The 56319-nt window shown below is 67.7% G+C and carries 54 protein-coding genes (2 of these 54 running past the window's edge); 26 read left to right on the top strand and 28 right to left on the bottom strand.

The genetic code is table 11. The features are described 5' to 3' along the window. The 3 genes in view from ACVXZ4_RS05945 to ACVXZ4_RS05935 are tightly spaced (each overlapping or abutting the next) and all read left to right on the top strand, a layout consistent with a single transcriptional unit that may run on beyond the window. On the top strand, positions 1–195 hold the final stretch of the coding sequence (locus tag ACVXZ4_RS05945) for an RNA polymerase sigma factor (protein WP_461797314.1). 351 nt of this gene lie to the left of the window's left edge; 195 of the gene's 546 nt are visible here — the last part of the coding sequence; its start codon lies off the left edge, out of view; the stop codon is at positions 193–195. Then, on the top strand, positions 192–794 hold the full coding sequence (locus ACVXZ4_RS05940; protein WP_461797313.1) for an Asp23/Gls24 family envelope stress response protein: 603 nt from the start codon (positions 192–194) through the stop codon (positions 792–794). Before ACVXZ4_RS05945 ends, ACVXZ4_RS05940 begins: the two co-directional genes overlap by 4 nt. Then, positions 791–1108, top strand: coding sequence for a hypothetical protein (locus ACVXZ4_RS05935; protein ID WP_461797312.1), 318 nt, complete (start codon positions 791–793; stop codon positions 1106–1108). Before ACVXZ4_RS05940 ends, ACVXZ4_RS05935 begins: the two co-directional genes overlap by 4 nt. 10 nt (positions 1109–1118) lie before the next feature. Here ACVXZ4_RS05935 and ACVXZ4_RS05930 read toward each other — a convergent pair whose 3' ends face one another. Next, entirely contained in the window at positions 1119–2705 is a 1587-nt protein-coding gene (locus tag ACVXZ4_RS05930) for a cation:proton antiporter (protein ID WP_461797311.1), read from the bottom strand. A gap of 63 nt (positions 2706–2768) precedes the next feature. Then, positions 2769–4457 (bottom strand): long-chain-fatty-acid--CoA ligase, encoded by a 1689-nt coding sequence (locus tag ACVXZ4_RS05925; RefSeq protein WP_461797310.1) that lies wholly within the window; start codon positions 4455–4457, stop codon positions 2769–2771. 121 nt (positions 4458–4578) lie between these two features. On the opposite strand from ACVXZ4_RS05925, the gene ACVXZ4_RS05920 reads away from it, so the two are divergent. Then, a complete protein-coding gene (locus ACVXZ4_RS05920) occupies positions 4579–5079 on the top strand; it encodes a DUF427 domain-containing protein (RefSeq protein ID WP_461797309.1) in 501 nt (166 codons plus the stop codon). Positions 5080–5252: 173 nt separating this feature from the next. Here the strand turns inward: ACVXZ4_RS05920 and ACVXZ4_RS05915 are convergent, their stop codons facing one another. After that, on the bottom strand, positions 5253–5744 hold the full coding sequence (locus ACVXZ4_RS05915; RefSeq protein WP_185201090.1) for a CarD family transcriptional regulator: 492 nt from the start codon (positions 5742–5744) through the stop codon (positions 5253–5255). A gap of 214 nt (positions 5745–5958) precedes the next feature. Here ACVXZ4_RS05915 and ACVXZ4_RS05910 point away from each other — a divergent pair, with 214 nt between their 5' ends. Further along, entirely contained in the window at positions 5959–6903 is a 945-nt protein-coding gene (locus ACVXZ4_RS05910) for an SDR family oxidoreductase (RefSeq protein ID WP_461797308.1), read from the top strand. Positions 6904–7022: 119 nt separating this feature from the next. After that, positions 7023–7832 carry a hypothetical protein gene (locus ACVXZ4_RS05905; RefSeq protein ID WP_461797307.1) on the top strand — a complete coding sequence of 270 codons (810 nt, stop codon included), beginning with the start codon at positions 7023–7025 and terminating at the stop codon, positions 7830–7832. Here ACVXZ4_RS05905 and ACVXZ4_RS05900 read toward each other — a convergent pair. Beyond that, on the bottom strand, positions 7829–9286 hold the full coding sequence (locus ACVXZ4_RS05900) for a sugar porter family MFS transporter (RefSeq protein ID WP_461797306.1): 1458 nt from the start codon (positions 9284–9286) through the stop codon (positions 7829–7831). The genes ACVXZ4_RS05905 and ACVXZ4_RS05900 overlap by 4 nt on opposite strands. A gap of 103 nt (positions 9287–9389) precedes the next feature. Here ACVXZ4_RS05900 and ACVXZ4_RS05895 point away from each other — a divergent pair, with 103 nt between their 5' ends. Continuing rightward, on the top strand, positions 9390–10001 hold the full coding sequence (locus ACVXZ4_RS05895; RefSeq protein ID WP_461797305.1) for a 4'-phosphopantetheinyl transferase family protein: 612 nt from the start codon (positions 9390–9392) through the stop codon (positions 9999–10001). Here ACVXZ4_RS05895 and ACVXZ4_RS05890 read toward each other — a convergent pair. Next, a complete protein-coding gene (locus ACVXZ4_RS05890) occupies positions 9971–11299 on the bottom strand; it encodes a M1 family metallopeptidase (protein ID WP_461797304.1) in 1329 nt (442 codons plus the stop codon). The two genes, ACVXZ4_RS05895 and ACVXZ4_RS05890, sit on opposite strands and share 31 nt — an antisense overlap. A gap of 8 nt (positions 11300–11307) precedes the next feature. Beyond that, positions 11308–15183 (bottom strand): Pls/PosA family non-ribosomal peptide synthetase, encoded by a 3876-nt coding sequence (locus tag ACVXZ4_RS05885; protein ID WP_461797925.1) that lies wholly within the window; start codon positions 15181–15183, stop codon positions 11308–11310. Positions 15184–15414: 231 nt separating this feature from the next. Between ACVXZ4_RS05885 and ACVXZ4_RS05880 the strand changes: the two genes are divergently transcribed. The 12 genes from ACVXZ4_RS05880 (at position 15415) to ACVXZ4_RS05825 (ending at position 25536) form a co-directional block, all read left to right on the top strand. Continuing rightward, entirely contained in the window at positions 15415–15792 is a 378-nt protein-coding gene (locus tag ACVXZ4_RS05880; RefSeq protein ID WP_461797303.1) for a hypothetical protein, read from the top strand. After that, the gene (locus ACVXZ4_RS05875; protein WP_461797302.1) at positions 15779–16699 is read left to right on the top strand and encodes a hypothetical protein; all 921 of its coding nucleotides are present in this window, start codon (positions 15779–15781) and stop codon (positions 16697–16699) included. The genes ACVXZ4_RS05880 and ACVXZ4_RS05875 overlap by 14 nt, the downstream gene beginning before the upstream one ends. Positions 16700–16710: 11 nt before the next feature. After that, positions 16711–16908, top strand: a complete 198-nt coding sequence (locus ACVXZ4_RS05870; RefSeq protein WP_461797301.1) for a hypothetical protein — start codon at positions 16711–16713, stop codon at positions 16906–16908. Between the two features lie 51 nt (positions 16909–16959). Next, on the top strand, positions 16960–17178 hold the full coding sequence (locus ACVXZ4_RS05865; protein ID WP_461797300.1) for a three-helix bundle dimerization domain-containing protein: 219 nt from the start codon (positions 16960–16962) through the stop codon (positions 17176–17178). A 156-nt stretch (positions 17179–17334) separates the two neighbouring features. Next, entirely contained in the window at positions 17335–18534 is a 1200-nt protein-coding gene (locus tag ACVXZ4_RS05860) for an Acg family FMN-binding oxidoreductase (protein WP_461797299.1), read from the top strand. Positions 18535–18765: 231 nt separating this feature from the next. After that, positions 18766–20259 (top strand): MDR family MFS transporter, encoded by a 1494-nt coding sequence (locus tag ACVXZ4_RS05855; RefSeq protein WP_461797298.1) that lies wholly within the window; start codon positions 18766–18768, stop codon positions 20257–20259. A 71-nt stretch (positions 20260–20330) separates the two neighbouring features. Then, complete coding sequence (locus ACVXZ4_RS05850) at positions 20331–20645, top strand: DUF7882 family protein (RefSeq protein WP_461797297.1); 315 nt, start codon at positions 20331–20333, stop codon at positions 20643–20645. Between the two features lie 88 nt (positions 20646–20733). Beyond that, a complete protein-coding gene (locus ACVXZ4_RS05845) occupies positions 20734–21699 on the top strand; it encodes a bacteriorhodopsin (RefSeq protein WP_461797296.1) in 966 nt (321 codons plus the stop codon). A gap of 142 nt (positions 21700–21841) precedes the next feature. Continuing rightward, on the top strand, positions 21842–22483 hold the full coding sequence (locus ACVXZ4_RS05840) for an ABC transporter permease (protein WP_461797295.1): 642 nt from the start codon (positions 21842–21844) through the stop codon (positions 22481–22483). Continuing rightward, positions 22476–23720 (top strand): ATP-binding cassette domain-containing protein, encoded by a 1245-nt coding sequence (locus ACVXZ4_RS05835; protein ID WP_461797294.1) that lies wholly within the window; start codon positions 22476–22478, stop codon positions 23718–23720. Before ACVXZ4_RS05840 ends, ACVXZ4_RS05835 begins: the two co-directional genes overlap by 8 nt. After that, positions 23717–24508, top strand: a complete 792-nt coding sequence (locus tag ACVXZ4_RS05830; RefSeq protein ID WP_461797293.1) for an ABC transporter permease — start codon at positions 23717–23719, stop codon at positions 24506–24508. The genes ACVXZ4_RS05835 and ACVXZ4_RS05830 overlap by 4 nt, the downstream gene beginning before the upstream one ends. Further along, entirely contained in the window at positions 24508–25536 is a 1029-nt protein-coding gene (locus ACVXZ4_RS05825; protein ID WP_461797292.1) for a glycine betaine ABC transporter substrate-binding protein, read from the top strand. Before ACVXZ4_RS05830 ends, ACVXZ4_RS05825 begins: the two co-directional genes overlap by 1 nt. A 429-nt stretch (positions 25537–25965) precedes the next feature. Here the strand turns inward: ACVXZ4_RS05825 and ACVXZ4_RS05820 are convergent, their stop codons facing one another. The 12 genes from ACVXZ4_RS05820 to ACVXZ4_RS05765 all read right to left on the bottom strand — a co-directional run bounded on the left by ACVXZ4_RS05820 (position 25966) and on the right by ACVXZ4_RS05765 (position 39168). Further along, the gene (locus ACVXZ4_RS05820; RefSeq protein WP_461797291.1) at positions 25966–26610 is read right to left on the bottom strand and encodes a hypothetical protein; all 645 of its coding nucleotides are present in this window, start codon (positions 26608–26610) and stop codon (positions 25966–25968) included. Between the two features lie 153 nt (positions 26611–26763). After that, on the bottom strand, positions 26764–27606 hold the full coding sequence (locus ACVXZ4_RS05815) for a patatin-like phospholipase family protein (protein ID WP_461797290.1): 843 nt from the start codon (positions 27604–27606) through the stop codon (positions 26764–26766). A gap of 2 nt (positions 27607–27608) precedes the next feature. Next, positions 27609–28448, bottom strand: coding sequence for an aldo/keto reductase (locus tag ACVXZ4_RS05810; RefSeq protein WP_461797289.1), 840 nt, complete (start codon positions 28446–28448; stop codon positions 27609–27611). A gap of 104 nt (positions 28449–28552) precedes the next feature. Beyond that, positions 28553–29581, bottom strand: a complete 1029-nt coding sequence (locus ACVXZ4_RS05805; RefSeq protein ID WP_461797288.1) for an NADPH:quinone reductase — start codon at positions 29579–29581, stop codon at positions 28553–28555. Positions 29582–29594: 13 nt separating this feature from the next. Further along, positions 29595–30377 carry an alpha/beta hydrolase gene (locus ACVXZ4_RS05800; protein ID WP_461797287.1) on the bottom strand — a complete coding sequence of 261 codons (783 nt, stop codon included), beginning with the start codon at positions 30375–30377 and terminating at the stop codon, positions 29595–29597. Between the two features lie 55 nt (positions 30378–30432). Next, positions 30433–31749 carry an MATE family efflux transporter gene (locus ACVXZ4_RS05795; protein WP_461797286.1) on the bottom strand — a complete coding sequence of 439 codons (1317 nt, stop codon included), beginning with the start codon at positions 31747–31749 and terminating at the stop codon, positions 30433–30435. Positions 31750–31753: 4 nt separating this feature from the next. Then, complete coding sequence (locus ACVXZ4_RS05790) at positions 31754–31909, bottom strand: hypothetical protein (RefSeq protein WP_461797285.1); 156 nt, start codon at positions 31907–31909, stop codon at positions 31754–31756. 36 nt (positions 31910–31945) lie between these two features. Beyond that, a complete protein-coding gene (locus ACVXZ4_RS05785; protein ID WP_461797284.1) occupies positions 31946–32425 on the bottom strand; it encodes an SRPBCC family protein in 480 nt (159 codons plus the stop codon). 106 nt (positions 32426–32531) lie between these two features. Further along, on the bottom strand, positions 32532–33467 hold the full coding sequence (locus tag ACVXZ4_RS05780) for a quinone oxidoreductase family protein (RefSeq protein ID WP_461797283.1): 936 nt from the start codon (positions 33465–33467) through the stop codon (positions 32532–32534). Between the two features lie 57 nt (positions 33468–33524). Beyond that, the gene (locus tag ACVXZ4_RS05775; protein ID WP_461797282.1) at positions 33525–34796 is read right to left on the bottom strand and encodes a hypothetical protein; all 1272 of its coding nucleotides are present in this window, start codon (positions 34794–34796) and stop codon (positions 33525–33527) included. Between the two features lie 76 nt (positions 34797–34872). After that, entirely contained in the window at positions 34873–37623 is a 2751-nt protein-coding gene (locus ACVXZ4_RS05770) for a cation-translocating P-type ATPase (RefSeq protein WP_461797281.1), read from the bottom strand. A gap of 42 nt (positions 37624–37665) precedes the next feature. Continuing rightward, positions 37666–39168: an MFS transporter gene (locus ACVXZ4_RS05765; protein ID WP_461797280.1), complete on the bottom strand. Its 1503-nt coding sequence runs from the start codon at positions 39166–39168 to the stop codon at positions 37666–37668. Positions 39169–39290: 122 nt separating this feature from the next. On the opposite strand from ACVXZ4_RS05765, the gene ACVXZ4_RS05760 reads away from it, so the two are divergent. The 3 genes from ACVXZ4_RS05760 to ACVXZ4_RS05750 all read left to right on the top strand — a co-directional run bounded on the left by ACVXZ4_RS05760 (position 39291) and on the right by ACVXZ4_RS05750 (position 43575). Next, on the top strand, positions 39291–40274 hold the full coding sequence (locus ACVXZ4_RS05760) for an NYN domain-containing protein (protein ID WP_461797279.1): 984 nt from the start codon (positions 39291–39293) through the stop codon (positions 40272–40274). A 35-nt stretch (positions 40275–40309) separates the two neighbouring features. Next, entirely contained in the window at positions 40310–41695 is a 1386-nt protein-coding gene (locus ACVXZ4_RS05755; RefSeq protein ID WP_461797278.1) for a serine hydrolase domain-containing protein, read from the top strand. Positions 41696–41832: 137 nt separating this feature from the next. Then, positions 41833–43575 carry a TIGR03767 family metallophosphoesterase gene (locus ACVXZ4_RS05750; RefSeq protein WP_461797277.1) on the top strand — a complete coding sequence of 581 codons (1743 nt, stop codon included), beginning with the start codon at positions 41833–41835 and terminating at the stop codon, positions 43573–43575. Positions 43576–43605: 30 nt separating this feature from the next. Here ACVXZ4_RS05750 and ACVXZ4_RS05745 read toward each other — a convergent pair whose 3' ends face one another. Continuing rightward, positions 43606–44067, bottom strand: a complete 462-nt coding sequence (locus tag ACVXZ4_RS05745; protein ID WP_461797276.1) for a MarR family winged helix-turn-helix transcriptional regulator — start codon at positions 44065–44067, stop codon at positions 43606–43608. Between the two features lie 100 nt (positions 44068–44167). On the opposite strand from ACVXZ4_RS05745, the gene ACVXZ4_RS05740 reads away from it, so the two are divergent. The 3 genes from ACVXZ4_RS05740 to ACVXZ4_RS05730 all read left to right on the top strand — a co-directional run bounded on the left by ACVXZ4_RS05740 (position 44168) and on the right by ACVXZ4_RS05730 (position 47276). Continuing rightward, positions 44168–45355 (top strand): MFS transporter, encoded by a 1188-nt coding sequence (locus ACVXZ4_RS05740; protein WP_461797275.1) that lies wholly within the window; start codon positions 44168–44170, stop codon positions 45353–45355. A 49-nt stretch (positions 45356–45404) separates the two neighbouring features. After that, positions 45405–46784 (top strand): pyridoxal phosphate-dependent decarboxylase family protein, encoded by a 1380-nt coding sequence (locus ACVXZ4_RS05735; protein WP_461797274.1) that lies wholly within the window; start codon positions 45405–45407, stop codon positions 46782–46784. Positions 46785–46847: 63 nt separating this feature from the next. Continuing rightward, a complete protein-coding gene (locus ACVXZ4_RS05730; RefSeq protein WP_461797273.1) occupies positions 46848–47276 on the top strand; it encodes a DUF1761 domain-containing protein in 429 nt (142 codons plus the stop codon). 88 nt (positions 47277–47364) lie between these two features. On the opposite strand, the gene ACVXZ4_RS05725 is transcribed toward ACVXZ4_RS05730, so the two are convergent. The 8 genes from ACVXZ4_RS05725 to ACVXZ4_RS05690 form a co-directional block, all read right to left on the bottom strand. Beyond that, positions 47365–48240, bottom strand: a complete 876-nt coding sequence (locus ACVXZ4_RS05725) for a septum formation family protein (RefSeq protein ID WP_461797272.1) — start codon at positions 48238–48240, stop codon at positions 47365–47367. A 46-nt stretch (positions 48241–48286) separates the two neighbouring features. After that, a complete protein-coding gene (gene yidC / locus ACVXZ4_RS05720; protein WP_461797271.1) occupies positions 48287–49057 on the bottom strand; it encodes a membrane protein insertase YidC in 771 nt (256 codons plus the stop codon). Between the two features lie 73 nt (positions 49058–49130). Next, positions 49131–49424, bottom strand: a complete 294-nt coding sequence (locus tag ACVXZ4_RS05715; protein WP_461797270.1) for a hypothetical protein — start codon at positions 49422–49424, stop codon at positions 49131–49133. A 70-nt stretch (positions 49425–49494) separates the two neighbouring features. After that, positions 49495–50118, bottom strand: coding sequence for a PadR family transcriptional regulator (locus ACVXZ4_RS05710; protein WP_461797269.1), 624 nt, complete (start codon positions 50116–50118; stop codon positions 49495–49497). A gap of 121 nt (positions 50119–50239) precedes the next feature. Next, positions 50240–51016: an antibiotic biosynthesis monooxygenase family protein gene (locus ACVXZ4_RS05705; RefSeq protein WP_461797268.1), complete on the bottom strand. Its 777-nt coding sequence runs from the start codon at positions 51014–51016 to the stop codon at positions 50240–50242. Between the two features lie 47 nt (positions 51017–51063). Next, the gene (locus ACVXZ4_RS05700; RefSeq protein WP_461797267.1) at positions 51064–51357 is read right to left on the bottom strand and encodes a putative quinol monooxygenase; all 294 of its coding nucleotides are present in this window, start codon (positions 51355–51357) and stop codon (positions 51064–51066) included. A 296-nt stretch (positions 51358–51653) separates the two neighbouring features. After that, a complete protein-coding gene (gene gatB, locus ACVXZ4_RS05695) occupies positions 51654–53153 on the bottom strand; it encodes an Asp-tRNA(Asn)/Glu-tRNA(Gln) amidotransferase subunit GatB (protein WP_461797266.1) in 1500 nt (499 codons plus the stop codon). Next, on the bottom strand, positions 53146–54162 hold the full coding sequence (locus ACVXZ4_RS05690) for an EamA family transporter (RefSeq protein ID WP_461797265.1): 1017 nt from the start codon (positions 54160–54162) through the stop codon (positions 53146–53148). The genes gatB and ACVXZ4_RS05690 overlap by 8 nt, the downstream gene beginning before the upstream one ends. Before the next feature lie 38 nt (positions 54163–54200). Here ACVXZ4_RS05690 and ACVXZ4_RS05685 point away from each other — a divergent pair, with 38 nt between their 5' ends. Beyond that, positions 54201–54752 (top strand): CGNR zinc finger domain-containing protein, encoded by a 552-nt coding sequence (locus tag ACVXZ4_RS05685; protein WP_461797264.1) that lies wholly within the window; start codon positions 54201–54203, stop codon positions 54750–54752. 121 nt (positions 54753–54873) lie between these two features. On the opposite strand, the gene gatA is transcribed toward ACVXZ4_RS05685, so the two are convergent. Beyond that, positions 54874–56319 carry the 3' portion of an Asp-tRNA(Asn)/Glu-tRNA(Gln) amidotransferase subunit GatA gene (gene gatA / locus ACVXZ4_RS05680; protein WP_461797263.1) on the bottom strand. It continues 69 nt past the right edge of the window, so the window shows 1446 of its 1515 coding nt (coding positions 70–1515); its start codon lies beyond the right edge, outside the window; its stop codon occupies positions 54874–54876.

Genomic DNA, 56319 nt, shown 5'->3' with positions numbered 1-56319 from the left:
TCCCGCATGGAGGCGCTGACCCGCATCCTCGACGACCTACCAGAGGGCCAGCGTCAGTGTTGGGTACTGAAAGAGGTGGGGGGATACTCCTATGACGAGATCGCCGAAAGGCTGGACCTCACCGTGACCACCGTGCGCGGCAAGCTCGCGCGAGCCCGCCAGACTGTAGTGAATGAGATGGAGGTGTGGCGATGACCGACATCCTCGCCGGCGACGACGTCGGCGGTTCCGGATTCTCGCTCGACGATCTCAGCGACTATCTCGACCGCGGGCGCCAGCCCGCCATTCTGGCCATCGACGGCAACGCGGAGTGCCAGGCGATGCTCGCCACCCTCGAACGAGTCGGAGCTCTCTCGCGAGACATCGTGGCGAAGGATGCCCAGGACAACCCCGAGATCGAGGAGAGTTGGCTCCAGGGCCTCCTCACGTCGATCTCCCGGGAGGTGCGGGCAGGACGGGACATCCCGCTCAGCAGCTCGGAGCCGAACACCCGTCTCACCATCACCGAAGGCGCCGTTCACGAACTCGTTCGCGCCGCGGGCGATTCCGTCGAGGGGGTACTCGTCGGCCGCTGCTCGCTCGACGGGGATCTCACCGACCCGACCGCCGCTGTGCGGGTTTCCCTGACCATCAGCGTCGTGCTCAGTGCTCCGATCGTGGGCCTCGCGGCAGCGGTGCGCGAACGGGTCTACTCCGAACTGCTGAAGCACACCGAACTCGCCATCGAGAGCGTCGACGTCACCGTGACTGACGCACATTCCCTTGTACGCCCGATCGTGGAGGACCAGCGATGACCGACGACCTGGAGGCTCTCGCCGTCCGCCTCGACGCGGTGGTGAGGGCTGTTCCCGCCGTCGCCTCCCTCTACTCCGCCGACCCGGCCCTCCTTCGATCAGTACGAGAGATCGGCACCGGGCCGAGCACCCGAATCCCGCTGGTCACGGTGCGACGCGCCGATGCGGGGTTCTCGATAGTCGCGAGTGTCGCGGCCTCGGGGTCACAACAGGCACCCGTTACCGCCCGTGCGGTGTCGACGGCCATCCGCGCCGCCCTCGACCCGGGGATGGAGGCGGAGATCCTGGTGCGAGTGAGCCGGATCGAACGCTGAGGTTCCGCGTTCAGCCGGTCTTCTTGTTGTTGTGGCGGATTACCCGCACCGCCACTTCCTCGGCATCGATCGAGGCGAGGATGGCACGCACCGCCGGTTCCTGGTAGCGGCCCTCCCGGCGAGCCGCCAACACCGCCGCGCGCTCGGCCTCGATCATCGCGAGCCGCAGGCGCCCGAACGCCGCCTGCGCCGGCTCGACGCCCTCGGCCACGGGGTTGAGCAGCGATTCACCCAGTAGGACGGCGTCGTTGCGCAGCCGATCGATGACGGCCGCGTCATCCGATTCCATGACCTCTGAGTCCAGCTTGACGACGCCCGCAGCGCGGGCCTCGGCCATCAGCATCTGCGCCTCGACGAGTTCCTGGTCGGCATTGGGCGGCGGCAGTTTCAGGCGCCGGATGAGCCAGGGCAGCGCAAGAGCCTGCAGCAGGGTGCCGACCACGACCACGAAGGCGAGGAATTGCAGGAACGACTTCTGCGGAGTTCCATCGGGCAGAAGGAACACCGCTGCGAGGGTCACCACTCCTCGCAGTCCGGAGAATCCGATCGCGATCGTTGTGCCCCAGCTCCAGCTGCGAGCCCGCATCCCCTTCGGCCCGAACCGGTAGAAGGTGCGCACGGGCACGATCCAGGCGAACCGGGCCACGATGATGAACAGCAGCATTGCCACCGAGATGAGGATGGTCTGGCCGACGCCGAAACCGGAATCGGCGACACCGCGGAGGATGCCCTTCAGATTGAGCCCGATGAAGAGGAAGACGGAATTCTCGAGGAGAAAGCGGATGGTGCGCCAGTTCACCGAGTCGGCGATCCGGGCCTCCGCCGATTGCACGACCGGCGCATTCGCCCCGACGATGAGGCCTGCGATCACGACGGCCAGCACACCGGATCCGTGGAGCAACTGCGTGGGGATGAACGTGACGAAGGGGGTCACAAGCGACAGGCTGGTGTCGAGCACAGGCGCTTTCAATCTCCGGCGGATCGCGGAGAGGCCGAATCCCGCCGCGAGACCGAATCCCACGCCGATCACGACGGCGAGCACGAAGTCGCCGACGACCGCCCAGGGATTGAGGGTGCCGACGATCGCCGTGATGGCCGCGGCCAGGGCCACGAGGGCTGCCGCATCGTTGAAGAGGCTCTCACCCTCGAGGGTCGTGGCGAGCCGCCGGGGAAGATTGAGGCGCCCAGAGATCGAGGTCACGGCGACGGCATCCGTCGGGGCGACGACCGCAGCGAAGGCGAATCCGGTGGCGAGGGTGATCGCCGGCACGATCAGCCAGGTGAAGAATCCGACCACGACCACAGAGAACAGCACCAGTCCCACCGAAAGGGTGAGGATGCTGTCGCGCCGAGCGCGGACATCCACCAGAGAGGTGCGGATTGCTGCTGCGAACAGGAGCGGAGGCAGCAGGCCGTAAAGCACGAGTTCCGGCTCCACCTCGATTTTCGGCAGCCCCGGGACGAATGACGCGACGGCGCCGACTGCGACGAGGCTGATCGGTGCCGACCAGCCCACACGGCGGGAGAGACCCGTCACCGCCACCGTCACGAGCACGAACGAGACGATCCAGATGATGGTCATGACGGAGTCATCCATGCCTGAGTCCCTTCCTGTGGTGTTATCCGAGGGTAGAGGACGCACACGAACTGCGGGACAGTGCTACGGGGCCAGACGCTCCCGCACGACCCGTCGCAGAACCTTTCCCACGATATTGCGCGGCAACTCGTCGACCACCTCGATGCGCTTGGGTACCTTGTAAGCCGCCATCCGCGTTTTCAGGTGCTCGCGAATGGCGGGCACATCGAGGGTGGCTCCCGGCGCGAGCACGACCGCGGCGACGACATCCTCTCCGCCCTGCGGTGTGCGGATGCCCACAACGGCGGCGTCTGCCACGTCCGGATACGAGATCAGGGCCTCTTCGACCTCGGTCGGCGCCACGTTGAATCCGCCCGTGATGATGAGCTCCTTGATGCGGTCGACGACGGTGACGAAACCGTCGGCCGAGACGGTGACGATGTCGCCGGTGCGCAGCCATCCACCGGCAAGAAGTGCCTCGGCGGTCTCTGTCGGGCGGTTCCAGTACCCAGTGAAGACCTGCGGCCCGCGCACGAGCAACTCGCCCTCTTCGTTCACCCCGCGATCGATCGAGGGGTCGTCGGGATCCACCACCCGGATGTCCGTGCTGGGGAACGGCACGCCGACCGTACCGGGTCGCCGTGAAGGTCCCATCGGGTTGCCGACGACGATCGGGGACGACTCGGTCATGCCGTAGCCCTCGACCAGCAGGCCACCGGTGGCCTCTTCCCAGAGCTCCACGACTCGGGTCGGCAGGTTCATCGCTCCCGAGATCGCAAATCGGATGCCTCGAAGGCTCACGCCCCGCTCGGCGGCCGCGGCCACCAGTCGTTCGTAAATCGGCGGGACGGCCGGCAGGAACGTCGCCGGCGTCTTGCGGAAGGCATCCAGAACCAGCTGTTCATCGAACTTGGGGAACAGCACGAGCTTGGCCCCGATGCTGAGCGCGAAGCTGAGGCAGAGGGTGAGACCGTAGGCGTGGAAGAGGGGCAACACCCCGTAGACGACCTCTCGGCCGGCGCGCAGCCCGGGAATCCAGGCTTCCCCCTGCATCGCATTCGCCCGAAGGTTGCGGTGCGACAAAATGGCGCCCTTCGGTGTGCCCGTCGTGCCGCTGGTGTACTGCAGCACCGCGGTGTCATCGAGCGCTGGTCCGGGGTATCGGCGGGGCAGAAGCCGCGATGACTCGAGGTCGCCCCATTCGATCGAGCCGCGCACGCGGCGTCCGCTCGTCAGCGCCGCTCGCGCACCGCGGGCCTTCTTCACCGGGAGGCGCAGGGCGACCCGGGTGCGCAGCGGCATCGCTCGCGTCACGTCGACCGACACCACGGTCTCGAGTCCGAGATCGTCAGGCATGTTGAGGAGAGTCGGTACGGTCTTGTCCCACGCGATCGCGACCCGTGCGCCGTGATCCTCGAACTGGTGGCGAAGCTCTCGCTCTGTGTAGAGCGGATTGTGTTCCACCACGATGGCTCCGAGGCGCAGAACCGCGTAGAAGGCGATCACGTGTTGGGGGCAATTCGGCAGCACCAGAGCGACTCGATCCCCTTTCATCACTCCCCGGGCGCGAAGCCCGTTTGCGAAGTGCGAGACCTCCTCTCCGAGCTCGCCGTAGGTCATTGTCGCGCCGAAGAACTGCAGGGCGACGTTCCGTCGGTAGGTGCGTACCGAGCGGGAAAGCATTTGACTCAGAGTCTCGGTGGGCTCCGCGATGTCGCGGGGAACACGCAGCGCATAGGAGTTGAGCCAGGGACGATCGGAGAAGGGGGTCATGTGAGCCTCGATGGTTGAGCGGTGTTCGTCGGAATCTGTGGGTGCTGTCGTACTGGTTCGGAGCCGCCGGCCGAGGGGAATGGTCGAGGGACTTCCAAGCTAACGGGAGCAAGATCCATTTATGCGCAATAACGTCACCCCCCAGACTCCCGGCCCCGGCCAGGAGTCCGTCTGGGACTACCCCCGCCCACCACGCATCGAGCCCACGACCGACCGCATCCGCATCCGTTTCGGTGGCGAGACCATCGTCGATACGACGGATGCCGTGCGGGTACTCGAGACGAGCCATCCGCCGGTCTATTACCTGCCGCGGTCCGCTTTCGCGCCGGGCGCGCTCGAACCGGCCCCCGGAGCGAGTTTCTGCGAGTTCAAGGGGGCCGCGAAGTATGTGACAGTGCGTGGGGGTTCCGCGCGCGCCGAATCCGCCGGCTGGTATTACCCGAGCCCAAGCCCGGGCTATGAGTCGTTGGTCGACCGCGTGGCGGTGTATCCCTCGGCGATGGACTCCTGCGAGGTTGCCGGAGAGACGGTGACGCCTCAGGCCGGCGACTTCTACGGAGGATGGATCACGTCGCGCGTGGTCGGCCCGTTCAAGGGCGAGCCCGGGACTATGGGCTGGTAGTGCTCTTGTCGCCGGTCGAGTAGCGCGCGAAGATCGAGCACGCGTGTCGAGACCAGCGCGCGCCGGGTCTCGACACGCTCGCTGGCGCGCGCTACTCGACCAGCGGTGGTCGAGACTAGACCGGGTCTCGACACGCTCGCTGGCGCTCGCTACTCGACCAGCGGTGGTCGAGACTAGACCGAGACGGTAGCCAGCACCTCGTCGAGCACCGCGGAGGCCTCTTCGTCGGTGGAATTCTGGGCGAGCGCGAGCTCCGAGATCAGGATCTGGCGGGCCTTGAGCAGCATGCGCTTCTCACCGGCGGACACACCGTGATCCTGGTCGCGACGCCACAGATCGCGAACGACCTCGCTCACGCGATAGACGCTTCCGCTGCCCATCTTCTCGGTGTTGGCTTTGAATCGACGAGACCAGTTTCCCGGCTCCTCGACCATGTCGCTGCGCAGCACGTCGAACACGGCCTCGACTCCGGCGCTGTCGATGACGTCGCGCACTCCGATGAGCTCGACGTTCTCGATCGGCAATTCGATCGTCAGGTCCGTGGCGTGCACGTTGAGGGTGATGTACTCCTTCGGCTCACCCTTGATCGTGCGGGTCTTCACCGCGGTGATCGTTGCAGCGCCGTGGTGGGGGTAGACGACAGTCTCTCCGACTTGGAAAATCATGCGGTAATGCCTTCAATCGTTGATTCTGTATCGCAGGGGCGTACCGCTCGCGACCTATCACGCACGACAGAGGCGCGAGAGGAGCGGGTAGCTGCCTGGAGGGACATCGAGCGGTTCCACGTCCGAGACCGTATACAGGATAACGCGTTCGGGCAGCATTAAATTGCCAACGGGCCGGTCGGAGGGCGGATCGGGCCGGGCGTAGCCTCTGATGATGACTCGAACTGCGCCCGATATCGCCGTGCCCGACCTCTCCGGACGACTCGCGATCGTCACCGGCGCGAACAGTGGCCTCGGATTCGCGCTCACCTCTCGGCTCGCGGCCGCCGGTGCCGAGGTGGTGCTCGCCGTTCGCAATTGGGACAGGGGCGAGCAGGCGATCGCTCGAATCCGCGCGGACCAGCCGACAGCACGACTGAGGATCCTGCCCCTCGACCTCTCCTCCCTCGGCGGCATCGCCACCTTCGCCGCCACGTTCACGGCCGAGGGTCGCCCCCTCGACCTCCTCGTCAACAATGCCGGCGTGATGATGCCGCCCGCGCGCGGGATGACCGCGGACGGCTTCGAGCTGCAGTTCGGCAGCAACTTTCTCGGGCACTTCGCGTTGACAGCCCACCTGCTCCCCCGGTTGCGTGCGGCCGGGGACCCCCGCGTGGTGTCGTTGAGCAGCATCCTGGCCCGCACGGGTAGATTCGACTGGGACGACCTTCAGTCCGAGAAGCACTACAGCCCCCAACGCGCCTACGGGCTCTCCAAGCTCTCGATGCTCGTGTTCGCGCAGGAACTCCAACGCCGCAGTGACGCGGGCGGGTGGGGCCTTCGCAGCCTCGCCGCGCATCCCGGGTCGACCCTCACCAACCTGCAGGTGACGGGGCCGCAGTCCGGCGGAACGAGCGGCGGCGCGATGACCGCGTACCTGAAGCTGACCTCGAGGATCCCGTGGCTCTGGCAACAGGCGCCGCAGGGCATCCTTCCTGCCCTCTATGCCGCAACGAGCATGGATGCCACGGCTGGTGCGTACTACGGTCCGGGTGGGTTCGCCGAGCTCACCGGCCCACCGAAACTCGCCGCCGTGCCGAAACGCGCGCTGTCGACACAGGACGCCGCCCGGCTCTGGACCGAGTCGGAACGTCTCACCGGGGTGACGTTCCCCGCCTGAGGCGGCCGCGACCCGTCACCTTCTGCTGCTTCAGAGTGTCATTCGCGCAGATATCGACGGTTCGGCGGGAGTGTTCGCGGTGACACTATCCTGAGAGGATCCATCGCCGAAGGAGCCTCGTGAGGGCGTCTCTCCCCGTTCCGCTCCTGGCGGCTCTGCTTGTGCCGATGCTTCTGCTCGGTGGATGCACGCCCACCCCGCCCAAACGGGTTCCGGCGACTCCCCCGACGCCGACTGCGACCTTTGGGGATGTCGTCGGACTGCGACCGGTGACCGATGACCGCGGAACCTACCTGCAGACCACAATCGATCCTCGCAAGCCCGGGTATCGCCTGCTGGCTCGGGTGCTCGAGGACACGACGGTCGCTCGGGACGGCTGGACCTCGCGCCAGGTCCTCTCGGCGCAACAGTGGGTGCTCCGATTCATCACCGAGCAGGGGGCTGACTCGACGGTCGCCGACGTCCCTCCGGGGGACTCGCCGCGGTGGCAGGAGTTCGTCCGCCGAGTCGCGCCCGTCTCTGTCAGTCCCGGTGCGATGGAGAATCTCACGCAGGCCGAGTCGGCCCTCGTGTTCCGCGACAGCGCGGGACCGTTGATGGTCGAGGACGGGCTCCCCCGCCTCGACAGCGAGGTCGTGCAACTGAGGAAGGTCACCAGCAGCTCGGTCGGAGCCGATCGCGAACTGGCCTTCACCGGGCTGTCGACCGTGCGCTATCGCGTGACGGACTCCGGGGTCATCAGCTGGTTCGAAACCAAGACGGCGACATCGGCCGACGATGTCACGCGGGTGTTTCCCCAGCTGACCGACGATCGCGCCGGAATCCAGCAGATGTCGCTGAATTGGACAATAAGGGTGACCCCTCACGGTCAATCGTGGCGCATCTCCAGCTACGAGAATCGCTGGGACTGGACCTTCGTCGGCCTCTAACGGACCTGGCGGGCTTTGCCCGCCCCGGTCTTCGCACTGCCCTTCGGCGGCAGGAGCGTGTTCGCCTCCTCGAGCGCCATACCGTTCGTCTCCGGGATGAACCGCGAGACGAATAGGAACGAGAGCAGCGCGAAGGCGGCATAGAGACCATAGGTGAGCACGAGGGAGACCGCCGCCAGCGGCGGGAAAGACACGGTCACGAGGAAGTTCGCGATCCACTGAGCCGCGGCCGCGACCCCGAGCGCACGGGCGCGGATGCGCGTGGGGAAGATCTCACCGAGCAGCACCCAGACCACCGGGCCCCAGGATGCGCCGAAACTGACCACGAAGACGTTGGCGGCGACGAGGGCGATCGGTCCCCACGCTCCTGGCAGAGACGGGGCGCCCTTCACCACATCCGCCTGGCTGAAGGCGATCGCCATCGTAGCCAGCGACAGGGTCATGCCGGCCGATCCGACGAGGAGGATGGGGCGGCGGCCCACGCGGTCGACGAGCGCGATCGCGACGAAGGTCACCGCGATGTTCGTGACGGCCGTGATCACCGAGATCGTGAAGGAGTCCTTCTCCTGGAAGCCGACCGATTTCCAGAGGGTGGTCGAGTAGTAGAAGATCACGTTGATGCCGACGAACTGCTGGAACACCGACAGGATGATCCCGATCCAGACGATCGGTTTGAGGCCGAAACGATCGCCCCGCAGCGCGCCCTTCTTCGAACCCTCCTCATCCGTCTTGATCGCATCCCTCATATCCCGGATGGCGCGCTCCACATCGTCGTCCGGCCAGATCCGCGCAAAGATCGCCCGCACGTCGTCATCGCGCTTCTTGAGCACAAGGAACCGCGGCGACTCGGGGAGGAAGAATGCGATGGCGCCGTAGATGACGGCCGGGACGACACCGGCGAGGAACATCCAGCGCCACGCTTCGAGGCCGAGCCAGAAGGGGGCATCCGCGGTGCCGGCAGAATTGGCGAAGAGCGTGTCGGAGAGCAGGGCGGCGAAAATCCCGACGGTGATGGCGAGTTGCTGCAGCGAACCGAGGCGCCCCCTCAGCTGGCGCGGGGAGATCTCGGCGATATAGGCCGGAGCGATCACCGAGGCGATCCCGATACCGAGCCCACCCACGAGACGCCAGACCACGAGGTCCCACACGCCGATCGACAGGCCACAGCCGATCGCACTGGCGAGGAAGAGCACCGCTCCCACGATCATCGCCGGGATGCGCCCGAACCTGTCGGCGAGACGGCCGGCAAGATAGGCACCCACCGCGCAGCCGATCAGCGCACTGGCCACGGCGAACCCCGTGAGCGAGGCGGTGAGCGAGAACTGCTTCTGCACCGCGTCGACCGCGCCATTGACGACCGACGAATCGAAGCCGAAGAGGAAACCCCCGACGGCTCCGGCCACTGCGAGAGCGATGACCTTGATGTTGGTACGGGGGCTGGAGGTGTCTGACATCGCTGGCCTTCGAACAGGAAACGGGGGAACCACTGTCACCGTACGCTCCGCTTTCCGCACTAGTTCAGGGCGTGAACGAGATGGCCGGCGCTATGGTGAAGTCGTGCAGTGGGCGGTGACGGCAGGGGTGTGGGTGAGCATCCACCACAGCACCGGTGACCGGATGCGCGACCGCGGATTCCTTCACGCGGCAGTGGCGGGAGTGCTGCTTCCGGATGCCGCGATCCCCGTAATAGGGCAGCGGTGCGTCGACTGCGGGGGCGACCACGGGCAACCTCTCATCGGGGACGGGGATGCCGTGTGGGCGAGTCTCACCCGCGCAGGCGGAGTCGTCGCGGTGGCGGTCAGCACCGCGGGGCCGGTGGGCATCGACCTCGCGGATCCCGCGGCGGTCACCCGCGCCCCCCTCGACGCCTTCGGAGCGGACGAAGTCACGCTCATCCGCGATTCGGCAGATCCAGCAAGAACGACCACGCGGCTCTGGACGGCGAAGGAGGCGATCCTGAAGGCCGATGGCCGCGGGCTTCGCTGCGATCCTCGAGATCTCCGGCTGGGCATCGAGCCGTTTGCCCTCATGCGCTGGGACGACTGCCCGGTGCCGCTCGACGCGGTGACGGTCGATCGCTTCGACGAGCCGCGCGGGCTCCTCGGCACCGTCGCGAGCTTCGCCGTCTTCGGGCCGGCTCAGGTGAGGCGGGGCAGAGTCTTCGAATAGACCCACCGGCGGATGATGCCGTCGATGACGTCGGAATCACCGAACTCGACGAACGCGTCGATGACATCGGAGGGGGTGACGTGACCGTACCGGAGGCGCGATCCCAGGGCCCGGAGGGCCGAGAAGAATGCCTCGTCGCCGATCGCACGGCGCACGACGTGCAGGGCGAGCGCGCCGCGTTTGTAGACGCGGTCGTCGAAGAGGAGCTTGGTCCCCGGGTCGCCGACCACGATGTCCTTCGGCTGCGAGTTGACGAGGTCCCAATGGGAGCGGGCGCACTCGGCGGCCGTCGCGCCCCCGCTGGCCTCCGACCAGAGCCACTCCGCGTAGCAGGCGAATCCCTCGTGCAGCCAGATGTCCTTCCACCGGCCGACCGTGAGGGAATTGCCGAACCACTGGTGGGCGAGTTCATGGGCGATGAGCCTGTCGCTGCCGTGGGCGCCGTCGACGTGATTGCGGCCGAAGATCGCCAGGCCGTGGGCCTCGAGCGGGATCTCGAGCTCATCCGCCGTCACGATCACTCCATAGGCGGCGAAGGGATAGGGTCCGAAGCGCTCGGAGAACAGCGCGATCATCTCGCCGAGCCGGCCGAAGTCTTCCGCGACCTTCGCCGCGAGCGCGCCGGGGTATGAGATGGCGACCGGCACCGCGGCATCCACGGCCAGGCTGCGATAGCGCCCGATTTGAACTGTCGCAAGGTAGGTGGCCATCGGCTCGGCGACGTCGAACTCCCAGCGCGCGCGACCGGCGCGGCTGGTGCGCGACAGCTGTACGCCGTTGGAGATCACCTGGTAGACCGACTCGCAGGAGACCACGATGTGGAAGGTGGCCTTGTTGCTCGGGTGGTCGTTGCAGGGGAACCACGACGAGGCCCCATTGGGCTGGCTCGCCACGAGCGCGCCGTCGGCGAGTTCCTCCCAGCCGACCTCGCCCCACTCGCTACGGATCGGATGCGGCGTGCCCCGGTAGCGCACCGTGACGGTGAACGCCTCCCCGGCCGAGATCGTCTCGAGGGCCGTGATGACCAGTTTGCGCGCGGTCTGGGTGACCTTGCGGGGACGCTCCGCGCCGATCATGACCTTCTCGACGACGAGGCCGGCGAGGTCGAGGCTGAACCGGTCGAGGGCTTCGGTGGCGCGGGCCGAGATGACCGTGGTGGCGACCAGCCGGTTCGTCTCCACCCGGTAGTCGAGGTCGATGTCGTAGTGGCCGACGACGTAGCCGCCGTTGCCGCTCGTCGGCAGGTAGTCGTCGCCCGCGGACGGGGAACCGAGTGACGGGCGCGAGGTCTGGGGCATGGGTGCGCTCAAGTATTCCACGGCGGGGAATGTGCCGGGTCCGGTGCCCACGGCGCGATCGGATTGCCCGACCAGAGTGTGCCCTCCGGCACCCGTTCTCCCCTCATGACGAGCGATGCAGGGCCGACGGTTGCGCTGCGGTCGAGGGATGCCGCGGGCAGTATTACGCTGTGCGGCCCGAGCGTGGACCCTTCGGCCAGCGCCACGGAGTCGAGCTGCATGATGCGGTCGTGGAAGAGATGGGTCTGCACGACGCATCCGCGGTTCACTGTGGACCCGTCGCCGAGCGACACGAGGTCGGCCTCCGGCAACCAGTACGACTCGCACCAGACACCACGACCGATGGTGGCTCCGAGGGTGCGCAGCCAGACGGCGAGCGCGGGGGTTCCTGCGGCGTTCGCGGCGAACCAGGGCCGGGCCACCATCTCGACGAAGGTGTCGGAGAGCTCGTTGCGCCACACGAACGACGACCAGAGCGGATGCTCGAGCGCCGCGATCCGCCCCGCCACCGCCCACTTCGCCGCAGTCGTGATGCCGGCTGCCGCCGCCCCCGCGAGCAACAGCACCACCCCCGACAGCAGGATCGCCACACCGGGGCCGAACGCGAGCCAGAGCGCGTCGAGGGCTGCGAGAACGGCGAGAGCGATCCACGCCGAGACGAAGACCGGCACGATGCGCAGCACCTCCCAGGCACCCCTCGCCACCCGAAGGCGGAGCGACGGCTCGAAGGTGCGGGCCTCGTCGATGTCTGTGACCGTTCGCCGGAGGCGGGCGGGCGGGTTGCCGAGCCACGAGGATCCGCGCTTCGCCTTGCGCGGTGTCGCTGAGAGCACGGCCACCAGCGCATTGCGTGGCACCGACCGCCCGGGCCCGGTGATCCCGCTGTTGCCGAGAAAGGCGCGGCGACCGATCTTCGCCCGACCGATGCGCATCCAGCCGCCGCCGAGTTCGTAGGTGGCCACCATGGTGTCGTCGGCGAGGAACGCGCCGGGGGCGATGGTCGTCAGCCGTGGGATCAACAGCACTGTGGATGCCTCGACGCCCGCGCCGACCGTGGCTCCGAGCATCCGGAGCCAGACCGGCGTGAACAGGCTCGCGTAGAACGGGAAGAGCAGGGTGCGTGCGCTGTCGAGCAGGCGCTCGGTGCTCCACGCCTGCCAGCCGATGCGGCTGCGCACCGGATGATGGCCCTCGCGCAATCCGAGTCCGAGCAGTCGGACGGCGCCGACCACCAGTGCCGCATAGGACACCCCCGCCACGATGACGGCGAGGGGCACGGCGAGCGTCGCCCGACCGAAGGCCTCGGCAAGCGATGCCGACAACCCGATCGCTGAGCCGACGACCAGTGCTCCGAGCACGACGCCGACTGCGGGGATGGCCGAGAGGGTGAGCGACCCCAGACCGAAGACGACGAGCCATCCGGTGCCGCGAGGCGGGCGCTGCGGCGGCCAGGCGCCGCGGGCCGACCCGACGCGTTCGGCTGGCGATCCTGCCCAGCGCTCCCCGGCCGGGACGCGGCCAGAGACGGCGGCACCGGCCTCGATCTCGGCGCCCCCGCCGATGCTCGCCCCGCCGAGCAGGGTGCTGCGGGTGCCGATGGTCGCACCGGCCCCGATGTGTACCGCCCCGAGTCGCAGAATGTCGCCGTCGACCCAGTACCCGCTGAGGTCGACCTCCGGCTCGATCGCCGCCCGCGGGCCGATCGACAGCATCCCCGTGACGGGTGGGAGCGTGTGGAGGTCCACCCCTTCACCGATCTTCGCACCGAGCGCGCGGGCGTAATAGCTGATCCACGGCGCCCCGGCGAGGCTCGCGCCCCCCACGAGGTGCGCCACCTGTTCCGCCAGCCAGAGGCGGAGGTGAACGGATCCGCCCCGCGGGTAGTCGCCGGGCTTCACCCCCGCGAGAAGCACGCGGGCCGCGATCACCGTGATCGCCATCTTGCCGAGAGGGGAGATGAAGAGCACCAGCCCGACCCCGATCCACCACCACGACACGGTCGGCTGGAATCTCGCGCCGGTCCACGCGTCGAGCAGATTATTAGCAAGGGCGAGGTAGACCAGGTAGCGCAGGCCAACGAGAACATGGAGCGGCACGCCAAGCAGCGTCTGGGCGACCTGGCTGCTGAGAGGAGTGGGACGCACCGTGCGCAGCTCCCGCTCCTCGGCCGGGATCCGCGAATCGAGTTCGTCTGCGAGCGACCCGATGCGAGGGTGGTCGTAGATGTCGGAGACCCGGGTCTCGGGATGCCGCACCCGGATCGCCGAGACCAGTTGCGCCGCAGTGAGGGAGCCTCCGCCCTGGGCGAAGAAGTCGTCGTCCGGGCCGCGCACCGGCGTGCCGAGGATCGCGGACCACTGCCCGGCGATCCACGCCGCGGTCTCGGTGAGAGCGTCGACCGCATCCTCATCGACGGCGGGCAGCGGCCACGGAAGGGCCGCGCGGTCGACCTTGCCTGAGGTGCGCGTGGGAAGCGAGTCCACCAGGGCGAGTAGCGGAACAAGGGCGGCCGGGAGCTCCGCGCGCAGCCGCTCGGTGGCGACCGTCCGATCGAACTCCTCACTCCCTTCGGCCAGGGCAAGGTAGCCGACGAGCACCTGGTTGCCGGCGGGAGTGGTCTGCACCATGGCGGCGGCGGCGGCGATGCCCGGAAGACCCTGGAGGGCGGCATCCACCTCTCCGAGCTCGATGCGTCGGCCGCCGAGTTTCACCTGGTCGTCGGCACGACCGACGAAGATGAGGCCAGCCGGCTCGAAGCGCACGAGGTCGCCACTACGGTAGGCACGATCCCAGCCGAGGGCGGGGAATGGCGCGTATTTCTCGGCGTCCTTCGCCGGATCGAGGTACCGGGCGAGGCCGACCCCGCCGATGATGAGCTCGCCGGTCTCCCCCACGCCCACGCGGGCACCCGTCGGGTCGACGACAGCGAGGTCCCAGCCGTCGAGGGGCAGGCCGATGCGCACCACCCCTGTGCCGTCGATCAGGGAAGCGCAGGCGACGACGGTCGCTTCGGTCGGACCATAGGTGTTCCAGACCTCGCGGCCGCGGGACGCGATCCGGGCCACGAGCTCAGGAGGGCAGGCCTCACCACCGAAGATCACGAGACGCACCGCCTCAAGCGATTCCTCCGGCCAGAGCGCGGCGAGGGTCGGCACCGTGGAGACGACCGTGATCCCGTGGGCGATGAGCCACGGTCCGAGATCTACCCCCGAGCGCACCAGCGACCGTGGCGCCGGCACAAGGCAGGCCCCGTTGCGCCAGGCTAACCACATCTCCTCACAGGAGGCGTCGAAGGCAACTGAGAGACCCGCGAGCACTCGATCCCCTGCTCCGACAGGCTCCCCCGCGAGGAATAGCCGCGCTTCCGCATCCACGAATGCTGCGGCCGAGCGATGGGTGACGGCCACACCCTTCGGCACACCGGTGGACCCGGACGTGAAGATCACCCAGGCGTCGTCATCCGGTGTGGGTGGTTCGATCGTGACGGGCGAATCGGCGCCCCGCGCCTCCGACACCGGGCTGTACGCCCCTCCCGGCCCGATCACACCCACCACTCCGGCCTCGGTGAACACGAGGCGAGCCCTCTCCTCCGGGTCGTCGGCATCGACCGGCACGTACGATGCCCCCGCGGCGAGCGTGGCGAGGATCGACACGTAGAGCTCGCGCGTGCCCGAGGGGATGCGGATGCCCACCCGGGCGCCGCGTGTCACGCCGAGGCCGGCAAGTCGCGCGGCCTGCACGTGCACCAACCGGAGGAGCCGCCGATAGCTGATCGCGCCCTGCGGATCTTCGAGGGCAAGGGCATCGGGCGTCGCCCTCGCCGTGGCCTCGAGGATATCGAGGAGGGTGCGCGGGGCAGGGCGGCGCTCGCCTGCCTCGAGCATGTGCTGGTGGTGAGGCGGGCCGAGTGGGTCGTCGACCGGGCTGGGGGTCACTCGTGCTCCTCGGATCGTGCCGTCGAGACGATGGGTACCGCGTGTGGCTCCATCGTCGCAGACCGTATTGCGCCGGGGTGACCAACAGGTGAACACCGGCACCGTGCGCGCGTCGGTGGTTTCGGCTGATGGTCGACCGCCGTTAACTTCGGCGCCACCTGCGACGGCAAGGCTGGATCCATGATCGCGATCACGCTCATGATCCGCCCTCTCGATTCCTCCCTCTGGCTGGAGTTCGTGCGGCACCGCTTCCGCCGTTTCGAATCCGTGTCGCTGGACGATGACCAGCAGCTCGTCTGGATTCCCTCGGTCGGATCCCTCCTGCTCACCGATTCCTGCGACTCACTCGAAATCCAGGTCGTCGTGCGGTCGGGTACTGCCGCGAGCATGCTGCGTGCCCGCATCACCGCCGAAGTGTCGGCAGCGGTACCCGAGAGCGTCTGCGGTGATCGCCTTGTGCTGGAATGGTCCGCGTGTCGGGTCGATCCCCTCTCAGCCCACGAGCAGCTCGCTGCCCTGGGACCGGCAACCGCGGGAGGTTCCGATGCCGGCGACTGAGCGCGGGCATCCCGCGATCGCCTGGGTGGAATCCCCGCTCCAGCTCGTCGCGGCCGCGGAATGGGCGGAGTCCCAGCCGCAGAAGATAGTCGTCGCGCTGCGGATCACGAGCCCGCAGATGTCCACGACGGCCACCGAACTCCTCGCCCGTGGCGCGCGCTTCGCGCAGTGCGTGCCGTATTTCGGCATACCGTGGCAATTGCTCTCCCGTCACCGCGACTGGGCGGTCGGCGATGCGTTCTCCGGCCAGTTCCGACTCGCTTCAGCCGTGAGGGCGCCCCGGTCGCTCACGCTCCTCGATGACGGCTCGCAGGCGACCGCAATCGTCGACGCCCTCGTCGGGCGCACCAGTTACGCGCGCCCCGGCCAGCGCGAGTCGGCCCTCGCCGGCTCGCTCGGAATCCTGGCCAGGGAGCGGATGCTCTCACTCGCGGCCCGCAACACGCTGGAGATCGCCACCGCCTTCGAATTCGGCGAGGTGCGCACCGCCCTTCTCCGTGCCCAGAACATCCCCGTCACCTCCCACCGGTTCGAATGGGTGCGGCGCACCGCGCGGCCGATCAGCGTGCCGGGCAACCGGGTACTGCTCGGAAGTGCGCTGCCGACCGACGGACGGATTCCGCTGGACCGTTACCTACGCTGGGTGCGCGCCGAGGCTGCAGACTCCCCCGTCATCTATCTGCCTCACCGGCGCGAATCGGCGTCCGTTGTCGCCGAAGCCGCGTCGATCCCGGGAGTGCGGGTGTTCGACTCCGGCCTGCCGGTCGAGCTGGTGCTCGCCGGCGCGCGGGAGCCGCTCGAGGTGATCACGCTGCCGACGAGCGCGCGCACGACGCTCACGCACATCCTCGCGGGCACCGGCAGCACCATCCGCACCCGGTCGGTTCGTCGCGAAGCTCTCCGGTGAGCGTGGCCACGGTGAGTCACTCGCAGTGGTTCCTTGTCGAGTCCTGCGGTATCTGTCGCTGGACCATCCGCCACCAGGTGACCGGCGAGCCTGCCGGGGCGATCGCACGCACTCCCGCCGGCTACGTGCTCACCGACGACGAGGGCCTGCGCATCGGCAGCTTCCTCACGCTCGACCACGCCGTCGAGAGGCTCTACGACTTCGTCTGACGACCGGCTTCCCACATTGACGCCACCCGCCACAGGGCACAGAATGACCTCATGCCCCCACTGACCACGGAAGCCGCTGTCGGAAAGCTCGTCGACAGGCTCGCGCTGCGTTTCCCCAAGGTCGGCCGTGAGCACATCGAATCCACGGTTGCGGAGGAGTACGCCGCACTCTCCGGCAGCCGGATCAGCACCTACATCCCGAATCTCGTCGAGCATGGTGCGCGCTCGCGGCTGCAACACGAGGTGCGCCGGCTCGCTCCCGCCGCCTGAGGCTGGTTGTCGCCGGGCTGAGCCCGGGACCTAAGACCCTGTGAATCAGGGGTCTCTGCTGCTGGAGTTGAGCAGTCGGCATCCACGTCGGCCCAAGGAGCCCCCCGTGAATTTCGCCGAGAGAACCCCCGCCCGCGCACTGCCCCCGGTGACGTCATGACCGCGGTAGTCCACCGGACCCGGCGCGTGCTCCTCATCATCTCCGGATCCGTCGTCGGCGCGATCGCGGCACTCCTCGTCGTGGTTCTCGCAGTAGGGGGGCTGTTCACTCCCGCCCACTATCTGGATCCCTGGAAGAGCAGCTACTCGAGCCAGTTCTCCGACCCGCGTATGAAACTCGTCTCCCGCGCCTTGCTCGCTCCGAGCAGCCACAACATGCAACCGTGGACGGTGAAGCTGGATGCCGCCAACCCGGATGTGCTCTACCTCTATGCGGATGCGTCGCGGCTGACCCCCGCGGTCGACCCGCTCGCCCGCCAGGCGATGGTGTCGCAGGGCACCTTCCTCGAATACCTCCGTGTGGCGGGTCTCGCCCTCGGCTACTCGACCACCTTCGACCTCTTCCCCGACGGCGCCTACACCGAGCCCGCCCTTGCGACAAGCATGAAGACCCTTCCGGTCGCCCGCATCACCCTCGCCAGGACCGCGAGCACCTCCTCCACCGATGCGGCCTCCCTCTTCCTCTCGGATACGAACCGCAGCCCGTACTCCGGAAAGAAGGTCACGGCCGGACAGATCTCCGAGCTCTCCGTGCTCGCGTCGGGATCGGGCGCGACACTCCAGTTCTACGAGGATGCGGTCACCCGCAGGACACTGGGCGACTTCGGCATCGAGGGCACTCTCATCGAGACGAAGTACGCCGCATCCACCGCGGAGAGCGATCGCCTGTTCTACTCCACCGAGGCGAAGAAGAACGCGGCGCGCTCCGGATTCGCGGTCGAAGGGCAGGGCACCTCCGGATTCATGAAGTACCTGCTCCAGGGGCTGATCACACTGATCCCGTCGATGAACGACGACGCGGCCGGCGCCACGCGCAGCATCGCCTCGACCGCCGCCGCGGTGGCGCACACCCCGGCTTACGCGATGATCAGCACGGCGGGTAACTCCCGAGCCGAGCAGGTCGAAGCTGGCGTGCTGTACGCGCAGTTCTCCCTCCGGGCGCGAACCCTCGGCCTCGTGATGCAGCCGCTGAGCCAGGTGCTGCAGGAGTACCCGTCGATGAGCACTCCCTACGCGGAGATCCACAAAGAGTTCGCGCCGAAGGGCGAGACCATTCAGATGCTGGTGCGTGTCGGCACCGCGACCACGGACTACCCGCCGACGATGCGGCGGGACGCGAGCTCCCTGCTCCGCTGACCGCCGCCGGTGACCGATGGTGGCCGTCGCCATTGTCGTCGCCGTGCCTTCCGCAATGTCGTGGGAATACTGCAGACTATGAGAATGCTCTCCTAAAGGACGCCCGCCTCCATCGGCCGGGCTCCGCAGCATCCAGAACCTCTTCCTGCTTCTTCGGGCACCGCGGCCCCGGCGTTGCTTCGACTGCGCCGCCGGCCCCACCACCGACTGCTTCTCTCCGACGGGAATCCCATGACCAGTGCTCTCTCCACCGAATCCGCGCAACTCGCGCCCGACCACCCCGACAGCCTCGGGGCCCGGAACCGCCTCGTGATCTTCCTGCTGCTCATCTCGGTCTTCGTGATGATCCTCAACGAGACGATCATGGGCGTCGCCCTTCCGACTCTCACCAGGGAACTCGGCATCACGCCAAGTGCCGCCCAGTGGTTGACGGCGGCGTTTCTGCTCACGATGGCCGTGATCATCCCGATCACCGGATTCCTGCTCCAGCGATTCCACACCCGCCCCCTCTTCATCGCCGCGATGGGGCTCTTCACCCTCGGCACGCTGATCGCGGCCGTCGCGCCGGGCTTCGAGATCCTGCTGCTGGCCCGCATCGTGCAGGCGAGCGGCACGGCCATCATGTTCCCGCTGCTGATGACCACCGTCATGAACCTGGTTCCGGCCGCCACTCGCGGACAGATGATGGGCAACATCTCGATCGTCATCTCGGTGGCCCCCGCCATCGGACCCACGATCTCCGGCCTGATCCTCAACGTGCTCGACTGGCGTTTCATGTTCATCCTCGTGCTGCCGATCGCACTGGCCGCGCTCATCGTGGGGGCATCCCTCATCACCAACGTCACCGAGCCTCGACCGACGCGGATCGACGTGCTCTCCGTCGTGCTCTCCGCGCTCGGCTTCGGCGGAGTCGTCTTCGGGCTCAGCAACCTCGGCACGGCCACCACGCCTCTCGAGACGTGGCTGCCGTTGGCCGTCGGCGTGGTCGCCCTCGTCGCGTTCGTGCTTCGGCAGCTGCTGCTCCAGCGCAGCGACCGCGCGCTCCTCGACCTTCGCACCTTCAAGACCCGGGACTTCAGCTTCTCCATCGTGATGTTCTCGATCAGCATGATGGCGATGTTCGGCACGATCGTGCTCCTGCCCTTCTACCTCGTCGAGGTGCTGCACGTCGAGGTGATCACTGTCGGGCTCCTCCTGCTGCCGGGTGGTCTCATCATGGGCATCCTCGCGCCCTTCGTCGGTCGCATCTACGACCGGATCGGCCCGACGGTGCTGCTCGTCATCGGCTCGACGATCGTGAGCGCCGACCTCTGGGCCATGACGCTGCTCGACGAGAACAGCTCGTTCCTCTGGGTGCTCGCCGCCCATGTGGTGCTCAGCATCGGACTCGCGCTGTTGTTCACGCCGCTGTTCACCGCGAGCCTCGGCTCCCTGAAGCCGGAGCTCTACTCCCACGGCAGCGCGATCGTCGGCACCGTGCAGCAATTGGCCGGCGCAGCGGGAACGGCCCTCTTCGTCACGGTGATGTCGGCAACGTCGGCGACGCTCATCCGCTCCGGATCGTCGAGCGAATCCGCGACGGCGGCGGGAATCCACGTCGCCTTCACCTTCGCCGCGATCATCTCGCTCCTCGCGATCCCTGCGGCATTCTTCGTGCGCAAGCAGCAGCCCTCCCCACAGCTCACCGAGCAGACGGATGTCGCACCGCAGGTCGCCACGCACTGACCTGCCCGGCGATCCATCGCCGCGATCCTCGGATACAGTACTCACAGAACGTCGAGGGGCAGAAACGCAGCATGGGCAGTCTGGTGTACGGGAATTCCAGTATCGAGGTGGCGTTCGACGACCGCGCACTCATGCACCTGCAGATCGTTATCACCAACAAGCTCCGACGCAACGAGAGCTTCATCTTCACCTGGGTGAATGCCCCCGAGCTGGGAAGCGGGCGAAGCACGATCTGGCTCGACCCGAGCAGCACGCTCTACTACCGCTATTCCGGCAGTCGCATCCCGAGCATCAACCGCGAGTGGATCGAGGTGCTGATGCTCTCGGCAAACAGTGCGAGCGGACTGTTCTTCACCCCCGAACCACCGAGCGGGATGGCCTCATGACCCCCGGCGTGCGCACCCCGTCTCACTTTTCCCGCCGGATCGCAAGGCCCTCCCGCACCGCTGCGGGCAGGGCGCACACTGGACAATCATGATCCCTGCAAGCACCGCGCCCTGGAACGCGACCCTCACGCAGCCGGAGTACCTGCTCTCGCTGTACTTCCTGGTGATCGCGGGCCTCGCCCTGTTCGCGGGCTTCCTGCGCACCTGGACGACGCGCAACGAGGTGGGGTCGCGCTATCGCGGCGCCGTCGTCGCACGCCTGAGCATCACGATCGTCGCGAGCCTCAGCTACGTGCTCATCGTCACGGAATTCCTCCGCGGGTACGACGTCACCGGCACCGGCTATCGTCCCAACGCCGAGGCGATCCTGGCGTTCGCCCCGCGCTTCATGGACTGGTCGATCACCGTGCCGCTCCTCACCGTCGAGCTGCTCGCTGTGTGCACCCTTGTGGGCGCCGCCGCGAGGCGCGCACAGTGGTTCGCCGGCGGCGGTGCCTTCCTCATGATCTTCAGCGGATTCCTCGGGGCATTCATCCTCGGGGGCGGTGAGGACACCGCCCAACTGCTGGTGTGGGGGGCGATCAGCTGTGTCTTCTGGATCTTCACCACGCTCCTCCTCCTCCGGTCCGTTCGGGCCTCCGTGCCACATCTGACCCCGGAGGCGGCGAGGCTGCTCCGGCAGGCGACCGGAGTCCTCCTCGGAGGGTGGGTGATCTATCCACTCGTCTACCTGATCCAGGTCTTCGGTTTCGGTGGCGGCTGGACCACCACCATGCAGGTCGCGCTCTGCGTCACCGATGTGGTCGTGAAGATCGGATTCGGCGGCCTGATCCACCGGATCGCCAAGCTGCGTACCGCCGAAGACGTGCGAGCGGGCGACGACGTGCATCCCGAATCCATCTGGATCTCCTCGGTGAAGCAGTCGGATGCCGGTGCTCCTCGCGAGGTCTATCTCGCCGAGGGCGCCTCGATCCATCCCCGTCGGGGCAGGCCCCCATTGAGTGCGGCGGTTCCCGCTCCTCCGGACGAAGAGCAACCCGAAATCGACGACTGACCCACCGGCGAAGCCCCCGCACCGCTCATCGGGCTCGATAAGTCAAATTTGAGTTCACCGGGGCTGTCGTTAGGGTTGGTGGCGGCGTCCACCCCCCAAACGAGGGGCACGTTTCGATCAGGAAACGCGCGAGGTGTTGTCCGTGTGGCATTTTATCCAGAGCCATTTCGACCAAGTGGCGTTCTCGTCGTGGCAGCATGTGAGCCTCGTCGTGCAGTGCCTGGTGCTGGCGACGGTGGTGGCCGTGGCGCTCGCCGCCCTTGCCTATCGCAGCCGCATCCTCAGCTCGGCAGCGAACACCCTCTCGGCGATCGGCCTCACGATCCCGGCATTCGCCCTTGTCGGGCTCGTCATCGCCCCGCTCGGGTTCGGCGTGCCGCCGGCGGTTGCCGTCGTCACCTTCTTCGCGACCCTGCCGATCCTGCGTAACACCGTCGTGGGCCTCAACGGCGTCGACCAGGCCGTCGTCGAGTCGGCGCGCGGCATCGGAATGGGACGTGCGCGCACTTTCTTCCTGGTGGAGCTTCCGCTCGCCTGGCCGGTGGTCCTCGGCGGCATCCGCGTTTCGGCGCAGATGGTGATGGGGATCGCCGCCGTCGCGGCCTACGTGCTCGGCCCCGGCCTCGGCGGCTTCATCTTCTCCGGCCTCTCCCGTCTCGGGGGCGCCAATTCACTCGAGTCCGTGCTCACCGGCGTCATCGGAGTCGTCCTGCTCGCGCTCATCCTCGATCTCGCTCTCGTCGGTCTCGGCCGGCTCACTACACCTAGGGGTATCCGTGTCTGAAACCACCACCACCGAAGCACCCATCGTCAGCGGCAAGTCGATCCTTCTCGAAGGAGTAACGAAGCGCTACCCCGGCCAGAAGAGCCCCGCCGTCGACGGCATCACGCTCGAGATCCCGGCCGGGAAGATCGTCATGCTCGTCGGCCCCTCCGGCTGCGGCAAGACCACGACCCTCAAGATGATCAACCGGCTGATCGAGCCGACCGAGGGTCGGATCGTACTCGGCGCTGAAGATGTGACCGACATCGACGGCGATGAGCTGCGGCGACGCATCGGGTACGTGATCCAGGCCGGTGGCCTGTTCCCCCATCTCACCGTCGCGGCGAACATCGCGATCGTGCCGAAGATGCTGGGCTGGGACAAGAAGCGCATCGCCGACCGGGTCGACGAATTGCTCGAGCTCGTCTCCCTCGACCCCGCCGACTATCGGGACCGTTTCCCCAAGGAACTCTCTGGCGGCCAGCAGCAGCGGGTCGGTGTGGCGAGGGCCCTCGCCGCCGATCCTCCGGTGCTGCTGATGGACGAGCCCTTCGGTGCGGTCGATCCGATCACCCGCCAGCGCCTGCAGGACGAACTCCTCCGCATCCAGGAGGAACTGCAGAAGACGATAGTGATCGTCACCCACGACTTCGACGAGGCGGTGAAGCTCGGTGACTGGATCGTCGTGTTCAGCGACGGCGCCCACATCGTGCAGTACGACACCCCGGCACGGATCCTCGCGGAGCCGGCGAACGAGTTCGTCGAGAACTTCATCGGGTCCGGAGCCGGCCTCAAACAGCTCACCCTTCGTCGCGTCGGCGACGTCGAGCTCGCGGGTGCTGTGATCGCCCACCCGGGTGAGGTCGCCTCCGAGGTGCTCGCCCGCGCCCTCGCAGCGAAGCACAACCATGTCGTCGTCGTCGACGAGCGAGAGCGGCCCCTACAGTGGCTGTCGAAGCGCCAACTCGGTCGCCTTGAGACGATCACTGCGACGCCGGAGGACCGCCTGCCGGTGGTCGGAAGCCGTGCAACTCTGAACGACGCCCTCGACACCATGCTCGTCTCTAGTGCGGGCGCCGCCCTCGTGACCGGCAAGCGCGATCGCTTCCTCGGGGTGATCGACGTGGAAACAGTGATGGACGCCATCACCTCCGCTCGGGCCTCGGCCGCAGCATCCGCCGCCGCCCCGACAGGCACGAACTCCGGCGAGATCCCCCTTGTACCGGCACCGGAGATCACCGAGACGACCGCAGCATGACGACCGTCATCGACGGAGTCGTCACGCCGACTACCGGCGAACGCCGGCTGCGCGCGCCGGTCGGCACGGCATCTTGGCGCGGGCTCATCGTGCAGCCCATCGCGATCCTGGTGGTGCTCGGTTGCTTCATACTCTGGCTCTCGCTCGCGCCCATCACCGCTACCGAACGCACCACCCTTGCTCCGGCTGCCCTCTGGGGGGCGACGCTCCAGCACCTGTCGCTCACCTTCGTGTCGGCGGTGATCGTGCTTGCGATCGCGATCCCCCTCGGGGTACTGCTGACCCGGCGGCGGTTCCGCCGCCTCGGAGTTCCGATCCTCGCGATCGCGAACATCGGACAGGCCGCCCCCGCAATCGGACTCGTCGTACTCCTCGCGATCTTCATCTCCTCCGGTTACTGGGCATCGATCCTCGCCCTCGTGCTCTATGCGGCCCTTCCCGTGCTGCGCAACACGATGATCGGGGTGCGCGGGGTCGACGAACGGCTGGTCGAGGCGGGACGCGGCATGGGCATGAGCGCGATCGCGGTGCTGTTCCGCATCGAGCTGCCCCTCGCTGTGCCGGTGATGCTCGCGGGCATCCGCACCGCCCTCGTGCTGCTGGTCGGTACCGCTGCCCTCGCGGCGTTCGTGAACGGCGGTGGCCTCGGCATCCTCATCGTCACCGGAGTCAACCTCTACCTCTACAGCGTGCTCGTCTCCGGGGCGCTTCTCATTGCGCTTCTCGCGCTCTCGATCGACTGGCTCGGCCGCATCGTCGAGCAGGTCGCCCGTCCGAAAGGACTGTGATGACTCGCACCGCCCCTAATCGTCTCGGCCTCACTGGTCTCGGCCTTAGTCGACTCGGCCGCACCGCCGCCGTCGTCGCCGCCGGAATGCTCGCTCTCACCGGGTGCGGCCTTCAGCCGGCCACCGCGTATGTTCCGGCGGTCTCTCGCGGATCGATCGCGCCGCTCGATCTCCCGGCCGGCGCCTCGATCACCGTCACCTCGAAGAATTTCACCGAGCAACTCATCCTCGGAAAGATCGCCGTGATAGCCGCGAAGGCTTCCGGATTCGCGGTGACCGACCTCACCAATGTGCCCGGCAGCGTTCCCGCCCGGCAGCTGATGACCTCCGGTGGCGCCGACATGATGTGGGAGTACACCGGCTCGGCCTGGCTCACCTATCTCGGTAACGCCAAGGGGATCCCCGACAAGGAGGAACAGTACCTGGCTGTGAAGAGGGCGGATGCGGCCAATGGCCTCACCTGGCTCCAACCGGCTCCGCTCAACAACACTTACGCGCTCGCAATCCGCTCGGAGGAGGCAGAGAAGCTGGGGATCACGAAGCTGTCGCAGATCTCGACCCTTCCGGTCGCGGACCGTACTTTCTGCGTCGAACCGGAGTTCAACTCCCGCGTCGACGGGCTGAACCCGATGCTCACGGCCTATGGCCTCACCCGCGGCAAGGCGAGCAGCGTTCCGGCCTCTGCGGTGAAGGTCTTCGACACGGGAGCCGTCTACACGGCGACCGATCGCGGCACCTGCAACTTCGGTGAGGTCTACACGACCGACGGTCGCATCAACAAGCTCGGCCTCACCGTGCTCGAGGATGACAAGGCGTTCTTCCCCGCCTACAACGTCGCCGCGGTACTCAACTCGGACACCCTCGCGAAGTATCCGGGACTCGAGGGCGTCTTCGACAAGATCTCCCCGCGGATCACCGAGACCACCCTGAGAAAGCTCAACCTACGGGTGGATGACGGCGGAGAAGAGCCCGCCGACGTCGCCTACGAGTTCATGGTGAAGAACGGCTTCATCGGTCCGAAGAAGTAAGGGCGGCTCGCGAGCCGTGCGCGGTGCCGCGGGCGCCTGCGCTGCCCGAGGTCGCAGGCGGTAGTTGCACCGGACCATGTCCTGCGGCACTTCGGGATCTCGGCGCGGTCCCGGGATTGCCGAGGTGCTGCACGACATCGACCTGGCGAACTCGAGCCTCCGTCAGACCACACCGCGGCGGCCGGGCTCACATCGCTTCCCACCCGTCGGCGCGCCGGGGACCAAGCCCCGACGGGCCGAGGGCGGATGGTCCCCGGACCCGGCGGCGCGTCGCCGCGAGCAGACGGCGTGTCGCGCGAGCATCCGCCTTCGGCCGGTCGCGAAGCCCTCTCCGAAGGTGGCGAGAGAACGATGTGCCTGCGAACCCGTACGGTGCTGCACGGCACCACGCCCGACGGCACCACGCCCGATGCCCGGGTGCCGAGGCGGCTAGAAGCCGCCGAAGTCTCCCCCGCCGAAATCGCCGCCGAAGTCCCCGCCGCTGTCATAGCCGCCATCCCAGCCGCCGGAGTCGGCAGCGCCGGAGTCGGCAGCGCCGGAGTCGGCAGCGCCGGAGTCGACGGCCCCGGCATCGGCCGCGCCGGCCTCTGCGGCACCGGCGTCAGAGCCTCCATCCATCGGCATGAAGCTGCTCACGAGGGCGGAACCGATGACGTAGCCCGCGACGCTCCCGAGGAGCGAGCTGGCGAACATCCCGCCGAGCCCGGCCCCGCCGGCGCTGCCGCCGAAGGCGGACCCACCGAGAGTGCGGGTGAGCGTGCCCGGCTGCTGCAGCTCTGCGCGCGTTGCGGCCTTCGCGAGGGTCGCCGGTGCGGCATCCGTCGGGCGTTCGCTCGCATCGGAATTCGCGTCGGCGTTGGCCGTGAGCTTCTCGAACAAAATGTCGCGCTGCTGCGGAGTCAGCTTCGAGAACGCCTCGGTGTGCACCTTTTCGATGGTCTCCGGCGGCGCGGTGCGCAACAGATATTCGTAGCGCTCGACGGCGATCTCGTCCTCACTCCGAGGTTTCGCGGCCGCCGGACGATGCGGGGCCGCCTGCTCCTCGCGGCCGAAGAGTCGATCGAAGAATCCCATGGTCCTGCTCCTCTCGGGGGCCGATACCACCTATCCTCGCGGTGGATTCTTGCGAAGCGCTGCATGTCCGCCAGAAGGGGACGGGCAGTCGCAACTCGAAGTCGCAGGCGAACCCGGGAGGACGAGGCCTTCCCCGCGAGACTGCCCGCCCGGCTAGCCGAGGAACGCGGCGATCTCGGCCGCGATACGGCGGCCCTGGTCGCGCCCGGCCAACGCCGACACGGATGCCGTTGCCGGGTCGAGCGGATTGCTTCCGAATGCGAGGATCGACGCTTCGTCTGCGCACACGACGTGGACGCGGGCGGGCTCGAGCGCGGCAAGCTCGTGGGCCGGGATCGCGACCGGCTGGTTCGCCTCGGCGAGCGGCGCGAGGATGAGCACCGGATCCGACCCCGCGGCGAGGTCGGAGTTCGCGATCGTGCGTACCCCTCCGTCGGTGTAGCGCTGGCCCTCGATCTCCACGGTCGGCCAGATGCCGGGGACAGCGCAACTCGCGGAGACGGCATCGATCAGATCGACCCCAGAATCGCGGTCGAACACGCGCAGCTCCCCGGTCTCGGCGTTCACCGCGGTGATGAGCAGCCTGCGGTCCGGCCACTGTTTCACCGTGAGGCGCGCGCTGATGACCGCACGACGGTCGCCGGAGGCGACGGTCGTTGCATCGAGGGCGAACCGCCCGACACGGCGACGCCCCTCCTCGGCCGAGGTCACACCGTCGAGCAGTTGCGCGAGTTTCTCTTGAAACTCCTGCACATCGAATTTCGCGCCGACCTCGGCGGTGTGCTGTTCCAGCTGTTGCTCGAACAGGGTGCGCAGCGGCACACCGCCGGCCACCTGCGAGGCCACGACCGACCCCGCTGAGGTGCCGACGTAGGTGGAGTCCGCATCGAGAATCCTCGATGCGGCCGCGGGTTCGCACTCTTGGATTCCGAAGAGCACGCCGACCTCCCAGGCGATTCCGGCGATTCCGCCGCCCGCCAGTACCAGCGCGGTCATCGTCAGGACTTCGGCACGTAGTCGAAGGTGTCGGGATCGGGGCCGGTGCGCTCGTGGCGATCGAGCTCCGTTATCGACTGGATGTCGTCATCCGCGAGCTCGAAGTCGAAGATGTCGAAGTTCTCCTCGACCCGCGAGCGAGTGACCGACTTCGGGAAGACGATATCGCCGCGCTGGATGTGCCAGCGCAGGGTGACCTGCGCGGGAGTCTTGCCCACCTTCTCCGCGATCGCGACGATGACCTCGTCGTCGAGAACTTTGCCCTGGGCGATCGGCGACCAGGCTTCGGTCGCGATGCCATGCGCGGTGTCGAACGCGCGGAGGGTGTCCTGCACGAGGTAGGGGTGCACCTCGATCTGGTTCACCGCGGGAACGATGCTGGTCTCGTCGAAGAGTCGCTGCAGGTGGGCGCCTTGGAAGTTGGAGACACCGATGGCCTTGATGCGTCCCGACTCGTAGAGCTCCTGCATGGCCTTCCAGGTCTCCACGTAGTCGCTGACCGTCGGCAGCGGCCAGTGGATGAGGAAGAGGTCGAGGTAGTCGAAACCGAGCGCCTCGAGGGTGCCGTCGAACGCCCGGAGCGCCGCATCCCGGGCGTGGAAACCGTTGTTGAGCTTGCTGGTGACGAAGATCTCAGAGCGGTCGAGCCCGGACGACGCCACAGCCTCGCCGACCTGCTTCTCGTTGCCGTACATCTCGGCGGTGTCGATGTGACGGTAGCCCACCTCGAGCGCGTCGAGGGTCGCCTGCTTCGTCTCATCCGGGGTGATCTGGTAGACACCGAATCCGAGCTGTGGGATGACGACCCCGTTGTTCAGGGTGATCGTGGGTACTTCGGTCATAGTGCTGTTTCTCCTTGCGTTCGTTGCGTATCCATTGGAGGCCAACACCGCGCGCGTGGCGTGTATGCCCAGCGATTGCCCAGAAAAAAGGTGGGCGCAGTCGGTCAGGCCGCGGTGATGTCGATCAGCACCTTGCCCACGATGTCGCCCTCGACTGCGGCGTGGGCGCCTGCGGTCTCGGCCAGCCGGTACCGGTGAAGCGGCAGCCCGGCGTCGTCGCCGATGGGCAGAGCTCCGTCGACGATGGCGGCGGCGATGTCCTCGGCGGCGGCATCCCGCGCATCCTGCCCCTGGGTGTACAGAAGCTGGAACTGGTAGCGCACATTGAGAGTCATGAGCACTCGGATGTCGAGTACAAGCGGATCGCCGGTCGTCGCGTAGACGGCGATCGATCCCCGGTTGCGGATGACCTTGCCGTCGAGCTCGGCGTTCTTGTCGGGCGCGACCTCGACGATCAGGTCGACACCGTCCGGGGCGAGTCTGCGGATTTCGAAGGCGGCATCCGTCTGGCGATAGTCCACGACGTGATGGGCGCCCGCTGCCCGCGCCAGCGCGGCTTTCGCGGGTGAGCTGATGGTGGTGATGACGGTCGCTCCGGCCCAGCGGGCGAGCTGGATGGCGGCATGCCCGACGGCGCCGGCCCCGCCGGCGACCAGCACGGTAGTGCCGGCAAGTGCTCCGGGAGAGAGTCGGGAGGGGCCGTCCTCCGCAACGGTGAGCGCGCGATGCGCGGTCATCGCCGGCACACCGAGGGAGGCACCGAGGTCGAAGCTCGCGGCATCCGGAAGTGCGTATACGCGATCCACCGGCAGCACGGTGAACTCCTGCGCGGTGCCGCCGTGGGCACTCCGGTACGCGGCGATCGCGGTCCAGACCCGATCCCCCACCGCGAACCCACGCACACCCGCTCCGACCGCATCGATCACGCCGGCACCGTCCTGGTTCGGCACGACCTCCGCGAATTCCGCCGGATCCCCCGGCCGCGATCCGCGACGGGTCTTCCAGTCGGTGGGATTCACGCCCGAGACGACCATGCGGATCCGCACCTCACCGGCCTCCGGTTCCGGCACCGGCCGCTCGACCAGGTGGAGCACGGAGGGATCGCCGGTTTCGCTGTACACGATTGCTTTCATGATGGAACCAACGCTACGCCCCAAAGAACTCCACCAGGATCGGCGCGAGCACGGCCTGGTCGACCCCGTGGTTCTGCCCGTCGACGGTTCGACGCACTCCGTGAACGACGGCCGATGAGACACCCTCGGCCGCGCGCGCCGCCCAGGCTGGGCTCTCGCCGCCGTCGAGAGCCAGCACGGGCACGTCGACGACGCCGAGACGATCGGCCGGCACGCGTCCGTCACCGGAGAGCGCGATGTCGTGGGGAAGGGTGAGGGCTGTGCTGATCATGCCGGACCACCAGGGTGCGGCACTCATGCCGGCGACGGCGGCGGCCGGCATACCGGTGATCTGCAGGAAGGCTCGAGCCGCCGCATCCGCGTCTCCCGCCGCGATCGCCGCGGGGAAGCCGAAGTCTTGCCTGGGTTCTGGATGCTCCGGGTCGAAGCTGTAGGGCGGTTCATAGACCGCGAGGCGGGTGATCGGCACGCCCGCCATGGCCGCCTCGAGGGCGATGATTGCGCCGGAGGAGTGCCCGTAGGCCATCGCGGTACCCCCGGCCGCGGTCACCACCGCGGCGAGATCCTCCACCTCCCGCGCCACGGTGTCCTCGGCATCGGGAGTGCCGGCTCCGCTGTCGCCCCGACCGCGGCGGTCGTAGCTCAGGACGGTGAACCGTTCGGCGAGGAGCGTTACCAGCGGGTAGGGCGAGAGTCGGGTGTTGAACGCTCCCCCGGTGACCACCAATGCCGGACCGCGGCCAACGCGGTCGTAGGCGATGTGAGTGCCGTCGGCCGATGCCGCGAATTCGGTCATGGGGTCTCCCTCGAGGTGTGGACTCCATACACCCTCACCGTGCAAGGCCGTCGAGTCAAGAGCGAGTCGATGAGGCGACCCCCAGCCACCGGCTGCCCCGCACCCGCAGACCGAGGGCCAGCGCCCGTGCACCGATGTAGCCGAGCCCGAACGCCGACCAGACGGCGAGCGCACCGTGCTGCGGGCCGACGGAATACAGCAGGGGCAGGTAGATCGCCAGAGTGAGGATGCCGCTGAGCGCGAGGTACCGCCCGTCGCCCGCCCCGATCAGCACCCCGTCGAGGACGAAGACGAATCCCGCCAGCGGCACCCCGACGGCCATCACGAGAAGCACCGGAGTCAGGGAGGCGAGCACGTCGTCATCACCCGTGAACACGCGGCCGAGCACCGGCGAGACCGCGGCGACGATCACTCCGATCAGCAGACCCGCACCGACACCGAAACGCACCAGTCGGCCGGTAAGGACTCGCACCCGGTCGGGTCGGGCCGCTCCCAGCCCGTGCCCGACCATCGCCTGGCCCGCGATCGCGAGCGAGTCCAGCACGAACGCGAGCAGCGAGAAGACCGCGAGCGCCACCTGCAGGGTCGCCAGGCCGGTGACCCCGAGCAGGCTGGCGGCGAACACCGTTGCGAGCATCGCCGCCCGCAGTGATGCCGTGCGCAGGAGCAACCACCCCCCGGATGCCGCGGCCAGCCTCACCCCGGCGAGTCCGGGTCGCAGTCTCGCGCCGGTCGCACGGGCGGCCCGCACCACGGAGACGGCGAAGAGGGCCGCCATTGCCCACTGTGCGATGACAGTGCCCGCCGCGGAACCCGCGATCCCCCATCCGAAGCCGTAGATGAGCAGGGCGTTGAGGGCCGCGTTTGCCGCGAATCCCACCCCGACGATCAGGAGCGGGGTGCGGGTGTCCTGGAGTCCGCGCAGCAGTCCGGTCGCCGCGAGCACGAAGAGCATCGCGGGCAGCCCCCAGGCGGAGATTGCGAGGTAGCTGACGGCGGCGGCCGAGACGTCCGGAGCGACGCCGAAGGCCGCGACGGCAGCGGGCGCGAAGACGACCCCGAGCACGAGGAGCGCCGCCCCGACAGCGAGGGCGAGCCACGCGCCATCCACTCCGGCCCGCACGGCCGCACGGCGGTCCCCGGCTCCCAGCAGTCGCGCGACCGCCGGGGTGGTCGCATAGGCGAGGAAGACGAGCAGGCCGACCGCGGTCTGCAGCACGACACTCGCGATGCCGAGGGCCGCGAGGGAGACGCTGCCGAGGTGGCCGACAAGGGCGGTGTCCACGAGCAGGAAGAGGGGTTCGGCGACGAGGGCTGCGAGAGTCGGAACGGCGAGGCCGAGGATCTCGCGATCGAGCGGATGGACTCTCACCCGGTCAGCGCCGCCGCAGGCTGATCACAAGCGCGACCACCACAACGATCACGAGAATGACGAGTGCCGTGGGAATCCATCCGGTGTCGAACGCCCTCCCTGTGTCGTCGCAGTCCGGCACACTGGGAATGCATGAGAGCCGCACCGTCAACAGGGTCATTCCCCCAGCCTATTGAGTGGGCCGTTGGGCACCGACTCAGCGCGAGCGCTCGATCTCCGCGACGATGCCCGGCAGCACTCGGGCCATATAGGGACCCCAGAGGAATTTGATGATCGCTGCGAGCGGCAGCCCGTAGCCGGGCTTGGAGTGGAAGGTGTACCGCCAGCGGATCAGCGTGCCGTTCGGGGCCATGGTGAAGGTCCACTCGGCCCGGGCGCTCTCCACCATGACGCCGAAGATCTTCTGGAAGTCGGTGAGGTTGTAGGCGAAGAATTCGAGGCGGTCCACGTTCGTCGTGTGCTCGATCACGCTTCCCCCGTCGGAGAGCATGAGCTGGCGGGTCTGCCCGACCCCGTCCCAGGCGCCGGTCTGGTCGCGCACCTCGACGACGGCGGGAAGGAGGCCGGCCTTGGGATAGAGCCCAACCGGCGTGTGCATCGTGGCGACATCCCAGGTGTGGTCGAGGGATGCCGTGGCGAGCAGTTCCGTGATGGCGGTCGCGCTGCGTCCGGACATTCGATTCCTCATTTCCCTGACGATGACTGGTGGTTCGGAGCGGAGCGAGTGGCGGATTGCCCGGGTGACACAGCCGCGGTCTCCCAAACTACGCTTCTGGGGCGGACTACGGGATGAGCGCGATCTTGCCGCCCGGATGCCCGGCGGTCAGCACGGTGAGGGCGGCGATCGCGTCAGCGAGAGGATATGTTCGCGCCATCGGCACCACAAGGGAGCCGGCCCCGGCGAGCGCGATGAGCTCTGCGCGCACGGCATCGCGATAGGCCGCGCTCGCGGGAAGGGCGCCCATTATCACTCGGATGCCCGCACCCTCCGCCCGCTGCATTGCGGCGATCGTGACGATCCGGCTGCGGTCCGCGACCAGGGCGAGCGAGACATCCACCGCCTCATCGGTGCCGACGGTGTCGAGCGCGGCGGCGATGCCCTCGGGAGCCAGGCGCCGCACGCGCTCTTCGAGACCCTCGCCGTACGCGACGGGCTCGGCGCCGAACCGCTCGAGCACCGGGAAGCTGCCCTCGCTTGCCGTGCCGATCACGCGTGCCCCGAGCATTTTCGCCTGCTGGATCACGCTCACCCCGACCGCGCCGGATGCGCCGTGCACCAGCACGGTGTCGCCGGCGGAGACCGCGGTCACGTGCAGCATCTCGGAGGCAGTGGTGGCCGCAAGCAACAGGTTCGCCGCTTCCGGAAACCCGAGCGACGGGGGTTTCGCGAACACATTCCTCGCGTCGACGGTGATCGCCGTGGCGTACCCACCCTGCACCCGGAACGCGATCACCTCGTCGCCGACCGCCCCTCCGCCGGAGGCGAGGGTGGTGTCCGCACCGATCGCGGTGACGACCCCCGCGACCTCGTAACCGATGGCGATCGGCAGGAGGGAGCGATCGGATCCGCGCGCGACGTGCTTGACGTCGGCGGGATTCATGCCGGCGGCGCGCACCGCGATCGTCACCTGCCCGGCTGCGGGAGGGGCGACCTCCACATCGTCGAGGCGGAAGACATCGAGCCCCCCGAAGTCTGTTGCGACCCAGTGCTGGTCCACGGCTGCGCCTCCTCGAGTCACGGTGGGAAAAGATCAGGTTAGCCCCGTCGCGAGGATTCAGCGCGCGAGGGGGCCCCATTCCATCGTCGCGAGACGGAACTTCGCTCGGCGCACAGCGGTGCCCGTGGCGGTACCCGCAGCGAGGATCGAGTTGTCGTCGAGCTTCAGTAGGAGGTAGGTCACACGGGCCGATGCGGAGACCGTGGCCCTCGTGCGCCGGATCCGGCTGCGTTGCACCACCTGGTCGGTCGTGATGTCGGCGGGTGGGACGACGACGACGTGCGTGACCCCGCCGGCCGCGCGGGCGATCGACTCCCGGGTGAGGGCGCGCGCCAATGCGCTCGCCGCTCCGCCAGCCGTTCCGGAGATCGACGCGAGGAACGCTGTGATCTGGTCGCCCACGGCGGTTACTGCCGCGAGTGCTCCATTCGCTGCTGTGCGCTGCGACCGGTGTTCGGCACTCGTGGCCTTCGCGAGGCTCGCGATGACAGCCGCGAGTTCGGATCTGTCCGTCGCAAGGGTCGTCGCGGTGGACGTGAGGGAACTGAGGGCGACGAGCAAGTCGCTGGGGGTCTCGAGCACCCGCGCCGAGTCGTCGAGCACTGTGGATCCGCCCTGGGAGAACTGCAAAAGGGCTCGGATGGCCAGGGTGCGAGTGACCGTCGCGGATGCGGAGGCGTCCTTCGATTGCACGGAGGCATCGGCCGCGAACAGGGTCGCGACCTCCGTCAGGGCGCTCGCCGCCACGGTCGCGATCGTCACCGCTGTATCGATCCCGATGAGTCGTCTACTGTCGTCCGTCGCCAGGGCATCCGTCGCGGAATCGTGCACCGTCTTCGCCGACGAGAGCAGGAGGGCGATGGCCGCGGTGAGCTCGCGGTAGGCCACGACCGAGGCGATGAGATCCTCATCGCTCGTCACCAGTGCACGGAAGGGAGCGCCAGCAGGAAATGCCGAGCGAAATCCGTCGGCGAGCTGTTCAGCGGCCGAGTCCATCGCGAGTTGCGCCAACTCGGATCCCCGGAATACGGCGCCATCGCTGAAGGAGACTGCCCCCACGGGAAGTGCGCTGAGTTTCGGTAGCGCCGCGGTCAACCGGGTCACCAGTCGATCCGCCTGCGCATCGGCGTCGTTCCGTGATTTCAGCTCCAATTCGAGTCGCGTCGCCGCAAGGGAGAGGGCGTTGGCGGCTTTGGCCTGGGCGTTGTCGATACGCTGCTTCTCGGCCTCCGCCTCCGCCTTTCCGGCGTCGGACCGTGCTTTGTCGGCAGCTGCCTGGGCGGTCTCGCGAGCGATTGCGGCATCCGCAGCGTCGGTTTCGTCGGTCATTCGATGCATCCCGTCGGGTTCGGTCAGCTCACGGGTGGTGGGTGAGGGAAATCTAGCGCGAGATCCGAGCGGGGGTCTAGAGGATCCGCGTGCGGGATCTTCGCTGACCGAGCATCCTCGCACTCTCCCGGATGCCAAGGAAGACGGCCGCGGCGCTGACGACGAAGGCCCAGTCGACCGGGCCGAGGGGCGCCGTGCCGAAGAAGCCCGCGACGAGAGGCACATACAGGATGACCCCCATGATGCCGATCGCGAGGGCGATCGCCAGCCAGAAGGCGCGGTTGGAGAACTGGTAGCGAGTGAAGAATCCGTGGATACTGCGGCGCTGGACGATGCTCACGAGCTGGGAGACCATGATCGTCGCGTAACTGATGGACATGGCCGGCGCAAGCACGTTTGACGGCACCGAGCCGACGAACGGGTCGACCCCGCTGCGCTGGTAGAACAGCAGGTAGTTCGCGATCGAAAAACCCCCGATGAGCGCTCCGCACCAGGCGAGGTCCCACAGCGACCGGCGATTGAGGATGCGCGCTCGAGGGTCTCGCGGAGCCTCCTTCATCGTCTCGCCCTCCTCCGGATCCCGCCCGAGGGCGGCGATCGGGAAGATCTCGCCCAACAGGTCGATGGCCAGGATCTGCAACACGTTGAGAGCGAGGGGCACGCCGTAGAGCGAGGTGAGGCCGAGACTCACAGAGTTGACGACGAACTCCGCGACGTTGGAGGTGAGGCAGCTGAGCACGCCCTTGCTGATGTTGCGGTAGATGGTGCGCCCCTGGCGGACGGCACCGACCAGGGTCGCGAAACTGTCGTCGAGCAGCACGATCTCGGCCGCCTGCTTCGCCACATCGGTCCCCGACTCCCCCATCGCGACGCCGATGTTCGCGTGGCGAAGGGCGGGGGCGTCGTTGATCCCGTCCCCCGTGACGGCCACGATGTAGCCGGAGTCCTTCACGAGGTCGACGATGCGCACCTTGTCCTCCGGGGCGACCCGGCTGAACACCGTGCCGCCGTGGAGGGCGTGGGCGAGAACCTCGGCGTCAGGCATCGTCGCGAGTTCGGTGCCGGTCACGATGACGAGTCCGTCGTCCCCGGCGAGTCCGGCCTGCCGGGCGATCGCTGCGGCGGTGAGGGAGAAGTCGCCTGTGACAATGTTGACTTTCACGCCGGCAGCGAGCACGGCGGCCATCGCGTCCGGCACGGTGGTGCGGATCGGATCGATCATCGACACCAGGCCGAGCATCGTGAGATCCTTCTCGATCACCGAGAGGTCGTCGCTCGCGGCTTCGGCAGCCGTGATCGAACGCCGCGCGAACGCCAGGTTGCGAAGTGCCCGACTCGCCTTCTCGGTGTGGAGCGCGAGAAGGGCGACACGGTCTTCCGCGGTGATGGGTCGTATCCGCGTGCCGTCGTCGATCGTCGAACACCGGGAGAGGATGCTTTCCGGCGCGCCCTTCACCCAGGCCGTGACCGCACCCGTGGCGTCGCGGCGCATCGAGGTCATCAGTTTGCGCGTCGAGTCGAACGGCAGCTCGCCGATCTCCACGGCACCGGAGAGCAGGGCCGCGCGGTCGATGCCGGCCTTGTCGGCCGCCACGAGCAACGCCCCCTCCGTCGGATCGCCCACCACATGCCAGTGCCGGATGTCGTCGCTCGGTGGCACCAGCCGCGCGTTGCTCGCGAGCACCCCGACAGCGAGGAAGTCGCGCAACCGCTGATCCGCATCCGCCGTCCCCGGCTCGATCCGGCCGGTCGGGTCGTATCCGATTCCGGTGACGCGATAGGGCGTCGTCCCGACCACGAGTTCGGTCACCGTCATCTCGTTGCGGGTGAGCGTGCCGGTCTTGTCGGTGCAGATCACGTGCGTTGCTCCCAGAGTCTCCACCGAGCTCAGCCGCTTGACGAGGGCGTTCTGTTTCGCAAGAGCGCCCGCTTCGGATGCGAGGGCAGTGTTCACCTCTGCAGGCAGGCCCTGGGGGATGAGGGCACAGGCGAATCCGACGGCGAAGAGCATGGCCTCCTTGATCGGGAGGTCGGCCCGCACGGCGATCACCAGTACAACGATCGAGACGGCGCCGACGCCATAGCTCACATACTTGGCGATGTTGGAGGTCTCGAGCTGGAGGGGACTCCGGGTGGTCGGAGCGGACTGGCTCAGCCGGGCGATCCGGCCGAGTTCGGTTTGCAGGCCCGTGGCGACGACGACGGCGATGGCCTGGCCGGTGGCCACCGTCGTTCCCGCGAAGGCCATGTTGTGACGATCGGCGACCGGTACTTCGTGCGGGATCCGGTTCGCGTTCTTACGGGTCGGATCGCTCTCCCCGGTGAGGGCGAACTCGTTGGTCGAGAATGCGGTCACCTCGATCAGTCGCACGTCGGCGGGCACAGACACCCCTTCGGCGAGTCGAACGACATCCCCGACCACGAGGCTCTTCGACTCCACCTCCACGAGCTCCCCGTCGCGGTAGGCCTCACTGGTGGGCGCAACGAGCCTCTCCAGCGCCTCCATCGTCTTCTCGGCGCGATACTCCTGCACGAATCCGATGAGCGTGTTGAGCGCGACGAGCCCCACGAGCACGGCGGCTGTTCCGAGGTCACCGAGCACCGCGGTGATGGCCGCGCTCGCCAGCAGCAACACGATCATCCAGTCCGCGAACTGGCGAAGGTAGCGCCGGAGTGCCGATTCCTTCTTGAGTTCGACGATGACGTTGCTGCCGAACCGCGACCGGTGCGATATCACCTCTTCGGTGCTCAGCCCGGTCGGCCTGGTCTCGAACTCACCGATGACCGCGTCGACGGCGTCGAGATATGCGCCTGCTGAGACGGTCATCTCGTCGGGTGCGCTGCGCTGGCCTTCGACGATTCCATGGGGTCAGCCTAGGTGTGCCGCCGCCCGCCGACGGCTGGTGGCCCGCAGGTCCACCAGCCCGAGTGCAAGAGCAGCGACGGAGAACACCATCGCCGCGATGACTCCGGTCACGATGGCCGCCGAGAAGTCTTGCGGATGCTGCGCAGGCGAGCCGGGGGAGGTGGAGGCTGCGCTGCCGGCGAGCACCGCGAAGAACACCGCCCCGATCGCCGCCTGGCCTATCGCGGCCCCGACGCGCTGGGAAGTCTGCAGCACTCCGCCGGCCGATCCGCCGATGCGCCTGTCCACATCCGCGAGCGACAGTGTCTGGTTCGGAGTGATCACGGCACCTCCTCCGACGCCGATCAGGAAGAGGGGAAAAGCGAGCCGGAGGATGATCGCGCCGGGGTCGGTGAGCGTTGGCGCTGCCGCCACGACGATCGCGATCCACGCAGCCCCCACGATGAACAGGCTGACGCCGACGACCACGAGCGGCCGACCGATCCGCGGCACGAGTCGGCCCGCGATCGGAGCCGACACGGCCGAGCCCACGGCGAGCGAGGTCACGGCGAGAGCGGCCTGGAGCGGCTCGAACCCTATCCCCTGCTGAAGGTAGAGCGTGAGCACGAGGGGAAGCCCGGTGGAACCGCAGAAATACAGCAGGATGAAAGTGACCCCGATGGTGAACGAAGGCTGGCGGAAGAGCCGGAGATCGAGCAACGGGGATGCCTCGGCCGAGGTGAGTCTCGCCTCCCGCCGCAGAAACAGGGCCGCGAAGGCAGCACCCGGCAGGATCAGCAGGAAGATCCAGCCCGAGCGGAAGGTGCTGAACTCCACGATCGGGAACAGCACGCAGAGCACCGCGATCCCGAGCAGTATCGCGCCGGGCACATCAAGAGTCTGCCGTGTCGTGCCGGGCGGTGTACGCGCCTCCCGCACCCAGGCGAGGGCGAGCACGATGGCGGTGATGCCGATCGGCAGGTTGATGAAGAAGACGAGTCGCCAGCCGAATTCGGGGCCGCCGACGGCGATGAGCAGCCCGCCGACGACGGGACCGAGCGCCGTCGCCACGGCGAGCGCGAGACCGAGGCGGCCGAAGGCGCGGCCCCGTTCGGAACGGGGGAAGGCGTTCTGGATATAGCCGGACACCTGGGGGCCGAGCACTCCCCCGAAGAGCCCCTGCACCACCCGGGCCACGATGATGAAGACGGGATCGGGCGACAGGCCGACGGCCGCGCTCGCGACGACGAATCCGACGAGACCGATGATGAAGATGCGACGGCGGCCGCCGATGTCGCCGAGCCGGCCGCCGATGATCGGCATCAGGCCGAAGGCGAGCACGTAGCCGGTGACGATCCACTGCAGTTCCGACGGGCTCGACCCGGTCGAGCGCCCGATCGAGGGAAGGGCCACGTTCGTGACGCTCACATCGAGGAGCGCGGCGAACTGGCCGAGGAGCAGCACCCAGAGCCCGCGCCAGCGCCGCGGATCGGGCGATGTCTCGCTCGTGCCCCGTGCATCCGTCATCTCGCGCCTCTTCCCACTCCCAGTAGATCAGAAACGAAGTGGGCCGTCGGTCTGGCGACCGGGAGCATCCGCGCCTAACATCGGGGCTACGAGACTGGTGCCACCGAACCGAGAGGCGCCGAATGCCTGAATCCCCCGACAACCGGGTAGCCGTGTACATCGACTTCGACAACATCGTCGTCTCGCGCTACAACCAGCTCCATGGCCCGCGCCGGTTCAGCACCGATGGCGCACGCAATTTCGGACCGGACACGGCGGGGGTCGTCGGCACCCGGCTGCGGGAGGCGACGGTGGACTTCGGCGCGGTGCTCGACTACGCCTCCTCCTTCGGTCCCATCGTGATCAGTCGCGCCTATGCGGACTGGTCGGCCAGGGCCAATGCCAGCTACCAGAAGCAGCTCATCGATCGAGCGGTCGACCTCACCCAGCTCTTCCCCACGACCCAGGCTATGAAGAACGGCGCCGACATCCGCCTCGCCGTCGATGTGGTCGAGGACCTGTTCCGCCTCGACGACCTCACCCACGTCGTCATCGTCGCGGGCGACTCGGACTACATCGCCCTGGCCCAGCGCAGCAAGAGACTCGGGCGCTACGTCGTGGGCATCGGTGTGGCGGGCGCCACCAGCCGGTCCCTCATCGCCGCCTGCGATGAATTCCAGGACTACGACGACCTCCCCGGCCTCGTCAGCCCCGGCATGGAGGACGACACCGAGGTCGCGACGAAGGAGAGCGATCCGCCAGAGGAGGCCGCGGTTGCGGCATCCGATCTTCCGCCCAAGTCGGCGCGAAAACATGCCGCCGTGGAGAAATCGAAGACCGCCACCGACGACGACGAGCCGATCAAGCTCTCGCCGCGAGCCGCCACGAACCTCATGATGCGGGCACTTCGGCTCGGCATCGCCAAGAGCGACAGCGAATGGATGCCGAGCTCCGAGGTCAAGAAACAGATGCGCCGCATCAACCCGGCCTTCAGCGAATCGGCCCTCGGCTACAAGACCTTCACCGACTTCGTGAAGTCCCGCAACGGCCAGGTGGAGATGGATGACGGCGGGGCGAGCAATTCCCGTCGCATCCGGCTGCGCCCCACAGCCTCGCCGACGGGCTGACAGTTCCGCGGCGGCAGCGGCGGCAGAATGGTGCCATGATGTCACTCCCCCGCAGCACGCCGGAGGCCGAGGGAATCCCCTCCTCTGCGATCCTCGATTTCCTTCGCGCCGCGGACGCTCGACTCGACAGCCTGCACAGCCTGATGGTCGTTCGGCACGGCCGGGTGGTGGCCGAGGGCTGGTGGTCGCCCTATTCCGCCGGGCACCCGCACATGATGTTCTCGGTGAGCAAGAGCTTCACCTCCCTCGCGATCGGTATCGCGATCGACGAGGGACTCCTGGCCCTCGACGATCGGGTCGTCGACCTGCTTCCAGACGACCTACCGGCGGAGGTCGACCCGCACCTGGCCGCCCTCACCGTGCGGCACCTCCTCACCATGACCACCGGACACGCGACCGACACCGTCGCCCTGTCGGACTCGTCCCACGGCGACAACTGGGCCGCGGCGATCCTCGCACAACCGCTCGAACACGCCCCGGGCACGCACTACGTCTACAACAGCGGCGCGACGCACGTGCTCTCGGCGATAATGCAGCGGCTCACCGGACAGCGTCTGCTCGACTATCTCCGTCCGAGACTCCTCGAGCCGCTCGGCATCACGGATGCCACCTGGGAGACGTCTCCGCAGGGCATCGATGCGGGCGGATGGGGGCTCAGTATCACGTCGGAACAGCTGGCCCTCTTCGGGCAACTGCTGCTGCAGCGTGGGCAGTGGGACGGCCGTCGACTCGTGCCGGCGGACTGGATCGACGAGGCGACATCCCCGCAGGTGGACACCTCGACCACCGATCATGATCTCGATGGACGCCAGGGCTACGGCTACCAGTTCTGGCGTAACCGGCTCGCGGGCTACCGTGCCGACGGTGCATTCGGCCAGTTCTGCATCGTGCTGCCGGAGCAGGATGCGGTGGTGGTGCTCACGTCGGCGCTTCCGGTGGCCCAGCTCGCGCTCGACCTCGTCTGGGAGCACCTGTTGCCCGCGTTCGGGGACTCGGCGCTGCCGCCGGTGGCCTCACCGGTGCAGGGCGAGCTGGCAGCACTCGCGCTGCCAGCCATCGTGGGAGAGAGGGCGACACCGAGGGCGCAGCGTATTGCGGGCATCCGCATCCCCTTCGATCAGGCGACCGTGACCGCGATGTCCGTGGAGCCCGGGGTGCTGACGGTCGAGGACGGAGAAGCGCTCACTGTGCTGGAGTTCGGCAGCGGCGAATGGGTCGAATCCGCCGGCGGACGGGTGTGGGCGAGTGGGGGCTGGGTCTCACCCGACACCCTCGTCGTTCGGGCCTACGACGTGGTCACCCCGTATTCGCGCACGGTCTCTCTGGCGTTCGATGGCGAATCGGTCACTCTCGACATCGCCCAGAACGTGGCCTTCGGCGACCTTCCGCATACCCACGCGGTCTCGCGCGCACTCCCCTGATAGCGACCCGGCAGTTGACCCGATGTTAAGGCGACACCGTCGCGCTATTCACTGGCTGTCCAACTGGCCTCGGGAAGGTGATCTCGGTTCGGAGCCTCGCTCCGCACCGGGCAACTCCTTCCACGAAAGAGGTCGCTGTGCCAGGGATCACGCGCCGTTCACTCCTTCTCGCCGCGGCGGGAGGGCTCGCGCTCCTCTCGGTCGACAGCCTGTCGCCGGGCGGGACGGTCTCGGCGCAGGCGGACAGCAGCATCCGACTGGCCAGGGCACGGGCCTTCACCACCGCCGGCACCACCTTGGAGCACACCGCGAGCGCGTCCGCCACGGCTGGCTATCGTCGCCTCATCGAAGGCCCGGGCTTCCCCCTCGTGGTGCGCGAGGACCTGGCCGCCGCCCAGCGGAGCCGGGATGACCGGCGTTCCGGACTGGCGTCGATCGTGCATCTCACCGACCTGCACATCATCGATGCCCAGTCGCCGATGCGCTTCGAGTTCATGGCGGCGACCTGCCCGCCGTTCTTCCGCCCGCAGGAAGCGCTCGGGACCCAGGCTGCGGCCCAGTTGGTCGCGCGGGTGAACGAGCTGTCGACGGGGCCGTTCAGCGGTCGGGCATTCGACTGCGTGGTCTCTACCGGTGACAACTCCGACAACAACGAAGCCCTCGAGCTCGACTGGTTCCTCACCGTGATGAACGGAGGCTCGATCGTCGCAAACTCCGGGGCCGAGGCGGAATGGGAGGGAGTCCAGCACTCGGGCGATCCGCTCTACTACAACCCCGAGCTCGCGGTGATGGACCGCTACAAGCGGGCCGGATTCCCCCGCATCGACCGATTCTTCGACCGGGCGATCCGCGAACATCGCAGCCCGGGGCTCACGACGCCCTGGTATTCGGTGTTCGGCAATCACGACGACTCGGTGGGAGGCACGATCCCGGCACACTGGACGCCGCTCGAGGAGCTCTACACCGGCACCACCAAATTCACCGGCTTCACGACGGATGCCGCGAACGCGACCCTTGCTGCCGCTTTCAGCAGGGACCCCACGGCACGGCTCGGCCGGGATGCACGAGCGGACCGGCGTTGGCAGGTGACCGCCGATGCCCGGCGCACCCCGTTCTCCGCGAGCGGGTTCATGGCGGCCCACCTCGATCCCGCTGCGACCGGGCCGGGGCCCGTCGGCCACGGTTTCACCCCGGAGTCCGTCCACGATGGCATCGCCTATTACACCTTCGAGATCTCTCCCGGAGTCACCGGCATCTGCCTCGACTCCACCAACCGGGGCGGCTGGACGCGCGGATCCGTCGGTCACGCCCAATTCCTCTGGCTGGAGCGAGTGCTGCGATCGGGAAGCAGCACCTCTTTCGACTCGAGCGGTGCGAGAGTCACACACGGGGCCGACGACCGCCTGTTCGTGGTGTTCAGCCACCACACGAGCCGATCCATGGACAACTCCACCCCTGATCCCGGCCATCCCGCTGAGCTCCGGCACCTCGGGCCCGAGCTCGTCGCGCTGTTCCAGCGTTATCCGAACGTGCTCGCCTGGGTCAACGGACACACGCACAGCAACGCAATCACCCCGCGCCCCGGTCCCTCGCCGGAACGCGGTTTCTGGGAGATCAATACGGCCTCCCACATCGAGTTCCCCCAGCAGGCGCGGATCATCGACGTGTGCGACAACCACGATGGCACCCTGTCACTCTTCACGACTCTCATTGAATCCGCTGCTCCTTATCAGAGCTCCTACGACGATGGCGGGCAGGCGGACCTCGCATCGCTGTATCGCGAATTCTCGCTCAACGACGTCAACTACACCGGATCCCACGAGGGGCTCCCGAAGGACCACAACACCGAACTGCTGCTGGCGAACCCGCGCGCGCGGTGAGCGGAGTCGGCTTCTCGGGTCGGGATCGCCTCAGCGCGCGGCGGCTAGCGGAATCGCGACCCCGTGCAGCGCGTCGACGAGAGGGGTGAGTTCCGGCATCACCTCAGCCTCGATGAGGGCGCTCTCGAGGGTTGCGTCGTGGACGGGCCGGGCCCGGTCGTAGAGCGCCCGCCCGGGTGCCGTGAGCTCCGTGTAGATCCCCCGGCGGTCGTCCGCGCAGAGGATGCGGGTGAGCAGTCCGCGGTACTCGAGTCGGGTGACGAGTCGCGTGGTCGCGCTGTTCGACAGTGCCGCCGCCCGCGCGAGCTGTTGCATGCGCATGTGCCAGCCGTCCTGTCGGCTGAGGGCGTCGAGCACTGTGAATTCGACAACGGACAGGTCGAAAGACGACTGGAGCGCGCGCTCGAGCCGGGTGTCGATCAGTCCGTGAAGTGCGGCGAGCGTGCGCCAGCCTGTGGCACGCACCTCAACGGCGTCGCCTTCGATACTCATTGATCCTCCTTGCAAAACTACCCAGCGTGTGCAACTATTTATGCCGCGTCTGCAAATATCAGCGTACGCGCTATTACCGCGAAGCCACAAGGAATTTGCCATGCCCGTCGGATTGATCGCTCTCGCCCTGGGGGGATTCGGCATCGGCCTCACCGAGTTCGTCATCGCCGGACTTCTGCCTGAGGTCGCCGCCGACCTCGGCGTCGACGAGGCGTCTGCCGGATGGCTGATCTCCGGCTACGCCCTCAGCGTCGCCGCCGGTGCCATCCTGCTCACTGCCGCCGTCACCCGGCTGCCGCGCAAGCAGGTCCTCGTCGGCCTGATGGTTCTCTTCATCGTGGGCAACCTGGTCTCTGCCCTCGCGCCCGACTACGCGATCATGCTGCTCGGCCGCATAATCGCCGCCCTCTGCCACGGCGCCTTCTTTGGAATCGGATCCGTCGTCGCGGCCGGGCTCGTCGCACAACACAAGAAGGCGAGCGCCATCGCCGTGATGTTCACCGGACTCACTCTGGCGAATGTGCTCGGGGTACCGTTCGGAACCTTTGTCGGCCAGGCCTTCGGCTGGCGTGCAACGTTCTGGGCCATCACGGCGATCGGGGTGATCGCGCTCGTCGGCATCCTCGCCCTCGTGCCTCGCCCTACCGCCGAGGCCGCTCACGCGAGCAACCTTCGCGGTGAGCTGCGAGCCTTCCGCTCCGGTCAGGTCTGGCTCTCGATCGGCGTGACCGTGCTCGGCTTCGGCGGTATGTTCGGTGCGTTCACCTACATCGCGTTCACCCTTACCCGGGTCAGCGGTTTCACCCCCGGCGCAGTGCCCTGGCTTCTCGTGGTGTTCGGTATCGGCCTGTTCTTCGGAAACATCGTGGGCGGCCGGTTTGCCGAACGCCGGCTCGACCTCACCATCCTCGTGCTGCTCGCGGGGCTCACCGTGGTGCTCGCGGCCTTCGCCGTATTCGCTGTGAATCCGGTGGCGACCATCGTGGCACTCGTGCTCATGGGAGCGTTCGGCTTCGGTACCGTGCCCGGCCTCCAGACCCGGGTCATGATCTATGCCCCGGACGCTCCCACCCTCGCGTCCAGCGCGAACATCGCCGCGTTCAATGTGGGAAACGCCCTCGGCGCTTGGATCGGGGGCCTCACGATCAGCATTGGACTAGGGTTCACCTCCCCCCTGTGGGCGGGAGCGGTCATCACGGCGGTGGCTCTCATCGTGATGCTGGTCGCTGCGACTCGCGTGTCGGCCGCGAAAGACCGTCTTCCGGGAGGCGCAACGGTCCGTACTTAACTGCACCGCCGTCTTCCGCGAGTGAGTCGCCCGGGTCTACCCTCGAAGCGTGACGGCCGACCCGGATACCTACAATGAGCCCCTCGACCGCGCGCACGCGCACGCCCGGGAGTGGCTCGGTTCACTGCCCACCCGGTCGGTGCCGCCGCGACTGGACGCCGATGAGGTCGTGGCCACGCTGGCGCAGCCGCTCGCGGAGAGTGGGATGGATCCCGCGGAGGTCGTCGACACCCTTGCGGCGATCGCCGAGCCCGGGCTGATGGCCATGGGGTCCGGGCGATTCTTCGGCTGGGTGATCGGCGGCACGCTTCCCGCCGCCCTTGCCGCCGACTGGCTTGTCAGCGCGTGGGACCAGAATGCCGCGATGCGCTATGCCACCCCGGCGACGGCCGCGATAGAACAGGTCGCGGGCGAGATCCTGCTCGATCTGCTCGGGCTGCCTGACGGCTCTGACGTGGGTTTCACGACCGGAGGCACCACGGCGAACTTCGTGGGGCTTGCCGCCGGCCGGCAGCGGGTGCTCGACCGGGTCGGCTGGAACCTCAACGCGGACGGCCTGACGGGAGCCCCGCGAATCTCGGTGTTTGCGGGCCGTGAGCGGCACGCTTCGGTCGATCTCGCCCTCCGCTATCTCGGCCTCGGCCTGCCCATCGAGGTGGATGCCGACCGCGAGGGCCGGATCATCCCCGCCGCCCTCGCCGAGGCGATGAGGGGCGTCGACGGTCCGTCGATCGTCTGTCTCCAGGCGGGCAACCTGCACTCCGGAGCCTTCGATCCGATGCGCGAGACTGTCGAGATCGCACACTCGCACGATGCCTGGGTGCACGTCGACGGCGCCTTCGGGCTGTGGGCGGCCGCCAGCCCCCTCTATCGAACACACCTCGATGGCCTGGATACCGCGGATTCCTGGGCGACCGATGCCCACAAGACCCTCAATGTGCCCTACGACTGCGGCATCGTCGTGGTCTCGGATCCGGCAGCAGCGAGGTCGGCCTTCGGCACGCAGACGAGTTATCTCATCGAGGTGGATCATGGCCCCGGCGACCCCTTCGGAACGGTTCCGGAGATGTCACGACGCGCCCGCGGGGTGCCGGTCTGGGCTGCACTGCAACAGCTCGGCCGCGCCGGTGTGGTCGATCTCGTGGAGCGCCTCGCGGCCAACGCGCGTGCGCTCGCCGACGGCCTGTCGCAACTCCCGGGCGTCGAGGTGCTCAACGATGTGGTCTTCACCCAGGTGAGCCTCGCATTCGGGGACGACGAGAATACGCGACGGGTGACCGCGAACCTGATCGCCGATGGCACGGTCTGGATGTCGGGATCCCGCTGGCAGGACCGCGACATCCTGCGCATCTCGGTGAGCAACTGGTCGACGGATGCCGCGGACGTGGGCATGGCCATCGATGCGGTTCGTCGTGCCATGGTTCGCTGAACCCGCGGCTCGCGGCTCGCTAGACTCAGGCACCCCTTCGCCGCTCCCCCAATCGAGGCCCGAATGATTCCCGACATCAACTACTGGGCCGTGATCGTGGCCACCCTCTCCACCATGGTCGTCGGCTCGATCTGGTACACCCCGCGCGTGTTCGGCAACTACTGGATGAAGATCGCCGGAGTCACGCCGAGTGGCGACGCGAAAGACGCGATCGGCCCCATCCTCGTCACGCTCGTCGTGAGTTTCATCACCGCCTGGGTGCTCGCCGGCGCCGCCTTCATCGCCTGGAAGTTCTACGGCGGCGGATTCCTGGCGAGCGCGCTGGTCACCGGAGTCCTGCTGTGGGCGGGATTCACCGCCGCCAGATTCATCACCCACGATGCCTTCGACCGGCGCCCGCGTGGCCTCACTGTGCTCAACATCACGCACGAACTGGTGACGATCGTTGTGCTCTCGTTCGTGATCGGGGTCTGGCCGCCCGCCGGAGTGTGACCAGTCGCCCCTCTGACCGACCTCGCTAGTCCGGCTGCATGTCCACGGAAACGAAGATCTCGATCCCCAACAGGGGCGTCCGGTTCATTCAGGCATTGGGGGTGGACGTGCCGGAGGCTACCCAGCACTCCACGGTGCGGTCTCCGAGCTTCCAGCTGTCCGCGGTCGGCTCGTAGGTGACCCAGATCTGACCGGCGGCATCTGCCGGGTCTCCGCAGTTCGCCTGGTCGAAGGCGTTGCGTACCTTCTCGCTGGGGAAGGGCGCCGAGTCCTCCCCCGGCAGAGAGTCTTCGGACGCTTCGCGCCACTGGGGATCCGCGGCGCAGTCGGCGAATCTCGCCGTCTCGGAGCCCAAGGGGTCCGAGGAGGCGGTCTCCTCAGAGGTGGTGATGCACATGGCGAAGATCTCGGGGCTGTTCTGCACGTCGTGCTCGAAACTGCCGATGTCGGCGGGCAGTTTCTCGAGTCGCGGATCCGCGAGCGCGCTGCCGTAGGCGATGATCGCGAAGTCGCACCGCACCCACCGTGCTCCGGCGGCCCAGGCGGCTTCCGACGGCAGGAAATAGCCCTGCTCGAGGCGCTTCTCGCGAACTGCGGTACTCGGGAGGAAATGCGGTGACGCTGCATCGCAACTGTTCCACGCCGCCGTGTCGATCTCGTCTTTGACGTAGCCGGTGGCCGGGTCGATCAGTGTGCGGGAGAGCGCCTTCGACACCGAGGCCACCGCATAGGTATAGCTCTGATGAGCCGTCGCACAGTCGACCGGCCGACCGCTCGTCCAGGTGTAGTCGGAGTCGATCGTGGTGAAATCGGTGCGCCAACAGTCACCGACCACGGGGATCACGAGGGATCCATTGACCTTCTCGGTGACGGTGTTGACGAGGGGGAACAGGGCCGCGCACCCCGCGAGCAGTCCGGTGACCGCGACCGCGGCGGAGCAGGCCAGAATCCATCGTGACTTCATCGTGCACCTGCTCCCCGGCCGCGGGAGCGGTTCCCGATAGCTGAGATTAGCGCGACGACTGGATGCCTCGCCTCCCCTCGAACGGGGCATCGAAATACCAGCGGCGCAGAAGAATCCGCTCACCAAGGGTCCAGGTCGCCGAGGCCGCAAGATAGACGGCTGCCGCGAGCGGCACGAGCGCCGCGAACAGGATGGTCGCGAACGGCAACCAGCTGACCACGCGCGCGACGGTCGCCGCGGAGGAGGGAGCGTCCGGATCCACAAGACGCAGGCGAAGGGCGATCCGACGCGAGATCGAAGCGACCACGGCAAGCACGGCGAACAGCACCAGGTAGACGATGACGCCCCCACCGTTACCGATGACGACCTGGGCGAAGGACGCCCCAAGCGGAGCCGAGAACAGGTGTCGGGCGAGCAGCGCATTCGCGTGCCCGTCAATCGTGGTGCGCACAAACAGGGTGTACACAACCGAGAGCACCGGCGCCTGGGCGAGCGCCGGAAGTATCCCGGCGAACTGCGAGCTGTTCTCGGCCCGGTAGAGCTCGGCCGATTTCTGCTGCAGGGTCACCGGGTCTCTACGGTGTCGACGCTGGAGCTCGAGGATCTGCGGATACAGTCGCCGGCGGACCCCCTCCGCCTTCACCTGGGAGATACCGACGGGAACGAGAAGCACCCGCACGAGAACGGTGACAGCGACGATGGCAAGTGCGCCGCTCGAGGCACCGGCGATCGGATGGAGAATTTCGGCGAGACCTTCGAGAAGACGGTACGCACCCTCGAGAAGGGCAGCGAGGGGCGGAAACGAAAATGGGTCCATGACAGTGTTCCTTGCAGTCGAAGCGGATGGGGTGACCGAGTGGCCACGGGGCATCCGCTCGAGAGCAGGACCGCTACGCGACCGTGATCGACTGGGCGGGGGCTCGGGTGCGCGGGCGTCCGGAGGTGCGCGGATGCTGCGGCGCGGGCATGCGGCCCAGCACCTGGCGATGGGCGCGGGCTCGGCATCCGATGGCCAACTCCAGGCACCCCACGGCGAGCACAGCGAAGCGCATCGCGACGATGACCGCAATCGCGGCCGCGGCGATTCCGACGACGGCGAGCGTCCCAGGGGCGGAGGGCACTCCCGAGTAGGCCAGCAGGGCCGCGGTTGCGGAGGCCAGCAGCCAGGCGTGCACGAGGCGCATGCTCACACGATAGCCCGTGCCGACAAAGAAATGGCCCATCGCTAGTGCGATGGGCCATTCGTTGTGTGGGCTAGTCCGCGAGGATCAGGTAGAGAGCGCGTCGCGTCTCGTCGAGCTTCTCGATGGCGGCCGCGCGCTGCGCGTCCGTGGCCGAGTGACGGAACTGCTGGGCTACGCCCATCAGCTTGCCGACGCTCTCGAAGAAGGCTCCGGCCTGCTCGGAGCGGCCGGGGGTCGCCTCCCAGGCCTTGGCGAAGTCTTCCGCGTGTTCCGAGACGTAGGTGCGCCCGGCATCCGTCAGGTCGAATTCGGTCTTGCGACCGTCTCCGGTCGAGACGATGAGTTCCTCGTCCACGAGCTGCTGGAGGGTGGGATACACCGATCCGGGGCTCGGGCGCCAGGCGCCGCCGGTCTTCTCGGCGATGGCCTTGATCAGGCCGTAGCCGTTCGAGGGGCCCTCGGAGAGCAGGGACAGGATCACGGAGCGGATGTCGCCCTTGCCGGCGCGACGCGGTCCACGCGGGCCGAAGCCCGGGCCGCCCGGGAAGCCGCCGAAGCCGGCGCCCCCCGGGAACGAGCCGCGCTCGAAGCCGCCGGGGAAACCCGCGCCGTGGCCGTGACTTCCCGGCTGGTGATGGAATCGGCGGGGATGTTGATCTGAATTCTGGGGGATGTGATTGTGGTTGCGGTTCATGGTCGCAGTACCTTTCGTTCTGCTCGGTGCGTCCTACCGGAAGGACCGGCATTCGCTGTGAGCCATCGCAGAACTTCTGCGATGGGTTTACGATATATCTTTCAGAACAAAAATGCAAGCGTTATGTCAAAGTACTATCGCTGAGTGTGTCCTTATTGCTCTGCAGTGCCCAGGTCACGCTCTCGCCGATCACACCGATCACGAATTCGAGCTCGGTTTCGTCCCTCGGGCCGTAGATCATGATCTCCGTGCCGTAGTCCGCGTACTGGTGCGGCTCGCCCCATCCTCGATCGCAGAGTTCAGCGGCGCGCTCCGACGGTAGGCAGAGGTGGATGCTCGTGTCATCCACCCCATGAAGGTGCACCGGTTCCGCCGGACTACCCGGGTGTGCGAGCGAGGTCTCGGGCGCCCGGGCAGTCGAGATGCCCTCCAGCAACGCAGCGCGCGAGCTCGCGGGCGAGACGGAACTGTGTCCCTCGACGACGCCGTCAAGCGCGAATGTGCGCGCCACCAGACGACCCCAGATCGCCGGTGTCGAGCGCTGGGTGCGCTGCCGATGCGGCCCGTTCGTGGATGTCTCGGGGCGCGGTCCGGCGCGGAGCCCGCTTGCCGCAAGCGGCCCGAAGTGCGTCACGGTTGGAAAGGGGTCGTAAAACCCGTGCAGCAATGCGCTCCATTTCCCATATGCCGGCGACCCGCGGAATCCGATCTCATGGGCGTCGACGGAGTCCCATTCCACCAGCAGGAGATACGTCTCGGGATGCTCCACACCGCGCGAGAGCGACAGCCCCCGACACCCGTCGGACGCTTCGATAAGCTGCCGCGCGTTCGCGAAGGCCGCTTCGAACTCGGCCTCCCTTCCGGCGCGCACGGGAAGGATTACGTGTTCCACGATCATCCCCGAAGTCTAGGGAGGGAGGCCTCGAGGTGACGCGATCCGGGTCGCTAGACCCCTTCGGCCGTGGTGAAGACCCCGAGCACGGGAGGAGCGGCGAGGATGCTGCCGAGGGCGGACTTGCCGTCGCCGGCGCGCCAGGCGCGGTAGGCGGAATCCGCCTCGAGCGATTCCCAGCGCTCGAGCAGCACGATGCGCAGCGGATTTGCGGAATCGACGAGCACGTCGACCCCTCGATTGCCCGGGAAGGCGCGGGTGGCCTCGAGCACCTCGTGGATCACCCTCAGCGCGTCATCCGCTGATTCGGGGGAGATGGCGAGCTCGAGCGTTGCTGTGACGGTCATGCGGTATCCAATCTCGACGTGAGGTGCGTTCCTCCCACCGTAGCCGTCGTCGGCACGCGAAGTCGGAGCATCAATCCGCCGCAGAGCCAACCCGTCGAATCCATTCGGGAGTACATGTGACATCGAGACGATTGGTCCCGCATCTACCCCCGACTCGATTCGGAACCAGCAATCGAGTTGGTAGTTGATGCGACTTCCGGGCGCGGAAAGTCGCAACAACTACCAAGTCGATTCGGGATGCCCGGATACGAGTCCATCACGCAGCCCGAAGGTGCGCGGTTCCGCACCGCCGCCCCCTACTGCTGCGCGCGCTCCAGCACCAGCTCGCGCACGCGGGCTGCATCCGCGGTGCCCTTCATGGCCTTCATCACCGCGCCGATGACGGCACCGGCTGCCTGCACCTTGCCGTCGCGGATCTTCTCGAGCACATCCGGCTGGGCCGCGAGAGCCTCGTCGATGGCGGCGATGAGCGCACCGTCGTCCGAGACGACCTTGAGGCCGCGGGACTCCACGACCTCGGCCGGGGTTCCCTCGCCGGCGACGACTCCTTCGAGTACCTGGCGAGCGAGGCGGTCGGTGAGTTCGCCGCTCTCGATCAGCGCGATCAGCTCGGCGACATCCACAGAAGACACGAGCGACGACGCGTCGACGGATGCCGCGTTGGCGAGCCGAGCGATCTCCCCGGTCCACCACTTGCGGGCCTGAGCGGCGGATGCCCCGGCGGCCGTGGTCTCCTCGATCTCCACGAGCAGGCCGGAGTTGACGACATCCTGGAATTCGAGATCGGTGAAGCCCCACGCGTCCTTCAGGCGACGACGACGGATTGCGGGCGCCTCGGGAAGGGCAGCTCGAAGCTCCTCGATGAGCTCGATCGAGGGCTCGACCGGCAGCAGGTCGGGCTCGGGGAAGTAGCGGTAGTCGTCGGCATCGCTCTTCGGGCGTCCGGCGGAGGTGACGCCGGTGTCTTCGTGCCAGTGCCGGGTCTCCTGCGTGATCGTGCCGCCGTCGGCGAGGATGGCTGCCTGGCGCTGGATTTCGTACCGGATGGCGCGCTCGACGCTTCGCAGGCTGTTGACGTTCTTCGTCTCGGTGCGGGTGCCGAGCTTTCCGGAGCCGCGCGGGGTCAGCGAGATGTTGGCGTCGCAGCGCAGGTTGCCGCGCTCCATCTTCGCATCGCTGATGCCGAGCGAACGCACGATGTCGCGGATGGTCGAGACGTAGGCCTTCGCAAGCTCCGGGGCATCCCGCTCGGCGCCGTAGATGATGTTGGTCACGATCTCCACCAGGGGAACCCCGGCACGGTTGTAGTCCACGAGAGAGTATTCGGCACCCTGGATGCGACCGGTCGCGCCGCCGACGTGCGTGAGCTTTCCGGCATCCTCTTCCATGTGGGCTCGCTCGATCGGAATCTGGAACAGCCGACCGTCTTCGAGTTCGACCTCGACGCTGCCGTCGAACGCGATCGGCTCGTCGAACTGGCTGATCTGGTAGTTCTTCGCGAGGTCGGGGTAGAAGTAGTTCTTGCGCGCGAACCGGCTGGACGGGCGGATGCTGCAGCCGAGGGCCAGTCCGAGGCTGATCGAGTACTTCACCGCCTGCTCGTTCACGACCGGCAGGCTGCCCGGAAGACCGAGGTCCACGGGCGTCACGTTGGTATTGGGCTCACCGCCGAAGAAGTTCGGCGCGTCCGAGAACATCTTGGTCTTGGTGTTGAGTTCGACGTGCACCTCGAAACCGAGCACCGGCTCGAAGAGTTCGATCGCTCGGTCGTAGTCCATCAGTTCAGCTTTAGCCACCAGACGATTCTATGGGCGCGGGGGTGAGCGGCCGATCGGTGTCGGTCGAGCCGCTCGGCGCCGAGACATCCGGGATCGCCCCGGCCTCCAGCTCGGTGTCGGTGTCGGACTTCTCGGCCCGCACGAATCCGATGCCCACCAGGATGAGCACCCCGCCCACCAACTGGGACACGGAGAGGTCTTCGCCAAGGAGGATCCAGGCGTAGAAGGCCGCAGCCACCACCTCGAGCAGTCCGAGGAAGGAGGCGAGGCGCGAGCCGAGCATGGCCGCGGCCGTGATGCTCGTGGCATAGGCGACGGCGGTGGCGAGAACGCCCACGACGAGCAGGGGGATCCACCACGCCACCGAGGTGCCGAGCATCCGCACCGGTCCGAAGGTGACGGCAAGGGGGACGATGCCGGTCAGGCCGACGAGTCCGAGGACGACGCCTCCGAGCACAAGGCCGGAGGCCGCGAGCGCGACGGGCGGCAGGCCGTCGCTCGGGCGCGCGGCGACGACGTAGTACACGGCGCAGCCGAGGGTGGCCAGCGCGGCGAAGAAGAGGCCGAGCAGGTCGGCGCTGCCCTGGGTGCCCGGCGAGACCACCAGCACCAGCCCGGCCATTGCCACCACGGACCCGACCAGAACCACGGCTTTCGGCACCCGCCGACTGGTCGCCCACACGAAGACCACCAGCAGCAGAGGAGCCATGTACTCGATGAGGATTGCCGTGCCGACGGCGATGCGCTGCAGCGCCGCGAAGTAGACAAGCTGGGTCGCGGCCACTCCGATGAGACCCATGGCGAGGATTCGCCAGCGTGCGCGCCACAACACGGCCCACTGCCCGCGCAGGGAGTAAGCGGCGAACGGAACGAGCACGATCCCGCCGATCAGGGCGCGCGCGGTCACGGCGGCTGCCGGGCTCCAGCCGGCCTCGAGCAGCGGTTTGATGAATGCTCCGGACATACCGAAGGTGGCGGCGGCGACGACGGCGATCAGCAGACCGAGACTGGTGGATGTGCTCTTCACAGAGCCGACGCTAGTCTGGTGGAAAGTAAGGAGTCAAATTGCATTTTGCCCCTGACACCGAAGAAACCCTGGAGTTCGCTGTCGCCCTCTCGAACACCGATCCGGGTGCTTCGAAGAGCGGGGTGGACGAGATCGATTCGATAGCGGATCTTGAGGGATTCCTGACCCGCTGGATCTACTCCGGGCGCATCGATCATGACGCGGCCGAGCTCGCGCAGGTGCGGCACACCAGAGCCCTCGCCCGACGGCTCTGGGGCATGGATGTCGACGATTCGGTGACCGAGATCAACCGCATCCTCGCGAAGGCCCGGGCGCTGCCCCGCCTCGAACGTCACGACGACCTTCCCTGGCACCTCCACGCCACCGAGCCGGAGGCTCCGCTCGCCGAGAGGATGATCGTCGAGATCGCGCTCGCCTTCGTCGACGTCATCCGCTCGGGTGAGACTGCGCGGCTGCGAAGCTGCGAGGCGCCCGACTGCACGGGCGTGCTCGTCGACCTGTCGCGCAACGGTTCGAAGCGCTACTGCAGCGTTCGCTGCGGCAACCGGATGAACATGGTGGCGTTCCGCGAACGCGCGACGCAGACCTAGCCGCGATCGTTATTCAGCAGATTCTCGCCTGGCGGTGCGTTCGACAGCAGAAAATCGGTCCTGTCGGGGCACGGTGGATGTCGAGGCGCGGGCCTGCCCAGTCGGCGGGGCGCCGTCCCGGTCAGCGCGTCGCGAGCTCCGGCGCCTGCGAGATGAGCGTGTGCCCCCAGCTGTCCTCGAGCAGTGCCTCGATGACCGCTCCGTGCTCGTAGAGCCGGGCATCCGCTCGCGCGGGTGCCATGAGCTGCAGCCCCGTCGGAAGGCCGTCCTCGGGCGCGAGACCCATCGGAAGACCCATACCGGGGATGCCCGCGAGGTTCGCCGGGATCGTCGTGACGTCGTTGAGATACATAGCGAGCGGGTCGTCGATCTTCTCGCCGATCTTGAACGCCGTGGTCGGAGCAGCGGGACTCACCAGGATGTCGACCTGGTCGAATGCGGCAGCGAAGTCGCGCTGGATGAGCGTGCGCACCTTCTGGGCGCTGCCGTAGTACGCGTCGTAGTAGCCGGCGCTGAGCGCGTAGGTCCCGAGGATGACGCGGCGCTTCACTTCCGCGCCGAAACCCGCCTCCCGCGTGGCCGACATCACGTCTTCGACGGTGCCGCCTCCGACGGGATTGACCCGAAGCCCGAACCGCACCGAGTCGAACTTGGCGAGGTTGCTCGAGGCCTCGGCCGGCAGGATCAGGTAGTACGCGGCGACGGCGTACTCGAAGTTCGGAGCGGACACCTCGACGATCTCGGCTCCGTTGTCGGCGAGGAGTTCGAGGGTCTCGTGGAAGCGCTGGTGCACGCCGGGCTGGAAGCCGGGAGCGTCGAGCTCCTTCACCACGCCGATCTTCACGCCGGTGAGGGTGCGCTTCAGCTGGCCCGCTCGCGCGGCGGCGGCGAAGCTCGGCCATTCGTCGAGCAGCGAGGTGGAGTCGCGCGGGTCGTGGCCGCCGATCACATCGTGGAGGAGTGCGGCATCGAGAACGGTGCGCGCGACCGGGCCCACCTGGTCGAGTGAGGATGCGAGGGCGATGGCACCATAGCGGGAGACCCCGCCGTACGTGGGCTTGACCCCGACGGAACCGGTGACGGCGGCAGGCTGGCGGATGGATCCACCGGTGTCCGAACCGAGAGCAAGGGGCGCTTCGAAGGCGGCGACCGCGGCAGCCGATCCGCCGCCGGAGCCGCCGGGGATGCGGTCGAGGTCCCACGGGTTGTGCGTTGGACCGAAGGCGGAGTGCTCGGTCGACGAGCCCATGGCGAACTCGTCCATGTTGGTCTTGCCGAGCGGCACGAGATTGGCGAGCCGCAATCGGCTCACGACTGTCGCGTCGTAGGGCGGAGTCCAGCCCTCGAGGATGCGGGACCCGGCGGTGGACGGCATGTCCAGGGTGCAGAGCACGTCTTTGATGGCGACCGGGATGCCGGCGAGGGGACCGAGCTGGTCGCCGCTGCGACGGAGCACATCGATGCCCTCGGCGGTGTCGATCGCGTCCTTGGAGATGTGTAGGAAGGCGTGCACGTCACCGTCGACGGCGGCGATGCGGTCGAGGTGAGCGCGGGTGACCTCCACGCT

This window comes from Lacisediminihabitans sp. FW035, assembly GCF_054880895.1.
This window is presented reverse-complemented; position numbering and strand designations above follow the sequence as displayed.

Excerpts from the sequence above, each read along its gene's own strand:
- ACVXZ4_RS05740 (WP_461797275.1), top strand. The coding sequence starts at position 44,168 with ATGCCCGTCGGATTGATCGCTCTCGCCCTGGGGGGATTCGGCATCGGC.
- ACVXZ4_RS05710 (WP_461797269.1), bottom strand. The coding sequence starts at position 50,118 with ATGAACCGCAACCACAATCACATCCCCCAGAATTCAGATCAACATCCC.
- ACVXZ4_RS05815 (WP_461797290.1), bottom strand. The coding sequence starts at position 27,606 with ATGACCGCGCTGGTACTGGCGGGCGGCGGAATCGCCGGAATCGCCTGG.
- ACVXZ4_RS05810 (WP_461797289.1), bottom strand. The coding sequence starts at position 28,448 with ATGACCGAAGTACCCACGATCACCCTGAACAACGGGGTCGTCATCCCA.
- ACVXZ4_RS05785 (WP_461797284.1), bottom strand. The coding sequence starts at position 32,425 with ATGTCCGGACGCAGCGCGACCGCCATCACGGAACTGCTCGCCACGGCA.
- ACVXZ4_RS05875 (WP_461797302.1), top strand. The coding sequence starts at position 15,779 with ATGCCGGCGACTGAGCGCGGGCATCCCGCGATCGCCTGGGTGGAATCC.
- ACVXZ4_RS05705 (WP_461797268.1), bottom strand. The coding sequence starts at position 51,016 with ATGATCGTGGAACACGTAATCCTTCCCGTGCGCGCCGGAAGGGAGGCC.
- ACVXZ4_RS05885 (WP_461797925.1), bottom strand. The coding sequence starts at position 15,183 with ATGCTCGAGGCAGGCGAGCGCCGCCCTGCCCCGCGCACCCTCCTCGAT.
- ACVXZ4_RS05725 (WP_461797272.1), bottom strand. The coding sequence starts at position 48,240 with ATGAAGTCACGATGGATTCTGGCCTGCTCCGCCGCGGTCGCGGTCACC.
- ACVXZ4_RS05765 (WP_461797280.1), bottom strand. The coding sequence starts at position 39,168 with ATGACGGATGCACGGGGCACGAGCGAGACATCGCCCGATCCGCGGCGC.
- ACVXZ4_RS05805 (WP_461797288.1), bottom strand. The coding sequence starts at position 29,581 with ATGAAAGCAATCGTGTACAGCGAAACCGGCGATCCCTCCGTGCTCCAC.
- ACVXZ4_RS05790 (WP_461797285.1), bottom strand. The coding sequence starts at position 31,909 with ATGACCCTGTTGACGGTGCGGCTCTCATGCATTCCCAGTGTGCCGGAC.
- ACVXZ4_RS05890 (WP_461797304.1), bottom strand. The coding sequence starts at position 11,299 with ATGCCCCAGACCTCGCGCCCGTCACTCGGTTCCCCGTCCGCGGGCGAC.
- ACVXZ4_RS05745 (WP_461797276.1), bottom strand. The coding sequence starts at position 44,067 with ATGAGTATCGAAGGCGACGCCGTTGAGGTGCGTGCCACAGGCTGGCGC.
- ACVXZ4_RS05915 (WP_185201090.1), bottom strand. The coding sequence starts at position 5,744 with ATGATTTTCCAAGTCGGAGAGACTGTCGTCTACCCCCACCACGGCGCT.
- ACVXZ4_RS05935 (WP_461797312.1), top strand. The coding sequence starts at position 791 with ATGACCGACGACCTGGAGGCTCTCGCCGTCCGCCTCGACGCGGTGGTG.
- ACVXZ4_RS05855 (WP_461797298.1), top strand. The coding sequence starts at position 18,766 with ATGACCAGTGCTCTCTCCACCGAATCCGCGCAACTCGCGCCCGACCAC.
- ACVXZ4_RS05850 (WP_461797297.1), top strand. The coding sequence starts at position 20,331 with ATGGGCAGTCTGGTGTACGGGAATTCCAGTATCGAGGTGGCGTTCGAC.
- ACVXZ4_RS05775 (WP_461797282.1), bottom strand. The coding sequence starts at position 34,796 with ATGACCGACGAAACCGACGCTGCGGATGCCGCAATCGCTCGCGAGACC.
- ACVXZ4_RS05800 (WP_461797287.1), bottom strand. The coding sequence starts at position 30,377 with ATGACCGAATTCGCGGCATCGGCCGACGGCACTCACATCGCCTACGAC.
- ACVXZ4_RS05910 (WP_461797308.1), top strand. The coding sequence starts at position 5,959 with ATGACTCGAACTGCGCCCGATATCGCCGTGCCCGACCTCTCCGGACGA.
- yidC (WP_461797271.1), bottom strand. The coding sequence starts at position 49,057 with ATGGACCCATTTTCGTTTCCGCCCCTCGCTGCCCTTCTCGAGGGTGCG.
- ACVXZ4_RS05770 (WP_461797281.1), bottom strand. The coding sequence starts at position 37,623 with ATGACCGTCTCAGCAGGCGCATATCTCGACGCCGTCGACGCGGTCATC.
- ACVXZ4_RS05860 (WP_461797299.1), top strand. The coding sequence starts at position 17,335 with ATGACCGCGGTAGTCCACCGGACCCGGCGCGTGCTCCTCATCATCTCC.
- ACVXZ4_RS05930 (WP_461797311.1), bottom strand. The coding sequence starts at position 2,705 with ATGGATGACTCCGTCATGACCATCATCTGGATCGTCTCGTTCGTGCTC.
- ACVXZ4_RS05830 (WP_461797293.1), top strand. The coding sequence starts at position 23,717 with ATGACGACCGTCATCGACGGAGTCGTCACGCCGACTACCGGCGAACGC.
- ACVXZ4_RS05820 (WP_461797291.1), bottom strand. The coding sequence starts at position 26,610 with ATGGGATTCTTCGATCGACTCTTCGGCCGCGAGGAGCAGGCGGCCCCG.
- ACVXZ4_RS05730 (WP_461797273.1), top strand. The coding sequence starts at position 46,848 with ATGATTCCCGACATCAACTACTGGGCCGTGATCGTGGCCACCCTCTCC.
- ACVXZ4_RS05715 (WP_461797270.1), bottom strand. The coding sequence starts at position 49,424 with ATGCGCCTCGTGCACGCCTGGCTGCTGGCCTCCGCAACCGCGGCCCTG.
- ACVXZ4_RS05865 (WP_461797300.1), top strand. The coding sequence starts at position 16,960 with ATGCCCCCACTGACCACGGAAGCCGCTGTCGGAAAGCTCGTCGACAGG.
- ACVXZ4_RS05880 (WP_461797303.1), top strand. The coding sequence starts at position 15,415 with ATGATCGCGATCACGCTCATGATCCGCCCTCTCGATTCCTCCCTCTGG.
- ACVXZ4_RS05845 (WP_461797296.1), top strand. The coding sequence starts at position 20,734 with ATGATCCCTGCAAGCACCGCGCCCTGGAACGCGACCCTCACGCAGCCG.
- ACVXZ4_RS05700 (WP_461797267.1), bottom strand. The coding sequence starts at position 51,357 with ATGACCGTCACAGCAACGCTCGAGCTCGCCATCTCCCCCGAATCAGCG.
- ACVXZ4_RS05900 (WP_461797306.1), bottom strand. The coding sequence starts at position 9,286 with ATGTCAGACACCTCCAGCCCCCGTACCAACATCAAGGTCATCGCTCTC.
- ACVXZ4_RS05920 (WP_461797309.1), top strand. The coding sequence starts at position 4,579 with ATGCGCAATAACGTCACCCCCCAGACTCCCGGCCCCGGCCAGGAGTCC.
- ACVXZ4_RS05825 (WP_461797292.1), top strand. The coding sequence starts at position 24,508 with ATGACTCGCACCGCCCCTAATCGTCTCGGCCTCACTGGTCTCGGCCTT.
- ACVXZ4_RS05760 (WP_461797279.1), top strand. The coding sequence starts at position 39,291 with ATGCCTGAATCCCCCGACAACCGGGTAGCCGTGTACATCGACTTCGAC.
- ACVXZ4_RS05940 (WP_461797313.1), top strand. The coding sequence starts at position 192 with ATGACCGACATCCTCGCCGGCGACGACGTCGGCGGTTCCGGATTCTCG.
- ACVXZ4_RS05925 (WP_461797310.1), bottom strand. The coding sequence starts at position 4,457 with ATGACCCCCTTCTCCGATCGTCCCTGGCTCAACTCCTATGCGCTGCGT.
- ACVXZ4_RS05755 (WP_461797278.1), top strand. The coding sequence starts at position 40,310 with ATGATGTCACTCCCCCGCAGCACGCCGGAGGCCGAGGGAATCCCCTCC.